The sequence below is a fragment of the Reichenbachiella sp. genome (genome assembly GCF_039944555.1).
Classification (GTDB): Bacteria; Bacteroidota; Bacteroidia; order Cytophagales; family Cyclobacteriaceae; genus Reichenbachiella.
The window spans coordinates 1,095,757-1,153,427 of the sequence record NZ_JBDUYN010000007.1 but is presented as its reverse complement, the minus strand read 5'-3'; the positions used below and the strand labels follow the sequence as shown (position 1 = coordinate 1,153,427).

The window sequence follows — 57,671 nt, the reverse complement described above, 5'->3', positions numbered from 1 at the left end:
ATTCTTAGCTAAAACATGCTCAACTATGAAGTGTCTGTCGTCTATTTTTGAGGGGATGTTGTATTTATCCCAATCACTTTCTCTGAACAATTCCCAATATTTTTGTTGAATCTGTTTATTCTGGCCACAGAGCCAGAGTTCGAATTGGAATTCTGCGTGATTGAAAATGACCACAATTTTTAGTTTCTCCCTTTTTAGAACTTCCGGAATAAAGGAAAAGAACGTAATATCCATAAACCCATAATGAATCTGGCCAGACATGGTATGAGTAGGATTTTCGTTTTTGATTTGATTTTTAAAATCAGTGATAAACTCCATCAAGCCTTTGTATCCCGCACTGATGTCTCCTTTTTCTAGTTGCTTTTTGTATGCCTGGATATTTTTGTTGAATGTATTCATGATTGGTTGAAGGGTTGCTGCGCAGTAGAGGTAATTTCAATTTACGGTTTTATGATTGCCAATATTTCCTTGCTGGTTATTGTATTTTCATTAATGAATGAATCAAAACTGGTGCCTTGTTTTAGGGATCGAACCGTTTCCCGCATTTTCATCAATGCAGACCTCAGCAAAGCGGGTCCAAGGCTTAGTCTGGCGATGTTGAGCCTTTCTAATTCACTAACTGAATGGGTGTCTTGCTGGGCAAGAACATTCACCGGAAGATCGACCGCTAGATTTATTTCTTTTAGCTCGTCATTACTACAAAGAATAGGGTAGAAGCAGTCTGCGCCGGCATGCTTGTATTGTTGTCCTCTGCGAATAGATTCAGAAAGTCTATTATCTTCATAACTTTTCATCAGAAAAACATCTGTCCTTGCATTGATGACTAAGGGAATACCTAAGTTATCAGCTACTTGTCGTATCAGTTGAATCTTCTCACATTGGTGCTCGATAGATTCCAGGTTTTCACCTTTTTTATTGGAGTCTTCAATATTCAAGCCCACCACGCCACAGCTGATTAGATTTTTGATGTTTTCGGTAAGTTGGTCTAGTGAATCGGCATAACCTCGCTCAATATCTACGGTTACCGGTAGAGAAGTGCTTTGGCATATGGATCTAAAAAGTCTTAATAAGGTGGTAAAGTCAATTTCCTGATTGTCATCAAAACCCCTGGAAAACGCAACTGACGCACTGGCCGTTGCGATAGCTTCAAAACCTTCTGATTCTAACAATTTAGCGCCAAGCACGTCCCATACGTTGGGGAGAATCAATAGTTTTTCTGAATGATGTAGTGACAGCAGGGTCTCTGCTTTTTTTCCTTGTAAATCAGTCATAATTCTCTCTTCCTACCGGATAGGCAGTACTTTCTTTTCTTGAGCCAACGATAACAAACAACAAAAAAGCCAATTATCGTATGCTAGCACAATAGTAGTATTGGATATCATGATTGACTTTCTGAAGAGTATAGCAAGAACCAAAACAAGATAATGATATTTCGGTTCTTGCCAAATAAATCATGCTCTGTTAGTGCGGACTTCTCTCTTCGCGTTCTTGCTGGAGTAAATCCCTGGTATTCTTTTGTACTGTGATTGCACCAAACATGGATAGTAGAAACGCAAAACTGTAAAAACCCTTCTCGCTAGGCAATAAGTCAGCATTCCACAAGCCAATAATTAGCAGTACAATAGAAAGTATTGTTCCGAACCAGCAAATGCCAAAATATATTTCTGTAACAGGTATCCCCTCTAGTTTGTCTCTTACACTTTTTTGTAAGGACACCGCAGCAAATAAACCAAACATAAGAATTGTGAAATAATAGCCTTTCTCATTGAGCAACATGTCTGCTCTGAAAAGCCCAATTAAATAACCGATGATGCCAGCACCTAGTGCGACCCATGAAGCAGCAATAAAAGCGCTTGATGTTTTTTGTGTCATAGTTAATTATTTTCTAATGAATAAATTTTATTTTGAAATCCAAAATTAAGGGCGTAGACTTATCCGCTATAGACAGTTGTGTACAGAACCTTTATTGACAAATTTCGTCGGCATGAAAAATGATTTAGACAATAAGCAGAAATGGATACTTACTGGATACCAATTCTTTGGGCAGATCGGGCCAGCAGCTTTCAATGTTGAGAAACTCTCTAATCTTGTTGGTTTGAATAGATCTAGTTTCTATCACTATTTCGGAGATATGGAGGTCTTCGAATCCCAATTGCTGGCCTACCATATTAGTCGATATGCATTTTTTTACGAACTGATTAAAGATTACGATAAGTTTGATATGCTATTTAATGAGGAAGTGATGCAGTACAAGGCAGAACTTGCCTTTCAGCGTCAACTGTTGATAAACGAATCTATCTCAAGGTATAAAAACTGTTCTGATGAAGCTAGGAAATTTACAGAGGCCAAAACCTATCAACTTTGGTCAGAATTCAATCAACTAAACAATGATTCTGAAGAAGAATGGACGCTATTTCGAGCGATTCGCGACTTCTATTATATTCATCACGGACAGACCAAAGAGGGGGAGAGCCAGACAAACCCTAAGGATGTACTTGTCCTTTTGCATAGTTATTTGAATAGCAAAATAGTCAAATCAGAGTAGATAAAGGTTTGGACTCATAAATTGAATTTGCTGAATTCGTTGCCATTTGGCAAGTAAAAGCAACCCTTTTACCTTCATATTTTCCAGTCAAAAGGGTTGCCTGATGTTTTAGTTGTTCGACATCAAAGAGGCTAGCTACTATTTGCTACACTCTGCAAATTTAGCTTTGCATACTTCGTTACATGCCGCGACTTCGGCCATTCCTTCCTCATAAGCTCTGTCCACCTCGCTTATGCATTCCTTTAGGGCTGCATTGGCATTTTTATAGCAGGCCATAAAGGCATCGTCGTTCTGCAGTTCGAAGCACGCTAGAAGCGCGTTGTCAAATTCGGTTTGGCAATTGTCTCTGGCGGCAACCCATTGTGCACGAACAGCATCCGCCTGATCATAGCAGGCATCACGACATTCAATATATTCTTTCATACATTTCTCCTGATTACAGGAGCTAAGAGCGAAAATGGCAAAAAACAATGCTAGCAGGGAGGAGAGTTGGTTCTTCATAATAATAGGTTTAGGTTTTAAATCTTAAGTCCGAGGAAACAGGCGGTGGATTATTCACTCGCAGATTGATCGGATAATTATATATTATAGTAATTTAATACAATTTTATTGATTAAATAAATAAGCCCTAGATGAGAGCATGAGAGTAGATCAACAGATTTAAGTATTTCGGATAATTTCCGTGTAACGAAGTATGCGATTGAGGGTCTAGTATTTAAATCCATAAAACATGAAATACCCATTCCTCAAACTACGCTATTATCAATCGCTGCTAAGAGATCTTCTTCAGTTTATCAGGAAACCGAGCCAATTGATGTTGCTTTCCAAGTCAACCAAATTCAAAATATACGATACCATAGGCCTGTTTATATTGAAAATGGTTTTTCTGATACCATTGATCTTGTTTTTTGCACTCGTCTACGATCCCAAGAATCAAACAGGCGCCAGTATGGCGGACAGGTTTTCGCCGTTGATTTTGCTCCTTGTGGGTGGATTGATTCTTCCTGTGCTTGAGGAAGTTTGCTTTCGTTTATCACTCAGATTTAAGCCAGTCTATTTAGCTCTTTCCTCAGGTGTCCTGCTATATTATATATTGACCAAGGCAGTTTATCATACTAAAATCAGTGCCATCGATGACACCTTTATGATGAGAATGCTTCCTGCTATGATGTTTAGTTTTATTTTGTTGTCTATATTCAATTTAAAGAAGGTAAAAGCTCGGTTGGCCATGTTTTGGCGAATACATTTTCGAACTATTTATTACTTAAGCTGTGTGCTTTTTGCCGCTGTGCATGTATTCAAGTATGAACTGACCTGGCTGAACATAGCCCTTTTGCCCTTGCTTACCTTGCCTCAACTGATGAGTGCACTCATTTATGGATATACGAGGATATCCTTTGGGTTTCAGTATCCGCTTTTGTTTCACATGTCAACGAATCTGCTTGCTATTGGCATTTCGCTCTTACCGTTCACTGATTGAGGCATCAGGTAGAATGTTACAGTCGGAGATATTTTGTTTTTAGCACTATGCTGTTCTACAACGAGATGTCTTATGGTGAAAAATTACTGATCAGATCGTTTTAAAAAAATAAAGTCTCCTCCCTCATCTCCAACCTGACCAATAGCACCATACTGAGGTACCTGACCATTTGGACTATTGTTGATTACGGCTATTTTGAAGGTGCGAAACAGGTCTTCTGCAGAAAGCAGCGGTTGATCATTGTTGACCAGACTTTTGGTTAGGTAAGTAATAAATACACTTTGATCAGGAACCGTCTTTAAGGCTCCGCTGGTCATGGCCTTGCGGCTTGCTAATTTGTACATTTCAAGTATGGCTCTGCTGTTTTCAAAAGTTACGGTTCTTTCTTTGAAAATGCTACCGCTAAAACAAGCGTCTGTAATCAGCAGTGTGTGTTTGGTTTCAATACCTCCAATATAATCGCGAATGGTACTATTGGAAAGCCACTGTGCTTTAGAGTTCTTTTTGGCGTCGGAGGGAAGCCAAAAACCCTGACCAAGACGTTCGTCCCAAATGCCATGACCGGCGTAGAAAACCAAAAAATTGTCCAAAGGGGTAATTCTTTCACTGAAATCGTCAAACGCTTCTATGATTCCTGTGCGCGTGGGGTTGGAAAGCAATTTGATGTTCTCTGGATCAAAAGAATAATAGTTTTGCAGTACACGTTTCATTTCACCGGCATCACTAATCGGGTTGTCCAGATCGGAAATTCCATCATCTGCATATTCGTTGATCCCTATAATCAGCGCGTAATATTTTCTCTGACTGAGTGCCTTCAGCAGGGCATTGCCTTCGACATCAGTACGGTTCACCTGAAGGCTAGGAGTTGATTGTTGGTTTCGTTCGGCATTAGATTCAATGACTCTGGAGAGTTCAATTTTCCCGGAAACACCCGGAGGACAGGTAGAGGGAAGTAAATTTCCATGCCATTTTCCAATCAGTTTTTCTCCATCCTCATTTTTTGAATAGTTCAATATCGTCAGCGCCAGACACGCTCCGGGTGACTTATAATCGAACTTTGTTCCTTTCAGATGAACAACTCCATTTTTGACTACCCCGGAAAACTGGTACCTGGAAGAATCTTTTCCATTCAGACTTGTCATCTTGATATGCCCCTGCACGATCAAGCCGGACTGCTCAAAATCATACTCTCCCAGAAGATCTTCTCCCAGTGGAACACCGATGGGACCACTCCATCGACCCGAGATATTAAAATTGGATTGTGCGTGTATACTGATGGAAGCTAGCATTAAAAGGAAGCATGTCCAGGTTTTGCTGTTTCTCTTCATACCTTCGTTTATCATCAGATCTTAAATTCTGTTGGTACAATTTACGACCAATCATACATTAAACAGTCGGAAGAGCGGTATTTGTCTCACTAATCTATCGGAATCAAGTACTAAATAAAGCAGGAGGGGGTACCTCTGAGCCCCCTGCTCGAGTCTTTTTGCTCCGAGCTCACACCTTTTTGCGCCCTGTTCGAATCTCGGAGCACCCCGGTCGAAGCTTTTTGCTTCGAGCTTACATTTTTTTGCTCGCCATTTGGCTCATCGAACTTCGGTGTTTTATTATTTATATGATCTCTTGAGTGTTTTTTCTCCGGCTGATCAGCTCCACCATTCAATGCCGAAGCTTTTTGAGTCAATGTTGAGTTTTTTAGAAATTCGCTTGATACGATTGAGCTTCGACCGAGCATCTTTTTTTCTCAATCGATCATCTTTTATATTCAATCGCGCATATACTTTGATTCAAGCTTGAATCTTTTTGCCGGGCGCTCTCATCTTTTTGCTTCGATTTTGCATCTTTTTGCTCGCCGTTTGAATAGATCGGGCTTCAACGTTTTGTTTTTTAGATGATCCCGTGCGTGTTTTTGCTCCGGCTCTGAATGTTTATACTTTGATGCTTCGTTTCAGTTGAGGCGTCCTAAAACAACATGACAGGATTTAGATTACTGCTGGCAGGCTAAAAATTAGATTAATCGGAGTAAGAATTAATCACATTCACCATGGCTTCCTGACAAACCGGACAGAAATAATCAGTTCGAGTAAACATGATGCAATTGACCGAAGAACGGTAGAGACCGGTTGACGCATATCCGGCGCCTTCAAAAGCTCCAACTTTACCTGCAAATTGGCTGCCTTCTAGATAGGCTTGCACTTCGGTATTCCTTTCTGTGCTTTTCTTATCGTACTGGGCTTTCGCTTCGGTAATTTCCTTTTCGCTTGCTCCGTTTTTCTGAAGTGCTGCAATCGCATCATTCATCTGGGCTCTTTGCTTTTGCCATATCAAATCCAAACTGTCGAATTTTGATTTCGACCAGGGTGTAGGTATGGACATACTATCACTGACCAAATGTTTCCACTTGACTTGTTCCGGGTCTTTCAGGGCTGTAATGTTTGGCTCGTTTGGTTCATAATCAGCCGAGTAGAAATCGTTGTAGGCAGTTGAAGAGGTATAATATTCGTCGGCCAGCCCAAAAAAGGAATGGCCGAATTCATGCACCATCAAATAATCGCTGTCTATGTTGTCTGAGGTATATACACAGTAGAAATTGTAGATCCCTCCACCGCCATAACGGCTATGGTTGACCATGATGTAGAGTGCGTCATAAGGAGCATGACCTGCAAGGTCACGTAGCGCTCGATTGTCTTCGGTCAATACATATCGTTCTGAACCCATTGTATTAAAAGATGCATTTACGGCTGTGTTTTTATCTATTCCTGCTCTCGGCTCATCTATGCCGCTGTCCACTGATGGTTTGAGTACACCGCGAATGTTGAACTTGCTCTTATTAGACTTACACGGTTCTGCCCTGAAAAACACTTCAGTAAACCGCTTGAGATCATCCTGGAATTTTTGATCTTCGTCTGCCGTATATCCTTCTCCTATGATGGCAATATCAGCGGAGGTGTTGGGGTCTCCACTTTCGAGGCCGGTATATACTCGAACATCCGGATCGAATGGCTTTTCTACTGCCTGCTTAGGATCAATGGCTCGTCTGAACACTTCGTCCATACTGCCTGACGCGTTTCTTTTTTCCAGAACAAAAATGATCTTCTTTTTAGGAAAAGGGATGATGGCTGATTCGTGAAACTGCTTCACTTGCCCTTCCAAGGCAGGGCGGCTTACCTGATATTCCTTAAAGTAACTATCAAAACCTTTGGAGTAAATCACTTCCTCAGAGGCTTGGTCATATATTTTGTAATAGTACGCGCCGTAATTGAGTTGATCGATCAGGTTGGTTAGGCTGCCGGCCCAGGTGTCATAGTTATAAATTTGGTCTATTGCCACGGTTTCGGTCTTGGCATCTCCGGAATGAAAATAATCAATCCGCAGGCTGCCATTGGTGAAATGCTGATCAAATGGGGTGAGCTTTTGTTGCTGACAGGCAGCGAGGATCAATAATAGTCCTGTGAGTAGAGCATTGAAATTTTTCATAAGAGTGATGGGTTTTGGCTTAATGTCTGGTTAAAGATCGAAGTTATTCATATTTTTCTTTAGCCTCTTGGGTTATTCTCATTACAAATTCTTTTTTTCCATCAGTATATCCATCCCTGTTATTTCTGTGTTTTTTGGCCAGTTCGCATTTTAGATTTTCGTATTGAATGGCCAAATCTTGATGCTGGATTAAATAATCTCGAAAGTAGACTTTGTCCCATATGGGATGGTCTTTCTTAGCCATGTGTATGTGATAGGTTTGCCCGGTTACTCCTTTCACAGAAACACCCTTTATAAACATTAAGTAGGGTGGTTTACGATCTGTTCTGTGCACAAAATAATAGCCCAGGGACTTCATTTTTGTAGATATTTGATTTTCTATTTCCTTATTATCAGGAATTTCGACTAAGATATCAATTGTAGGTTTGGACAGAATGTTTGGAATTGCGGTACTACCTATGTGCTCGATTCTTAGGGCATATCTACCCAACCTTTCAATAAGTTCTTTTTTTTCATTCTTGTACAACAATTTCCATTTTGGATTTGGCTTTGAAAGTACGATCGGAAACAACTTTCCTATTTCATTCTCACTAAGATTATCTATTTCCTGTGGATTCATTCTTGCCTATTTCGCCCTCGATGGATGTAAGAACAGCGCTATAATTTACCACCGTTTCAGATATTATTTTATCCGTAGTCAACAATTGTTTATTTTCTTGTAAGGCTCCATATATTTTTAGCATCTACCCAATATACTTCTCCCTTGGTCACACCTTTCCATCCACTTTCAGGAGGGTTGCTGTATCTTTTTGAAAAGAAAAAATACTTACCGTCCGGCGACATATATGGGCAAAAATATATCCAGTCATTGTCCAATGGTTCTCCAAGGTCAATATGAACCGGTGTTTGCCATTTGCTTCCATCTTTGAAGGATACATCAAACCCTCTTTCGGAAGTCAGGCCCGAAGTGATCAATAAACTTTCGTCTGGTGACACGTAGGTACCGCGAGCATTTTTTTCTGAATTCACTTCCGGACCGATATTTTCCGGTGTATCAAATTTACCATCTCCTAAATATTGAGCTCTATATATATCCCTTTTACCTAAACCACCGGGTCGGTCGGATGTGAAATAGAGACTTCCATCGGCTACCACTACGGGATAGGATTCTGCATATGTTTCTGTTGATATGGGGTATTCAACCCTTGATGCTATCTGCCATTGATCATCTATTTTTTGACTTCTATAAATGTCCGGGAGCGCATTATTAGCACGGTCTTCTGGACTAATCCCAAGAAAATACATGGTGTTGCCATCTTGAGTGATTGATGGGTCGATAGCCACAGAATTACTGGCTTGGTCAGCAAACATTTGAATGGGTTGGGGTGCAGTCCAATGACCATCAATTAACTCCGCATGATGTATTATGAAATTTCCGTCAATAATTCTTGTGAAAAACAACTCAGTAAAAGTGGCGTTGAACACGGTGTTGATTTCTATATGATCTGTATTAACCATTGAGGGGGCAAATAATTCAGGCGTGTTGCCAGGTAGTTTTTCATGTGGATAGGAGTTACTTGAATGAGTTGGCTTACAACTTTGCAAAATAAGGGTTAGTCCCGGGATTAATAAAAAACAATGTTTGATATTCATATTTTCTGAATTGAATAAATGCTGACAATGGGTGTGGAATGCTTTTCAACGCATTTTTACCTGGTGCAGGTTGTAGTTTAGTCTATTAATTTTCTTTGGGTATTGGATCGGTTCTGAGGCCCTTTCTTTATTCATGATTATTCGGCCTTCTGCTACCATTATTTGCAATAGCGTGTTCAAAAACTGCACATATCATGCTAGACGATTGACGAAAAGGATCAGTCTTGGAACGTCTTGTAAGAAGGATGGAAGCACACGATTTCCTCATATTACCGTGTGGTGTTATGTTTATTGTCTTTTGCCAGGTGTATTCTGTTGCTGATTTATAAGATTGAAAATCAATACTTCTTCATCTGCCAAAGCAAAGTGTTAATCTATTACTTCGGTACCAAAATCATGAGATTGTATTTTGGCACTGAATGTAGCTCCGTTTTCAACAATAAAATTCTTCAATATGATGACATCACCTGCAGTAATTTTTGAATTGCTGGCGGTTGAAGGTACGGTCTTACCGTTAAGGTTTACTTCATGAGCGGCACTAGCAGAGTACGTACCATCCAGTTCTGTTTCCTTAAATGGTATTGTCTCATAAGTTACAGTAAGCTCATTTGATGAAGTTGTAATAGATGGTGAGTCGGTTGTGAAATAACCTTTCAAAGCTTGCGGTAGTAATGAGGAACCAATGTTCACATCTATCTCCCATGGAGAGTCAAGAAATCCTACAGGAAGTGCCCAATTTGAGCTGCATGACGTACCGCCATCTGTATTAAGAATAACGTGTAAATCCACATCGTCCAACACAAGTTTCAATTTGTTATTCTCGAAATTAAAATATCCATTAATCGTTCCAAATGCTTTTATATGAATGACCATTAAGTGGTTATTAAATATTGAAATTGGTGATTTTAGATTACCTGTTCCGATTAAAAAGATATCATCTCCATTTGTATGTTTTTGTGTTGATGTCAGGCTGAATCTATTATTTGCCTGTATATCCAAACTTACCGTATTGGCTAAAGTCGCATGATAAAATTCTTGTTCTTTGTATTCTACGCCACCATCGCAATTTAGAATAAACTGAAGAAGAGCTCCTCTCTCCCAAACAGAATAACTAAGTAATTGTGACAAGCTGGCTAAATCAATTAAATCATTAAGTGTTTGCTCTGAAACCTTAATCTTAACGCCATCTGATGCTGATAGATTTTGCACAAAGCAAAACCAGACAATTGTAAGAAGTAAAAGTACCTTTTTCATGTTAGTTAGGAATTAATAAAATTTATCAGGTTGAATCCAAACGCCCGGCACTAAAGAACTGAGCGAAAAATATGCTTTATAAGCATTTTTACTATTTACTGCATGTATTACACCTGATTCAATTTGTGCTATTGTCACCGGAGAGAAAGTATATTCAGTGCCGTAATTTGCAAATGTTTCTTCGGAGTAAAAGTAATTGTTTCCATAGGTGAGTATGGCTCCTTTAAATTCTGCTTTAAAATTCAAACGACATCTAATTTCATTATTAGCTGTCAGCATCAATTCCATCATTGGTTCTTCAGCAAGCAAATCAAAGGTCACAGTAATGTTTAATGCATCTTCATTGACTTCAAAAACATCACTGAAAGAGGTAAATTCAATGGGATGCTCTTCAATCACAGGGTCCTGATTGAGTCGCTCAACCAATGCATCTGGGTATGCTTGTAGGTTTAAATCATCAAAAGCACCAAGAACAAAGTTCTTTACCGGATCAGGAAGGCTATTGTTTTGAATACCACTTCGTACGTCTTCAATAATAATGGTTGTACTCAATTCGTCTATACCACTGAAATCGAACGAAATATTGTAGGTAAAAGAGACTTCTACGCTCGAATTGTCCCAACTAACTCTGGCAGCAAATCCCAAATACGTTGCCGCTAAATCATTTTTCAGATCTATAGTCAATGGCAACAACTCTGCTGTAAAATCAACCCCCTGGTAGTTATAGGTCGCTGATGTAGCATTACCTAAATCGTTGTATTGTTTTAATAAGAAAAGATTGATGGCATCCTCTGATATTTCAATATCTACTGGCAATGTGTAAGCTGATTGTCCATAGCCAATTCTCGATACAAAAAGCGCGAGAATTACACATATAATCGTTTTATTCATAATCTTAAAATTGTCCATGCTTTTTGTAATTGATCTTAAAATTTTATCTGACGATCATTTTTTTAGTTGAGATGTGACTATCATCAACTAATAGGTGATAGAAATAGGTTCCTTTTGATAGCCTGTCCCTTCCTATTTGGATTTGGTTATCCTTGGAAGTAAAAGAATCAAAAGTGATCAGTTGGCGCCCATTCATATCAGATATTACAATTTTAGCAGAACTAAAATTAGAGGGGAGTTCAAATTGAATTTTCGTTTCGGTCTGAAACGGATTGGGGTAGTTTTGTTTAAGTAACCCCTCATCGTTGTCATTACCAATTATTTGGTCTGAATGGTTAGGACTAGTTCCTTGCATGCCTGAATTTTTATTGCTGTTTATGGAAACTAGAGTTTCTCTCAGGTAGTCGTTTGGTTGAAGCTTCTCAATGGGAAATGAGACCACTGAATTTTCAAATTCTGTAACTCCGTCTGAGCTTGACGATAAGTAATATCTCAAAAATAGTATGTCGTACTCATCGGATTTGTGTATCTCAAGCGCTTTTTCTTCCAGAAGAATATTTTTTTTGAAGAGGTCTTCGGCTACATCAATTTCTACTTTATCGATACTTCTCAACACGGCATCAGATAAATTGAGAGAGACCAAAGATTCTTCAAAAGTGCTGGTCTGAGTTAGCTTTGAGCTCCAGATAGGCTCTTCAAGGTGACTTACAGTATTCTGAGCTTCAAGATCATCAATCGACAAAGTGGTCAATAAAAAAAAGGCCAAATATCTCAATGAAATTATTTTACTCAGTAAAAGTAACTTCAGGAACTTTTTTTCGGTTAGCATTGGTTATTTTTTTAATTAATTATTCTTAAACGAATATATGAAATTTTTGTAAGATTGTTACTTAAATACTTATGTATAACTGCATTTAGCTCTACTCATTAGCAAAACTATTTCAAATTTTGAACATGGGATTCAACCCTTTTTCAAGAAATACAAATGCGCATAGGCAATCAATTTGTTATGATGTTTTATTTCTTTTTGAGCTTCTCGATTTCTTCATTTTGAGCTTTTAATTGTTTGTTCATTTCTATTAGATGTAGCGTTAATTCTTCTATTTTTTGAAGCAGTTTAGCATTCATCACACCAAGGTTAATTCCATCCTTAGTTACTTCTGCTTCACTAGGTATTTCGGGAAGATGACCTTTCTCGCTTATGTGCTCTTCTACTTCTTCAAGGGTTAGTAGTTCATAATCTTTCTCAAAAACAAAGTCAGACCAACCGCTTAGGTCAACTCTGACTTCCTTAGAATGAATTGTTCCATTCACAGCCAATTTGCTATCAGGTTGAGTAGTCCCAATTCCAACATTTCCTGTTGATGTTATTCTCATTCTTTCTATTACGTTACCGTAGTTGGTAGAAAACCTTAAATCCTGTCTGTCATTATAGGTATCAGAATAGGATTCAATTCTTGCTCCATTTCTATCATGCAAATCCCATGAATTTCTCACATTGAAATAGACCCCTCCGATTTTATCATTGTCAGTATTCCAGCCAAGAATTCTTGAAATTCTAATATCTTCTCCACTTCCTTGTATATCCAGCTTCGTCTGTGGGTTTGATGTACCAATACCAAGATTACCAGAAGAATTCAAGCGCATTTTTTCGGTAAATGTGCTTCCAAAGGTATTTCCGCTAGAATTATTATGAGTGTAAAACGTTAGGGCACCTTCCCAATTATTGTTTTGTCTTATGCCGAATATACCACCAGTAATTACATCCGCATTTTGCGTAATTAGACCACCCCCTCGACCCACTTCATAATTTCCCCAATTAGTTCGGATTTTTATGCCTTGATCAAAATTTAATCCTCCATTTGGTATGGTAACAGAAGGAAAACCGGTCCATTGTGCAAATGAGGGTATGCTGGCCATGAGTAGTATCAGGTTAAGTATTGATTTTTTCATTTTTTTTAAATTAGTTGTTAGCACATTTGTCAATATCTTTTGTTCATTTTAGCTCGGAGATTTCTGCTCTCATTTTAGCATTCTCTAGCTCAAGTTGCTTCATTCGGTGGTTCTGAAATTTCACTTGTTTGTTCATATTGATCATGTAAAGAGTCAATTCCTCAATTTTCTGAAGCAGTTTCGCATCCATCTCTCCGAGGTTGATGCCATTCTCAGTTACGTCAGCCTCACTTGGGATTTCGGGAAGATGACCATTTTCGTTTATGTGTTGTTCGACTTCTTCTAGAGTTAGTAGTTCATAATCTTTCTCAAAAACAAAGTCAGACCAACCATTTGCTTCTACTTTGATTTCACGTGCTCCGATAGTACCTTCTACAGCAAGTTTGTGAGTTCCCATTGAGGTTGTTCCTATGCCAACACTGCCAGTGGTTTCAACTAAGAAAACATTTCCATTTCCAGTTCGCCATTTGTACTCGCTGCTAGAGTAATCATAAAGACCGAACGTTGAACCACCGATTTCATAGCCGAAAACGTTAGCTCCGCTTCTTGTGAACCGAATAATAGAAGAACCTAATGAATTAACATGAATCTTCGAATCAGGATCAGATGTTCCGACTCCAACATTTCCAGAAGCCTCAACTAGGAGCATATTTCCATTTCCAGTTCGCCATTTGTATTGATTATTAGTGAAATCGTATAACCCAAAAGTTGAGCCACCTATTTCGTAACCGAAAATGTTTGCCCCACTTCTGGTAAAACGAATTGCCCTAGAAGATGATGAATTAATATGAAGCTTTGATCCCGGACTTGAAGTTCCAACTCCTACATCACCATCTTTATAGACAAAATCACTTTTAGAACCTAAGTTGGTTTGGACTTGTTCTTGCGCTTGCAAATTGATGCCACTGAATAGAAACACTAACAGAATTAACTTTTTCATATATGGATGATTTGATTTTAGCTTTTGTTATGATCTTTTTATTGATTTCTTAGTGTTTTCAGTTCTTCTTCTTGCTTGGTATTTAAGGCTTTGACCTCTTTGAGTTCCTTATTTATCTCAATCATATATAGTGTGAGTTCTTCAATTTTCTGAAGCAGTTTGGCATCCATCTCACCTAAATCGATACCGTTCTTCGTTACTTCTGATTCGCTTGGGATATCTGGGAGATGACCGTTTTCAGCAATGTGTTCTTCTACTTCTTCAAGGGTTCGAAGTTCATAATCGTCATCAAAAACAAAGTCTGACCAGCCAGTAGCTTCTACTTTAATTTCTCTTGCTCCGATTGAGCCATGAACAGCCAATTTATGAGATCCAGTTGTTGTTGTTCCAATTCCTACGCTTCCTGAGTTAGGCTGCATTAGAATATTGCCTCCCCTGTAAATTCTTAGATGTTCATAATTTGTACTTTCAGTATTTGTTGAAATTTGGAGATAATTGCTACTTCCATCATATTTAATAAATGCTCCAGAGATACTGGTTATGTTGTTAGAATATTCATTCCATCTGATTGTCCCACTTTCAACCAAATTTGTACTACTATTATTGAAAATCATATTTCCATCGAGAATTGAAGCATTTCCATTGACTTGAAGTTTTTCACTTGGATTAATAGTTCCAATTCCAACATTACCATCAGAACGTATTCTCATTCTTTCATGCGTAACAGCTATGATTCCATTTGCAGTAGAAAATGCAATAGCTCCTTTGCTCGTCCCAGTATATAACCCTGAAATTTTACTATAACCATTAAATTGAGATAAAACTATATCTACAGTCTCTGAGCCGTCATTCTCTGAACCATGTATATGTAGTTCACCAGCAGGGAAATTAGCTCCTATTCCAATTTTGTCAGTAGTTGTCAAATTTCCAGAAGTATTTTCAACAAACTGTGCATTTGCTGATAATGCAAGAAGGAGGCAGGTAATAAAGAAACATATCTTTTTCATTATTGAAGAATTAAATTCGTAAAATGTAGCGATTGATCATAGCGCCTGTGTAGGACGATGTGCCCTTACAGGCAGAAAGATAGCCGATCCGCGCACAACCACAAAAGTCTGTTTAGCCATTAGCCCAGATTTAGACCGCCAAGGAAACCACGAATGCGTTATCGGTATTCTAGAGATTCCGCGAGGAGCGGCGGTGAATCTTCTGGCATTGATTCGGAAAGCTCGCAAGGGCATTCGTGCCTACACCATGTTATCTGTATTTTAAAATTACGATTTAGAAATTATGTATAAAATTACAGGAATTATAATAGCCAATGTCATTAGAAGAATAGATGCTTTTTCAAATGAAGTCCAAGAACCCCAAGGGTTGGAAATGATGTTTGAAAATTGGAATTGGAATAGCTTTTTTTTCGGTTTTGCATTCGCAATGCTCGTTGCTTTTACGCTTTCAAGATTTTTAGGGTCGAGTTCATCAAATCGGTAAAGTTGAGGTTTTTGATTATGCATACTAACACCGACAGATTTATCATGAATTCCAGCTTCTTCGAATTCAGAATGTATGTTAGGTCGTTTGTATAGCTGTACTGGCGGTTCAAGATATTCAACTATTTCCCAATCATTACGGGTGTCTTTGAATTCAGGCGAATCTATCCAGAACTTCCATTTAACGTCTCTTGGTTTGCCAGTTAGTTTGCTCTTAATTCTAATCATAAAAGTAATTACAGATAACGTCCCAGCTAAACTCCGTAAGCTTGAACTTTGTAAATATTTCTATGACTATGGTTTTGCAGAAGTCTTAGTAAACACCTCGTTAGCTTATGGAGTTTGAGCATCTGTTATGATCTTTTATTTGCTTTTCAAGGCGGAAATTTCCTTCTTCATTTTGATGATTTCCTTATTTTGTTCTATGAGATATAGTGTCAGTTCTTCTATCTTTTGAAGCAATTTAGCATCCATTTCTCCGAGATTGATTCCGTTCTTTGTTACCTCAACTTCACTGGGAATTTCTGGTAAATGACCTTTTTCAGCTATGTGTTTTTCCACTTCTTCAAGAGTTCGAAGTTCATAGCCTTTATAGAATACAAAGTCTGACCAGCCACTAGCCTCTACTTTGATTTCTCTTGCTCCGATAGAACCTCCAACCGCAAGTTTATGATTACCTGTCGAAGTTGTTGCTATCGCAACTGGCGCACTAGGGAATTCTATCAGATTTCCATCGAAGTTGAAGTTCATGAATGTACTTGCCGAGGTTGGAGAAGAAAATTTCAATAATCTCAGATTGTGCGTGCTAGAAGTTCCATAGTCAATTAGCCATTTGGTATTCTCTTGATGTTTAAATGATATGGCATTGTATGGGTCACCACCATTGGAGTTTAGAATTATGCTTCCATCTATTCGGTTGTTACCTGACACATGCAGTTTTTCTTCTGGTGCGGAGTTACCGATACCAAGGAATCCATTATCCAATAGGGACATTTTACTACTTCCATCAATCTGAAAGCCCAGCTTTGATGTTGACCCTCCTCCGGTGTAATTGATGTAGCTATTTCCATCACTGCTTGAGTGTATAGATAGAAATCTATTTTGGTCAGTTGATGTTCTCAATCCTCCAAATACATCTAGTGTAGAACTTGGTGAATTTGTTCCTATTCCAATTTTTCCATTTTGAACGATAAAATCTCCTCCTGACTTAAATCTGTAATTCGCGTTATTATCCTGCTTAATCTTTAGCCCATCACTTTCGATTTGAAAATGATAGATTTGATTTGGAGAATAATGAGTGTCTTTAAGAGTTAGCAAAGAGCTTCTCCAAGTACTTGTTTCAATTAGTAAACTTCCACTTTTGATTTCAGCATTTCCTGTTGATGGAAAAGAGTTTGTCTGACCCCAACTTGTAAAGCTTATCAATGATACAACTATCAGTAATAGGTTCTTTTTCATATTTCTAAATTTTGAGTTCGGTGAGCAATCGTAAGTAACGTTTTTTAAAAGCTGCCTAAATTGGTTTTAAAGCAGGTTTTAGTTCGTTGATTTTGGAGTCCAATTTAGCAATTTGTTTTTGGAGTTCACGGACTTTTCTTTTCCGTTTTTGATCGAGGTACTCGTAGATTGAAGGTGGTTGGTATTGTTGATGGTCATGTAGCATCTTCCAAATGATGACTGCTAGTTTTCGAGCAGTTGCTGAGATAGCAGATGCTCGTCCTTTTCGATAGGCGATTCGAGTAAAGAAGTTGGACAGATGAGTGTCTTTTAATCTACCGACGACATTGGCGGTTTGCCGGAGTGCTATTTTGAGTCGATTGCTACCTTTGGGTGTACGACTGTGGAGTATTTTTCCTCCTGATATTTTGTTATTAGGAGATAGCCTTAGCCATGAAGCAAAGTGTTGAGCCGAAGGAAATTGTTGTATTCCCTGTTCTCCAAGCTCACTCATGATTGTCAATGCTAAACCGTGACTAAATCCTTCGATGGCATAGAGGTCAAGTCCATCAAAAAACTGATAGGATATCAAGTTCAAGTCTATGTTCTTAGGAGTGTTTTTGTTGATCTTCTTATGGACTTTTGGGTCTATATGAAGTGACTTTTTGGTTTGATCCTGATCTATCCAATCATTGAGCATGCGTTTGATTTGCTCATCACACTCTATGATCAGCTTTTGCATGTATTGATATTGGTCATATTCTTGTTTAAGAGCAAATAGATAATCCTCTCTACCATTACTTTGTAAACCTTTCGCTATCTCTTCGGCTGATTTTCTGCAATTGGCATGTCAGAGGGCTGCTAATTTGTGTGCATCTGTTTCTCCATTACAAACTTGATCTATTATTTTAAGTCCTGTGAGTCCTACAATATCATTAACCACTACGTCCAATCTCAAATTCATGAGTCGAAGATTTTGAGACATTCTCTTCACAGATTTAGCGGCATTGTGAATCAGGTTGTGTCTGTGTCTACATAGGGTTCTGAGTTGTTCTGTGTGGTGGTCGGGTAAAAAACTGCCTCTCAACAATCCTAAAGTGTGAAGTTTTTGTATCCAAATACAATCGAGTACATCGGTCTTCTTACCTTGGATGTTTTTAGTGAATTTCCCATTGACGAGTACAACTTCAATTCCCTGTTGTTCTAGTTCAGTGTAGAGGTTCTGCCAATAACTGCCTGTAGACTCCATTGCTACTGTTTTGATATTGCTTTCGATCAACCATTTAGCCAAATTGTTGAGGTCTTTAGAATACACGCCAAATTCTTTTACATCGTCTTTGTTTTGATTGATTGCCACAAAATGCGAACGACTGCCTACATCAATACCAGCTGCATTTGGGTTGATGATTTCCATACTTACTTTTGATTTTGCCATCTTTTTAAGATTTAGTAAAACAAATGGCCCTTAGAGTATGTATATACAGTAAGTAAATATCGTAAACGAGGTATCCCAAAGGATCCTTCAATGTAATCGTAAGTAACGTTTTCTTAAATGTTCGAAATTAAGCTTTAAAAGCACTTTTTATCAAGTTTTCAATTTCGGTAAAAGCTTCTAAAAAACGTTACCTATGGTAATTATTTTCCCGCCCGAAAAAGGACGAATTGAATATAACGCCGAGATATGGTGTCGTGGCGTTTTATATTTTCTTTGTTTCGGATACTAATATAGCCGAATCTGTGATTCGACTCATACAATTTTTTTTTCTCATGAGTCGCATCGCAGAATCGACGGGGCTTGCAAATTCCTCCAGCGCTTCCATTTCCGCTAAACCGCCATGTATCTCATATCAAATGTTACCAGCTTTTTTGTATTTGATTATTGTAGAATCTCCCCTGTGTCTTTCCAATAGGGTTAGTTCATCCGAAGTTAACTCTATAATTTCCATTGGCGTTCTTGGATTCCAGAATGGTTTGCTAGGTGAAGGGGTGTTTGCAAAATGAATAACTGTGCCTTCATTGTTCAATTCAAAAACGTAATTTCTTATTTTACCGAAACGCTGCATTTTGATAGAGTCAGTCGTTATATACAATGTTTGTGCTGTATCAAGTTTACTAATTAATGGTAATTTAGGTTCACGATCATACTCCAACCATTTGCCGATAAATTCTGATTTTGTTCTTTGCGCTATTAGGCTTTTAAAGGTAGCCAAGTCCTGTCCCTTATTTGTTAGCGCAACGATTGAGTCATTTCGCTTGATCAGAGGGATTTTAGGAAAAAACCAATCGGTAGTGTTCAAAAAATCGAAATCCTTATAAGTCGTAATACTCCAATTCGAAAATGAATGATAGCCTCCATCAAATAAAATTGTATCATTCACGAAATCTAACTTGTGATAGAATTCACCATTTAGTACTTCAAATCCTTTACCTACAAGATCCTTTTGGTTAACTCTAACTCCCTTTAAAGGGGTCAATTTTTTAGCAACAGAAATTTCTTCAGAACCGTCAATTGAAAACGCAATACTGTCAAGGGTTATTGAATGAAAAATAAGGTTTATAGTATCATTAGATGCTATGATCCTAATTGTTGAATCCCTTACCTCGTAATAATTATCTTCAATAATTATAGTATCAATCAGACCTGATTCAGTATTTCCGATTTGAACGAAAAAGAGAGAATCAGATGAGAAATCCAATAGTGTTGTCCCATGAGAATAAAGGACTTTACTTTTATTAACGGTGTAATCCATTTCCCAGATTCCGTCCAATTTCATGTTGGATTGGCAGCCAAAGGCTATAAGTAAGAATAAGGGTATGATTTTTCTCATTTAGTTCAGTCGATTGCTGCTAACGCCACTGTATCAAGCGTGGCGTGTGATTTAGTTTGATTTTCGGCTACAAGATAGCCATATCTCTGATTTGCGCTATCCCTTTTTGATTCCATAGTGCTAATCAGAGATATGGCGGGGCTTCCAGAATGCAGAGAACTTTCATTCACAGCTAAACCGCCATGAATTGATACAGAATGTTACCAGCTTTTATTTTACTTTCTTTAATTCATAATCATAATGGTTGATTTTTGGCGCTACTAATTTAAGGTAGTAACCAATTTGCTGTATTTGATTGTTTTCATTTTGGTTAGGGTCTGATATTACTATCCAAATGTTATGTACTAAAGCTGCCGCTTCCCTTATAAGTTGATCAAGTTCCTCGCATTCCAAAGGTGGGAATCCATCTTCCAATGGATTACTTATTAGAAGCTCGAATTCAGCCTCTTTGGATAATATAAAACCCTCAATTTCATTGAAGTCTTTGTTTTCTTCGAATCGTCCGAAGCTAGAAATCAAATCATTGTACAAGTTTTTAATAGAAACGAATAATTCAGTTGCCTTATCCAAATAATCTCCTTTGGAGAATTCATTTTCATTAATCATTTTGGAAATAGCATCAGAATGAGTGTCCCATTTTAGTTCTATTTGTTCTACTATTTCATCTGCTTCGAAAAGATCAAGTTTGAATTTGCAATTTTCATCATTCCATACTGCTCTACAAAATGTTAGTCCTCTGTTAACCTGTTGAATGCTATCGTAAAAAAACAACATTACAACCTCTGCTTCTTTACCTTCAAATTGTTCCTTAGTAATACTATTTCTGTGATAGTCACTTTGCTTGAAATTATCGATAATCTCAGGAATCATTTTCTTCATAGCGAGTCGACTTTTTGCATGAGTACTTTCGACTAAAATACTTACTTCAACTCTTCTGGCACCCGCGTGAGAACCGTCTCCAACATGCATGACAACATAATGATTGGGGTTATGGTAGATCTTTTTCAAATCTTCTTTAGATCTATCCAATAATTGAGTCTTGGGAATTTCCATCCACCAAGCCTTTTCGGTTTTAACAGTATTTGAAGGAGTTACCAACTGCCAGAAAACGCTATTAAAATTAGGCTCGTATATCAAGATTATTACAGGGAGAGATTGACTCAACCAATATTCCAAATGCTTGTTCTTACCTCTATAGATATAACCTGTTTCCGTTGGTTCTTTAAAGTAACTGCTGCCGCTTTTAATCTGAACTGCAAAAATTTGCCCCGTTGGAATTCCTTCATTTACAATTTCGACGTGCATATCAATTCCTACATCAGATATTGGTTGTTCTCTTTCAATCCAACCGAATTGTTCTAAAAATATCAATGCTGATCGGTGTAATCCTATTCTTTCTAATGGGTCAAAAAGTTTCATTTGATTCGGTTAGTGAGCATTGCTGGTAACGCTTGTGTAGGACGATGTGCCCTCACAGCTTGATTAAAGCAGAAAGATAACCGATCCTCGCACTACCACAAAAGTCAGTTTAGCCATTAACCTAAGTGTTGGACTGCTGCGGAAACTACGAATGCGTTCTCGGTATTCTAAAGATTCCGCGTGGAGCGGCGGTGCTTATTCTGGCATTGTTTCGAAAAGCTCGCAAGGGCATTCGTGCCTACACCTTGTTATCAACTTTTCAAGGGATAATTATTACTCGTTTCAGATATTGCCCATCCTTGAATATCCATACAGCATCGTAACCTCCAGCACCGTCACTATTTTCAGCCATCGTTATGTAGATAGTTTCATCAATGTTTTTGAAGATACTTGTTGCTCCTAGGTTGTTTTCATAAAGATCTGAGTAGGCACTTTTGGGAATGTTCGTAGTTGTACCGTCTATTTTGAATATGAATGTTGAGATTTGAGTTGATGGGTAGTTACCGTCAACGCCATACGGACTTGTTCCGTCAATCTTAATAATCCACTTGTCATCCTGCAGTTCATATTCATGATCAGACTTCTTAAAGTCCGAGCGTCCAATTGTAAACTCGTATTTTTTGTCTTTGATAGTTAATAGGCCAGACTTGTATTCCCGTTCACCAATTGGTTGAAGTTCAGATATTCGTCTCACTCTACTTGAATGGATATACCCTTCAAGGTAGTTGTTCTCAATAAGGTAGATAAAGAACCAATCGTTATCTGAATCTTCAATATAAAAAATCTCATTGTCCTGAATCTTAGCAACTATTTCGAAGTTCGTTCCAGGTCCTTTTCGAACATTAGTGTATCGATCTGGATCGTTAATTACTCCGTACCATTGTTGACCGAAACATAAGTTGGAAGCAAAAACTATGAGTATTATAAGGATTGTTTTATTCATGAACCAATATTGCTGATAACAATTGTATAACACACATTAATGTGTGTTATCTACGTTTCAAATATACGATTAAAACATAAAGTCCAAGGGACTCTTTACATCGTCCATGTTATGGGAATTTACATGAGTATAGAGTTCAGTCGTTTTACTGCTTGTATGACCTAATAAAACTTGAATATATCTTAGGTTTGTCCCGCTTTCCAATAAATGTGTGGCAAAACTATGCCTGAGTGTGTGAGGGACTACTTTTTTGCGAAGACCGGCTTTTTTGACACTTCTTTCTAATACTTTTCTCACGCTGGTTTGAGAATACTTGGTTTTATCCGGTCCTTCGAAGAGATATACACTCGGTTTATATGCCTTGTAGTACTCCCTAAGCAATGCCAAAAGATTTGGAGAGAGAACAGTAATTCGATCTTTTGCTCCCTTACCTGCTCTAATCCAAATTCGCATATGTTCTGAATCAATGTCGGCAATCATTAAGTCTATCATTTCTCCAATCCTCAAACCAGCACTGTACATGGTTGTAAGCATCGCTCTATGCTTCACGTTGGTAGTTGATTTCAGGATTCTTTGTACCTCAGGCAAACTCAGCACTATCGGTAGTTTTAACCTTTTTTTCGGCCTTTTCAAGTCATATGTCTCACGATTCTGCCCTATTACATGTTCCAGATAAAATTTGATTGCGTTGATACTTTGATTTTGATAAGAAGCGGATACTTTATTTTTTATGATTAATTCGTGATGGTAGTTCTCAATCAAGGACTTTGAAATCTCCTGGAGGGGCTTTGGATTCAAGTAGGATAAGAATTTTTTAAACATCATTAGATACGTGCGCTGAGTGGAAGTGCTATACCTTAAAATTTGAAGCTTAATCTGAAAAGCCTCGATGGCAGATTGATAAGAAGAATGAATTGTCGTCATAAGGCAAAGTGGTCATTTCCTTCGTCTATAGCCATAACCAAACATTTATAATCGTTTGTAATTGGTTATAGTCGTTTGTAGTCGATTCTTATATTAATTACTGTCGCAAAGGCTCGAGATAATTACACCTTCTTATCGATATTCAGGATGAGAAATTAGAGAAGCAGATTTATCATGTAGATCAAGGCACTAGGTGTCCAAGTTGCATATTTACCCCTACCTTTGCCATTCATGAGTGAGCAGGTGACCATAAAGAATCGATATTTTACGCAATTCGAGAAGTCTATCGAAGGTGTCGCGTTGCCCGATAACTTCACCTATCCCTTCTTTTATGAGCCGCATCCTTTGTGCCTACTGGCGGCCGAACAGTTGCAGGATTATCTTCAAAATCAAACCGAGTGGCAGCATGATTTTGGGATTGATCACTTTGTAGATGGCGTGAATGTAGGGAAGATGTTTGGGGTGTTGCTGGTGCAAAATGACGAAGGCGAAACAGGATTTTTATCCGCATTTTCAGGGAAACTGGCAGGAAAACATCATCAACCAGGCTTTGTGCCTCCGGTGGTAGACTATTTAGTCGTAGATAGCTTTTTCCGCAAAGGGGAAAAGGAAATAGAAAAGCTGACCGCCGCGATGGAAACTCTGGAAAAATCTAAAGAGTATACCGAACTGCAGGCTGATAATCGGAAACAAAAGTTGCTGGCAGAAAGAGAGCTGAATGCTTCAAAAATAGCGCTAAAAGCGGCAAAAAAGACACGCAAAGCCAGGAGAGAAGAGGCACAGCAAAATTTGAATGTCACGGAGTATGAAAAGCTTGTGGAGGATTTGAAGGCTGAAAGTCTGGAAATCCACTACAAAGACAAGGACCTCAATAGACACTGGAAAGCCCAGATAAAAAACAGTGATCAGTCTCTGCATACTTACCAGCAGCAGGTCGATTCCTTAAAAGCAAAAAGAAGACAACTATCGGCAAATTTACAGCAGCAGCTTTTTGATCAATATGAGTTTTTGAATATTGATGCAGATAGGAGAGATGTTTGCGATATTTTCAAAAACACGCCATTCAAAATTCCACCGGCGGGTGCCGGAGACTGTGCTTTACCGAAGTTGTTGCAGTACGCTTTTTTGCATGACATGAGACCATTGGCCATGGCAGAGTTTTGGTGGGGGCAGTCGCCCAATTCTGAAATTCGTAAGCATGGCTATTTCTACCCCTCATGTAAAGGCAAGTGTGAACCCATTTTAGCTCACATGCTGAAGGGAATGAGGGTGGATGAGAGTCCGATGCTTAGTGTATCTACAGAGGAAAAGAAATTGGAGGTTGTTTATGAAGATGAGCACCTGTTGGTTGTGAACAAGCCTCACGAGTTTTTATCCGTGCCGGGCAAGAGCAATGCGGATTCTGTGCTGGCACGAATGGAGCAGCAATACCCTAAGGCCACAGGTCCTTTGTTGGTGCATCGTTTGGACCGAGCTACATCAGGACTGCTCCTGGTGGCCAAGACCAAAGAAGTACATAAAGCACTGCAGACCCAATTCCTAAAGCGTACGATAAAGAAAAGGTATATCGCTTTGCTGGAAGGAGAGATCGCTGGGAACGAAGGCACAATTGATTTACCTCTACGCCCAGATATAGAAGACAGACCGCGTCAGCTGGTTTGTCATGTGCATGGAAAAAGGGCTTTGACCCAATGGAAAGTGATGAATAGAATCAACAATCGAACGCTGGTACATCTTTGGCCATTGACCGGTCGAACGCACCAGTTGCGGATGCATGCAGCGCATTCAAAGGGACTCAACACGCCCATGGTAGGAGATGATCTCTATGGCAAAACGGACAGCCGACTTCATTTACAGGCTGCAGAGTTGGCGTTCGAACACCCTGTCACTGAGGAACAAATGAAGTTTGACTTGCCTCCGGAATTTTAGTACCAGCTGATGATCGGTTGTGATGTCCTTAACAGGTATTAAAATCTTCTCTAAAGTTAGGTTTGCCGCTCGGTAGCCATTTTTAACCGCTAATGAAGTCTTTGAGCCAGGGTAAGGTGATAGTCAGTAATTTAGGATTGATTCAAAACACCACCATAATGAAGAAACTCTTTTTCAACTCAAATCAAAAGGTCCGAATCATTTGGAAATTTTTTCTTTTCCTCCTGGTACTGATCTTGATTTCAGCGCCATTGCAGATAGGATTGAGGGAGGTGTTGGACAAAGGTCTGATGCGTGGAAATCTGTCAGCATTAATCAATGTGTGCGCTGTGGTTGGCAGTTTGTACGTACTCATCAAGTACATCGAAAGGTCTTCTTTTGAAAAATTCGGATTGAAAATTGAAGGCACCTGGATGACTGAATTTGGGTTTGGCTGCATGATCGCTGTGGTTCAGTTATCCCTTTTTTTTCTAGCCATGCGGCTAACAGGCAACCTGGTTATTCAGGATTATTTTACAGTGAGTTCTCCTGACTTCACTTTTATCCAGGGGTTTATATCTGAGTTGTTTAGACAAGTCACGGTCGGGTTTGCTGAAGAAATCGAATTTAGGGCTTTTTTATTCTATATCGTTTATGAAACCCTGAACGGCTTCAAGAAGGACCGGGCAAAGAATGCCATTATTGCCTGCCTGTTGGTTTCACCTCTTTTTGGCCTGGCACATTTCTCCAACGATGGAGCCACCATTTTTTCCACTATAAACCTGGGCCTGGATGCCATGATGATAGCCTTGCCATTTATGATTACTGGTCGATTGGCGATCTCGATAGGTATGCATTTTTCATGGAATGCCATGCAGGGCGCCATATTCGGATTTGCCAATAGCGGTCACATTGCCAAAGCTTCTATTATTAGCTCAACTATGCTTGACAATCTATGGACGGGAGGCGATTTTGGACCTGAGGGAAGCGTCCTGCTTTTGGTCATGGATGCACTTGCAGTTCTGCTAATCATTTTTTGGAAAAAGCATAAAAAATACGATAGCTGGGTTCACGCAAATATTATTCTGAACGACGGACAATAAATCCGGTGTTTGAATGAGCAATAGGTCTATAAGGCGCTTCGTCCAAAAGATAGCTCTGGATCAAAAAATCTTCTGTAAAGCCTAATTTCAAATACAATCCCTTACCTAAATCCGAGGCTTGCAAAGTAGCCAAACTGGATCCAAGCTTTATTCCCTCGTTGAGTAGATGAAACATGATCTTCTCTGCATATCCCTTTCTTCTCATCTCAGGCAGGACACCAATAGAATGGATTCCAGCAATCTGATTCGTTTTGTGGAGTATTCCAGTTCCCACTGGCACTGAGCCTTCATCATACAGGTATACAGTTGTGTTTTTTACATCTGTCAGTAGTTTTGGATGAATATGATAGCCAAATGCCTGTTTGAAACGGTCGCTCCATACTTCAGCGTCCTGAGGATTTTGGACCAACCTAACGGTTAATTGATGCTCGGGAAAGGACTGTGCTGAGAGGGGTAACGACATACCAATTTGAGAAGATTTAAGCTTTAGTCCGGCCTTCTTGGCAAAAGCAGTTTGATCACCATTTTGCCCCCAAAGAGGTACGGTAAGTGGAATGCCCATATGCATGAGATGCAGGCGTACCTGGTCCGGGTTGATGTCTTCTAGAGGTTTATTGAACCATAACCTGTTGGGCCAGCCAGAGTCCTTTATTAAGGCACAGTCAAAATGGAGCCGGGAACGATAGGCTGCATAGGGCTCACTGACGGTCTGCCAAAGTGAGGTTAGGTTGTTGATGTTCTCTTGTATGATATTCATTTCAAATTTATGAGTAATATCCCTGAACCCATGGCTAGAATGCCCATTGCTCTTTTTAGTGTGATTGGCTCAATAGGAAGCCCAAACCATCCGAAATGCCCTGCCAGGACCGAAAAAAATAGCTGACCACAAAGTCCCAGAGAGATCATGGTAGACACGCCTAATTTGGGAATGGTATAATAATACAAGCTAACTCCTAATACACTAAATAGCCCACCCGCAAACCAAAGATAAATAGGTATCGCTCTGATTTGTTCTCCTGAAGGATAGCTTTTCACCCCTGCCAGTACCAGCAGTAATGCAAAACATAAGCTAAAGAAAAAGGCTGTAACTGTAGCCAGGAGCGGATGCTTAAGTAACATGCCAAGCTGCGTATTGAGTCCACCCTGAATGGTGAGCAACACACCTGCAACAAAGGCGAGAAATGAGATAAAAAACTGATTCATGAGACAAAACTAGCCTTCGCTTTCGTCCTTTGCATTTACATATGTTGATTCAGGAAGATTTTTTTAATTCTTTTCTGATCCGACTCAGCTGTGTAGGCGTGATACCCAAGTGGGCGGCAACATGTTTTTGCTTAACTCGATCTATGATACCAGGATTTTGTTCGAGAAAAGTCAGGTATCGCTGCGTGGCGTGTTGCGTAGCCATGGCTAATTCGTTTTTTTCTTTCGCTATTACCCAGCGCTTTTCAGTATAGGAGATGTAGAAATTTTTCAAATCCTCTCTTTCATTGATCAACTGACGATATTTTTTATAATCGATATTGATCAATGTGGTATCCTCCAGCATCTCAATAGTCAGGTAGGAGGGAGCTTCTTCCAGCAGGGAAACCATCGAAGCTGGAAAATGGCCTTCAGAGAATATATTTTTGTTGTAATGATTACCATCGTGATCGGTAAAGTAGGTTCGAGCCATGCCCTGGCAGATAAAATGGATATGCTTAGCCTGTTGCCCCGCCCGAAGAAGTAATTCTCCGATTTTATAGTTTTTGATTTGTCCTATTGCCTGAAATTTCAGCCAAGTTTCATTTGATATCGGTGCATAACTTTCCAATGCCTTATGTAAAAATGACCAGCAGTTTTCAGTATCCATAGATGTCCTTATTTTTTGAAAAAGACGGCCATATCAGGTTTGAGGTTTTATAACTAAGAAACATTTCCGGAGTATTTGAAATGGTAAGGGCAGAAACTACTATCTAAAAAGAGATTGAACTCTGCCATCAATTGATGGTCTCGTCCGTTCGAGTAAATCCTGAATGGTATTCATAAGTTTCTATTAAATTGGAGAATTAGTTTCGACAACAATCGATGAACACAAGTCATGAATAAAAGTAAAATTCCAGGATACTTATCCATCTTCTTTATAGCTGGGTTGATAAACTGCCAAACGCCATCTTTGGGTTTGAAAAGCGGAGAAGGTTACGTTGACGTTAAAGGCGGAAAAATATGGTATAGGGTACTTGGAGAGGGCAATCAAACACCACTTTTGATGCTGCATGGAGGGCCTGGAGGTACAAGCAGATCCTTCTACCTTTTCGAACCCCTAACTGCTGATCGCCCCATCATTTTGATGGATCAATTGGGCAGTGGTCGGTCTGACCAGCATGAGGACACCACGTTGCTAACCGTGGATAATTTTGTGGAGCAGGTTGCCGCCTTGAGAATATCGCTCGGGTTGAAAGAGTTTTACTTGCATGGTCATTCGTGGGGAACTGCACTTGCCCTTGAGTACTATGATAAATATCCGGATGGTGTCAAAGCCATCATTTTTAATAGTCCCTATTTTAATACTGCTTTGTGGGAATCTGATGCAGATACTTTGATTAGTACACTTCCTGATTCCATTCAAATGGCCATTAGGGTTGGAGAGGAAACTCAGGAATTCACCTCTTTTTCTTACTTGCAGGCAGATACAGTTTTCTCGAAAAACTTTGGCCGGAGAAAAGAAAAGTTGGTCAGTCCATTAGATACCGTCGAAGCACCAAGAAACAATTTTATCTACAATTACATGTGGGGGCCAACAGAGTTTACGGCCACGGGTACATTAAAGAACTACGACAATATGGAAAGCCTGGAACGAATTGAAGTGCCCACGCTATTTATTACTGGCGAATATGATGAAGCTCGTCCTAAGACTGTTAGCTATTTTCAGAGCCTGGTTCCAAATGCACAGATGGAAGTGGTAGAAGGTGCCGGTCACGGTACCATGCATGACAATCTCGAACAGAACACAGGTATCATTAAGAAATTTCTGAACCAGTTGGAAGGAAAGTAAACCTAAGAGATCATTATGGAAAGTAGGGTTCTAATTCAACAGTTCGGAGCAGACGACTTTGAATTGTATTATCAATTGGTTAGTGACGAACAAGTTATGGCCATGATTACTGGTAAGGCCATGTCGAGAAATGAGGCTCTTGAGGCCTTTGAGGCAACACTGGTAATGAATAAGAAAGATCCCATCCTGGGCAAATACAAGGTTTTCGATGCGCTGTCGAGGGAGTATATCGGTTCGGCCAAGCTGGAGTTAGATGTGCAACAACATAAGCAAGCAGAATTAGGTTACATGCTCTTGCCCTCTTGTTGGGGAAAGGGCTATGGTGGAGCTTTGGCTCAGGCTTTGGTTGAGATCGCTCGTAGACATGGCGGACTCAAAAGCCTCTATGCGATGACAGATCCGAATAACGTTGCTTCTGGCAAGATTCTCACTGCAAGAGGTTTTACGCTTGACCGATTAGGCGAGTACAAAGGGATGCCCAGCAAGTTTTTCAGTATGCGTCTAGACTAAGCATCTATTGCTTCCTTGAGCAACCCGAGGAAATAATCCCAGCCACCTTCAAAGGAAGAAATATCCTGATCCAGTAAAAATTCTTGTTTGAGTTTCACTCTGGTACCTTCATTTTCAAGAATGAAGTCAATGTATACTACGCTTTCTACCTCTCCATAACTTGCAGAATAAACTACTCTTTTGTTTAGTTCTACTTCTTTATATTCTCCCAAGATGATTGTTCCGTCTTCAAAAACAACTTTGTAAATCCCTCCAGGCCTTGGATCGGAAACAACCTCCTTGCCATGCCAGGTCAACATTGCTTTTTCCTCCGTAAAACAGGCAAAAACCTTCTCGACAGGTGCTTTGATCCATATTTCCTTGTATAAACTATTACTCATTTTTTTCCAGGTTTTGTTTAAGTCGATCGAGTCCCTTGTCCCAAAGACTATCAAAAAAACTCATAGCCGCTCTTAGTTCTTCCTTCTTCAAGGCATATATTCTGAAATTCCCATACTTTCTGAAAGAGACCAGGCCACTCTGGGTTAAAATTTTTAAATGCTGAGAAGTGGAGGATTGACTTAGCCCAAGCGCCTGCTCGAGTTCACCTACCGTTTGTTCTTTCTCACCGAGTAACCATACCATTTTGCTACGATTTTCATCGGCGAGTACTTTAAAAACAGAAATGACTGGTACGGTAAGCATGCTTTTATATAATATTATACAATGATAATATAAATATTATAATAAATTAATATAGATTTATGAAATATTCAATGAGTTAATGAATCAATAGACCCATGTATCAATGAACAAGAATCCAAAAGTAGACGAGTATCTCGTAAAGAAGGCACATCCCATGACTACTGAAATCGAAAGAGTCAGAGAAATAATTCTCAATACACATCCGGGAATAGAGGAAACTATTAAATGGAGTAGCCCAACATTTATGTACAAGGGCAACATGGCCTCTTATTTTATGAATGCCAAGAAACATGTCAGTCTCATGTTTCACAAAGGAGCCTTGATTAATGATGAATCGGGACTGCTACAAGGTGATGGGAAAGAGGGGAGAACAGCGAAGTTCTCAACGCTGGATGAAATAGAAAACCGTAAGTCAGATCTGGAGCAGGTGGTAAAGGAATGGATGCGTTTGATGGATGAAGACGGCTGAACGTATGGCCATAAAAAAAGCCTTTCCGCAAAGCGAAAAGGCCCTTAATACTTTAAAGAAATGGAACTAGTTTTCCAAAGCAGCTACGCCGGGCAGCACTTTACCCTCCATATATTCTAATAGGGCTCCACCACCTGTTGATACGTAAGAAACTTTTTCTCCATAGCCCAGATTGTTGATCGCAGATGCAGAGTCACCACCGCCTATCAAAGAAAAACCGTCATTTTCTGTCGCTTTGACTACAGATTCAGCAATGGTATCTGTGCCTTTCGCGTAGTTTGGAAATTCAAATACACCCATTGGGCCATTCCACAGTACAGTTTTAGAACTCTCAACGATTTCAGAGAATTGCTTGCGGGTATCAGGTCCAATGTCCAATCCCATCCAACCATCAGGTATATCTTGGTTGCCAACAGTTTGTCTATTGGCTTCATTATTGAAATCATCCGCAATAACAGTGTCAGAAGGTAAATAGAGCTTTACGCCTTTGGCCTTGGCCTTTTCTTCCAATTCCTTAGTCAATTCCAATTTATCATTTTCACAAAGTGAATTACCTATATTGCCGCCTTTGGCCTTTGTAAAAGTATAGGACATGCCACCTCCAATGATCAGGTTGTCTACTTTGTCGAGCAATTTCTCAATGATCAATATCTTGTCTGACACTTTTGCACCACCCATAATGGCAGTGAAAGGCCTTTGTGGGTTGTTCAATACCTTTTCAGCATTATCAAGCTCGGCTTGCATGACATAGCCGCATACTTTGTCTGCAAAGAACTTAGCTACGATGGTTGTAGAAGCATGCGCGCGGTGTGCCGTTCCGAAGGCATCGTTTACATAAACATCGCCAAGCTTCGATAGTTTTTCAGCAAAAGCTTCATCCCCTTTTGTTTCTTCTTTGTAGAATCTAAGATTATTCAGAAGTAGCACTTCTCCAGGTTGCAGTCCGGCAGCCAGTGATACGGCATCTTCTCCTACGCAGTCTTCTGCGAATTTCACCTCGGTGCCGAATCTTTCAGATAGAGTCGATACCAGGTACTTCAATGAAAATTTCTCTTCCGGTCCGTTTTTTGGGCGACCCAAGTGACTCATCAGAATAGCAGATCCGCCATCAGCCAATATTTTTTTGATCGTCGGCGTAGCGGCTTTGATTCTGGTGTCATCAGTAATTTCAAATTCGGCATTTAAAGGCACGTTGAAATCCACTCGCACTAAGGCTTTCTTGCCTTCAAAATTGAATTGATCTAGTGTGTTCATTGTAATTCGTGTTTATTATCTAATAAATTTTATGGCAATCATGACAGTAATTCTGTCTCTTGGGTCATGCGCTTATTTATTATGAATGGTAAAGTTCTATATTCAATGGCTCAACTTCAAATTTAAGGTTGCCAGTATTTCTTCTTCCGATATGGCCCCGGGTCTCAAAATCACAGGTATTTTATTTTCAAAGGCCACGATGGTAGACTCCAAGCCGTGAAGACTCGGACCACCATCAAGAATGTACTCGATTTGATCTCCAATCTGCTCGTCGACTTCCTGAGCAGTTGTCGGGCTCGCTTGACCGTTCAAATTCGCGCTGGTCACTGCCAATGGAAATTCTATCTGTCCTAGTAGGTCCAAAGCTAACTTATGGTCTGGCACTCTCAATCCCATGGTTTTGCCGTTTGATACCATAACAGGTGATACTTCCTGTGTGGCTTCAAAAATCAATGTCAGGGCTCCGGGCCAATATTTTTCGGCTAAAATTCTTGCATGGTTAGAGATATTTTTCACAAAACCGGTTGCTTTCTCAAGATGATCTACCTGGGCAATCAAGGGCTTGTCCTGTGGGCGTTTCTTGACCCGGAAAATCTCTTTGAGCGTTTCTGTTTTTTGGGCATGACCTGCCAGTCCATAGACTGTATCAGTCGGAATGCCCACCAATTTTCCGGCCCTCAGCAGGTCGGCTGCATGTAATATGTCTGTTCCTATTCTGGCCATTTCAATTAAACGAAATGCGAAGGTACAGAATACATTGAAAACATGAATTTTTAATCCCTAAGATTCCTATTTTTGACTTATGTCTTTAGACTCTTTTTTTCAAAAGAATACCATAGAAGCAGGTTGCGACGAAGCAGGCAGGGGTTGCCTTGCCGGACCGGTGGTAGCTGCTGCGGTCATATTGCCGCCTGACTATACACACGACGTACTCAACGATTCTAAAAAACTAAGTTTCAAACAGAGAAACGCGATCAAGGAAGAAATAAAGAGTGATGCAATTGCCTGGGCCGTAGGTGTTGTTTCGCATACAGAGATTGATGAGATCAATATTTTGAATGCTTCATTTCTTGCTATGCACAGGGCTGTAGATCAGTTAAAGACCAAACCGGAATTGCTGCTGATTGATGGCAACAGATTCAAGCCTTACGATGGTATACCACATGAAACCATTGTAAAAGGTGATGGAAAGTATTATTCCATTGCAGCTGCCTCCGTACTAGCCAAGACCTTTAGGGATGAACTTATGCAAGAGCTTCATCGGGAGTACCCTTCTTATGGTTGGCATACGAATGCAGGCTACCCAACGGTGGCACATCGTGATGCGATAAGGGAATTTGGCATTACCCCTCATCATCGCAAAAGTTTCAGATTGCTGCCCGAACAATTGGAGATATTTGAATAGTTAAGCTCATTATCCAATATGCGACCAATGTTGCGACATTAAATTTGAAATAAGTTAGGTTAATTGCCAAATATTCCATTATTTTTAAGAATCCTTCCAGCCTGCTATAGTTTTAATTTTACGTCTGCCTGTCTTTAATTTAACTATAAGTCTTGATGAGTTTTATAAAGTCAGCCGCGTTGTGCGTTATTCTCCTACCTGTTTTCTTCACTTTTACTAGTGCTCAGTCTAGCGAAAAAGGTCTTCCGTTTATAGATTATTATGCGCCTTCCGATTATCGAGCCGGTAGTTTCAACTTTAATGTTATTAAGGATTCCTTAGGCATCTATTACTTCTCAAATGATGACGGCGTGCTGGTGTACAATGGACAAGATTGGAATCTTATACGAATCACTGACGAAAAAACAGTCTTTTGGATTCAACAAGATGCCAAGGGAACCATTTATGTTGGATCAACTGGGGAATTTGGCTATCTGAAAAGTTCAGCAAGTGGGAGACTGTCTTACGTTTCATTGCTGAATAAAGTAGATTCCCGATATCACGAATTTGGAGCTGTTTGGGAGATAGCATGCACAAGCAGAGAGACCATTTTTAGATCAAAAAAATATATTTTCCGATTGGCAGACGATCAGGTTACCGTCTTTGAACCCACCATGGAGGAATTTGATGTGGCCTTTACCGTTAGGGACACTGTGTTTACACGGGATGTTGGGGTGGGACTGACTGCTATCGTAGGGGATCAAATGAAAAAGGTGGACGGAGGAGAGTACTTCGCAGATATGAAGATCAACATCTTCTTGCCGTATGATCAGGAGCTCCTAATTGGGAGTCGGTATGATGGCATATTTCTCTTAAAGAATGGCGAGGTGAGCGTATTTAAAACTGAAGCTGATGAGTTTTTAAAAAAATACAAAATTTATCATGGATGCGTAACGTATAACGGAAATTTTGCTTTTGCTGCCTATACAAAAGGTGTTGTGGTATTGGACAAAAATGGTCGGCAATTGCAGATGTTGGATGAAACTTCAGGGCTAATTGATTATCAGTATCTGTTTGTTGGCATGTTCGATGCCAACAACTTATGGATTGCCAATGGGGTCGGTACCAGTAAAGTCAAGGTTTTGTCTCCCTTATCTTATTTTGACAGAAGAAAGGGGCTGATTGACGTTGGGTCAGATGTAATTCGATATGAGGGGAATATCTATGCAAGTACGTTACGCGCATTGTATAGGCTAGAGAGAGGTGACTACGGAGCAGACTTTACTCAATTCAATCGGGAGGATTATAATGAGATCTACTCATTAGATATTCTGAATGACAAAATGTTGATTACAACCCAAAAGGGACTGGTCACCTTTGATAATGATCAATTTGACGTAATTGATTCACGCCCCGTTCATTACGCCAAAGTATCAAAGGATCAGACGAAAATTTTTGTAGGAACTGGAGAGATTGGACTTGGCGTGTACTTGAAAAAAAGTAGTGGTTTAGAGTTGCTGAAATTGAACGGTATGAACGAACCAGTCAATAAAATTGTGGAGATTAATGATAAAATCGTATTCATGACCAAGTATGGTACGTTGGGGATCGTTAGCATCCAGTCGGAGCAAGAGCGTTCTTATCTAGAACTGGAGGATCTTTACGCCATTGGAAGTGCAGATATTGTAGAAGTGGGAGATAGTGTTTTGGTAGTGTCGCGCACAGAATCTTTTTTTATAAACTCACAAGCCGAAGTGGTTGGCAAGAAGGCTCTGAATCTAAATAACATCCCAGTAAAAATTAAGCAGGTGGTCGGGATAGATTCTGATAAATTTTGGCTGAGCTATCAGGATAACCTAAGGATAAACTACAATGAACATGTGGTTTTAAAAGATGGAGCTATCACTTCAACAGGCCTGGCCTTTGGCTCACATTTTCACGTCAGTTCTTCATTCGCTGATAAAGACAATGTGATTTGGTTTATTGGAGATGGCGGTGCGGTTCGGTACGATCAAAACATCCCGATGCAGATTCCTACGGAAAGTTTCAGGTGCCATATTGACAAGATGATTTGGGGAAAAGATTCATTGATTTTTGAAAATGGTTTTGATGTTGATCCTGTAGAACTACCTCACGACAGAACGGATGTTAGATTCACATTTTTTACCAATGAGATTAATGCAAGTGATGAGAGTGTTTTTCAATATCGCCTAGTAGGGCGTGAGGATCAATGGTCGGATTGGTCACGAGAATTCAAAAAGGATTACACAGATTTGAGTGCTGGAGAGTACATTTTTCACGTCAGAGCAAAAAATGCAATTAACCAAATCAGTGAAACAGACGCATACCATTTTTATGTTAACAAGCCCTGGTACCTGACGAAATGGAGTATTATTGGACATTTAATTTTGGTGTCGGGTATGATATATGGGCTGTTTAGAATAAGGATGGCGAATCTGGAGCAGGCTAAACTGAAATTGGAAAAACTAATATCCAAACGTACCGCAGAAGTAGAAGCACAAAAGCGTGATATTGAAACACAAAGGCTTGTTTTGCAAAATGCAAACGACACCAAAAATCAACTCTTTTCAATTATTGGTCATGATCTGAGGAGTCCGCTCAATTCCCTTCAAGGGCTTACGGATTTAATTCATCATTATCAAGATGAACAGCAACTTGATATGGTCGATGAAATGGTGAACCATATGGCGGATTCAGTAAAGCGTCTTAGGCATTTGCTAGATAACCTACTCACCTGGGCACTCAATCAATCGGGTAATTTTAAAGTGAATCCCGAACTCATTGAAGTCGATTTTTTCCTTAAGGAAATTATCTCAATCTTGAAGGAATCAGCCAAATCAAAAAGCATCGATATAGAATTGAAAGGAGCATCCGGTTGCCTGATTCATGCAGATAGGAATTCACTATCGACCGTCATTAGAAACCTGATCAACAATGCTATCAAATTTTCACATGAAGACTCTATCATTCAGGTGGACTATTATTGTGATCATAAAAAAACGACCATTAAAATTACAGACCAAGGAGTAGGTATCTCCAATGATAAGTTGGAGGAAATATTCGAACTTACTCATTCCACCTATGGTACTAACAACGAAAAAGGTACAGGGTTGGGGCTGGTGCTCGTGAGTGAGTTTATGGCCCTGAATGATGGGTCAATCTATGTAGATAGTGAACTTGGAAAAGGAACTACGTTCACTCTCGAATTTCCTAATAAATAGTTGTCGTTCGTCTTTTTGCAATTGCATTTTGTCATAAAAATCACCATTTGATTTGCAAATAGGAAACTAATGTTTCTACATTGCCGTATTTAACTCCTAATTGTAGAATAAATAGACTTATGAAAGGAACCTATCTTGGAGAATTTGAAGAGCTTGTACTTTTAGTCATTGGTGTACTCAACGAAAATGCTTATAGCATTTCTATAAAAGAAGAACTCAAACAACGAACTGGAAGAAACCCAAGTATTGGTGCACTTCATTCTGCACTCAACCGATTGACTGAAAAGGGATTTATAAGTTCAGAAGAGGGAGGTGCCACAAAGGAGCGCGGAGGGAGAAGAAAGCGTTTTTATTCGATTACTTCGGCAGGGCGGGCTGCAGCCAGAGAAGCTCATGATCTACGTACAGGTTTGTATCAGGCTATGCCGAGTTTATCATTTAGAGGATTGTCTCTCACATGGATGAATCATTAATTCCACCAAAGTGGGCGATCAGTCTACTGGATAAGCTGTGCAAGGAAGAGCATGCTGAAATGCTCAAAGGAGACTTGCATGAACTCTACGTGGAAAGATGCCAAAGGAAGGGGCGCCGGTGGGCGAAATTATTTGTAATGCTTGATGTACTGGACTTGCTCAGGCCTTTTTTACTTAAACGAAACTCAATAACTCATAATAATACGACAGCCATGTTTAAAAATTTTATCAAAATTGCTTATCGAAATTTCATGCGTCAACGCGTATATAGCCTGATTAATACATCTGGACTGGCCATAGGCGTGGCCTGCTTTCTGCTGATTTTTCTGTATATTCATGATGAATTGAGCTATGATCAATTTCATTCTAAATCTGACCGCACTTACCGACTCATAGAACACTTCGAAAGCGATGGAGTAGGTGAGCACTCTGCAAGCCAGCCTTTCCCCGTAGGCCCCGCACTGGTCAACGACTATCCAAATGAGGTGGAACATATGACGAGGTTGTTTGACTTTCAATCCCCTTTTCTGACACTTTCAAACCGAAAATTGGATCGTAATTTTAACGAGTCCAGATTGTTTTTTGTGGACTCTACTTTCTTCGAGGTTTTTGATTTTCAAATGATTGTTGGAGATAAACGCACGGCACTCGATGAACCAAACACGATATTAATCACAGAGTCCATGGCTAAAAAGTACTTTAGCGATGAAAATCCTCTGGGTCAGGTGCTTGAATTCCAGGGAGAACGGAAACTGGTCATCAAAGGCATTATGGCAGATGCACCGCATAATTCTCATTTTCAATTTGACTTTCTGGCGTCGTTTTCGACCTTGAGGTCCCACTATCAGGACAGAACCATGGAAAGGTGGTATTGGAATCCATGCTGGACGTACGTGGTACTTAGAGAGGATGCCTCACCCGAGCGATTCACTCAAATGATGCCTGACTTTGTTCAAAAGTATTTTAGTGAGAATATCAGGGATGATGTCACAATGGAATTGCAACCCTTGAATGACATTCACTTGAAGTCCAAACTGGACTACGAAATCCAAGCCAATAGCAATGAGAGTAATATTTATGTTTTTTCTGCCGTAGCCGTCTTTGTACTCCTCATAGCAGTGATCAATTTTATTAATCTCTCAACTGCCAGAGCCACAAAAAGAGCGAAGGAAGTAGGTATTCGTAAGGCGCTTGGGAGTTTGAAAAAGCAACTCATCTATCAGTTTATTTTTGAGTCAGTGCTTCAGACCATATTGGCCTTGCTGGTGGCCATACTCAGTATTGTGCTTTTATTAGCGAGTTTCAATCAACTGACAGAAAAATCTATCAGCTTGATGACATTTTTGGCACCGGAGTATTTGTTTGCTATCGTGGGCATGGCTTTGCTCGTAGGACTGGTTGCGGGCTTCTACCCGGCATTTGTGCTCTCATCGTTCAAAACTACTGAAGTGATTAAAGGTGGGAAACTGAACAATCATGGAATGAATTTTCGTAAGATACTGGTTATCATGCAGTTCACTATTTCTATGATATTGATAGTGAGTACCATCATGGCTATCAATCAACTCAAGTTCCTTCAAAATGATGATTTGGGATTCAATAAAGAGGCAGTCTTGATGGTACCGGTGCTCGGAACACCGATTGCTCAGCACTACGAAAATATGAAAAGTGAAATGCTCACTCAGCCTTACATAAAGTCAATCACTGCACTAGAAGAAGTGTTGGGAGCCAAGCATCAGGTAATGAACTATACCTTTGAGGGTATTGAAAAGTCGAAGCCCTATCCACGGTTATTTGTCAGACATGATTTTCTCAAAACCTTTGATATTCCATTGCTGGCAGGCAGAACCTACGACCAGTCTTATGTTACTGATGATACTCTGGCATTAATTGTAAATGAAACTATGATCAAACAATTGGGTTATGGTACGGCCGAACAGGCCATTGGCAAATCCTTTAGGGGAATGGGACGTAATGGAAAAATCATCGGCGTGGTACAAGATTTTAACTATGCTTCTAAGCATCACCCCATGTCTCCGATCACTCTGGATTTGTGGACAGCTCCTTTTACTTTCGATCTGTTCATAAAATATATGGCAGTAAAGGTAGATGGAGAGCATCTGCAAGAGTCTATTGCAATGGTAGAATCCACCTGGCAAAAGTTTATTCCCAGCAGGCCTTTTGAATATTTCTTTCTCGAAGACAGACTTAACGAATCTTACAAATCTGAGACTAAGCTAAGTAAGATTACAACCATCTTTTCATTACTGGCCATTTTGGTTGCGTGTCTTGGGCTTTTTGGTTTGGCAACATTCACTATGGAACAGCGAACCAAAGAGATTGGAATCAGAAAGGTACTTGGTATTAAAACTTCCCAAATCATACTCCTTTTATCGAAAGATTTTATGCTACTGGTTGGTTTGTCTTTTGTAATTGCGGTACCTATGGCTTACCTAATGATAGATTGGTGGTTGGCTGGGTTTGCCTACCGGGTGGATCTGGTGCTTTGGCCATTTATAGTGGCAGGTGTAGCCACTTTTTTGGTAGCGATGATTACCGTAGGAGCTCATTCTCTTAGAGCGGCGACCATCAATCCTGTAAATACTTTGAAGTACGAATAATAATCTCCGGCTTTTAAATTCAAGTGCGATAGGATGAGATATGTTGTGATTCTTATAATAAGTCTTACGATGAGCGTGAAGATTAACGCTCAAAACAAGGTATTCGCTTTCTATGAATATGACATAAAGGATGGAATGACAGATCAGTTTGTCAATGGTTACGCTAAAGATCTGGAATGGCATAAATCTCAAAAAGACGATTGGTCATGGTTAGGTTGGTTTGTCACAAATGGTAAAAGAAGAGGGAGGTTTATTGATGCCACCCCAGACCATGAATGGACTGATTTTGATCAATGGAAAGTAGACAGAGCGGAAAATGTAAGACACAATAAGATCCATTGGGTGCCTTATGTTGAGAACTATTCAGGTAGCTACAATATCATGATTGATGAATACAGTGCACCAAAGCCGAATTGGCTAACCAGTGCATTCTTACAGGTGTATTCACTGAAGGTGAAAATTGGCAGAGATGGCGTATTTAGAAAGTTTTTAAGCGATTTCAAAGTTCTGGCCAATAGAAAAGAACTTCCCTTTGTCTGGATGCAAACGGTTTCAGGAGGAGGCGTTTCAGAATATCAACTTTTTGTTGGCATCAGTAGGGTGGAAGAGCTTGGAAAGTGCATGGATCTTTTTGATTTCTCAATGGCCAAAAGTGATATTATTCAAAATTACTCCAATGCTGTTGAGTCCAATACCTCCGAACTTTGGCGTTACAGCAGCCAGTTGACACTGTTAGTTGAATGATCCAGCGCAAAGTCTGACTTATTGACCATTTTGTATTTGGTTTGAAAACGAATCGTACACTTTGTAAAGGAGTATCGTTTCCAGTAATGTAGCTGGAATCAGTACGAATACACCGAAAATAGCCAGTACGAAAGTTAAAAAGAATAGCCCTGCCAGCATTTCCAGCATTCCTGCGATTTTTGAGAGATCTCCAAGTTCTTTTCCAAGCTTAAAGAGGGCGACACCAAATGCCAGATTAATTCCTCCAAAAGCGACCGATTCTATGCCCTTAATGAGGAAGAATTCCTCTTCTGTGATGGCCGAAAACAGAGATATGATGTCATGAATTTCAATGATAATCATTGCGCCTAGCATGAAGTAGGCGGTTATTTTCATCAAGCCATGTTTGAAGTTTTTCCCTACCTCTGCAAAGCCTAGCATAAAGAAAATGTAGACGCCTAAGATTACAATTTTGACCGTAGTATACAGCAAGGAAAAATAGGCTGGTAGATCTACTTCAAACCGGTAAAAATCGAGACCAGCCTCAACAAACGCCGTAACGAAATAAATTATTCCGCAGATCCATGCGATCTTCAACTTTTCGAGGCGCCCTTTGATGTGAAAGGTTTTTTCCATCTGCTGGTAGTCGAATTCCAGCGCGTCGAGAATAATTCTAAGTGTGCTCTCCCTTGGAGTCACTTCTCCGGCCTCAATTCTTTGAAGAGTTCTTACACTTACATTACAGCGTTCTACTAATTCTTCTTGAGTGATTTTTTTCTCTTGTCTGAGTGAAATAATGGTTTGCCCGAGTTTGGGTTGTGATAGAGTAGCCATATCCGTCTGGTTTTTTTACAAGCTTAAGCCTCACTGGCCTCAGTGTCAAAAAAATTACTTGAATTAGACCCGACACTTACCCGACATTTCTAGGAAAAGCCTATTTGGTGAATTTAATCAGGTTTTTTACCAGCAAAACTTCAATCATCAATAGCCAAAAAAGAACCACAAATTCCATAGAAATCATGGTATACCATTCGAAAGGATAAGTCAAGGTGGAAACATCGTAGCCAAAACTCAAATAGATAAGAATGCTACTGCCCAGAATAACAACAGCAAAAATAATGGCAAAAGCGAATGAAAGTTGTGGTGTTTTCTGGGCTACAAAACGCATGAGCATGTAGCTGTGGCGAAAGGCGATTAAACTACCCCCAAGATAGAAAATAGCTGTAAGTGGATTCGTTATGATCGAGAAAAACTCAAGTGGAGGATCGAACGTGGTCAGGTACTTGAAATCAAATAAATAGCCTACGAAAAGAATGGAAAACAAACTAAATCCAATGTTCCAATACCTTTCGTTTTTTTCTATTTTGATCACTTCTACCCTTATTCAAATGGACGCCCAAAAATGCTAATAACGGTTGACTTATAAAAAGGATACTCAAAATAGCATGCTTATTTTTTTGTATTCTAATTAATAATGCTGGATACAAAAAAAGACCCTCCATCTGAGGGCCTTTTTATTGATGCATAATCCATCGGGCAACGGATTATTCTTTAATAAACACACTAATCTTTTCTTAATTTTTTTATCAACGCTAGCGTCGCTTTCACCTTACTAGTCAGACCGGCATAGTCAAATTCACCCTCAGAGTTTTTCACAAAGAGCTTAGACCCCATGCCTACACAATGAACGCCTGCATGGATCCAGCCCTTAAGGTTGTCTTCTGTAGGTTCTACACCACCGGTTGGCATAATACTGCTCCAGGGGAAAGGTCCTTTTACCGCTGCTACAAATGATGGGCCTCCAACTTGCGAGCCAGGAAAAATTTTCACGACCTCGGCACCCAATTCCTCAGCATATGAGATCTCAGTAAGTGAACCGCATCCTGGTGACCAGGCAATCTTTCTTCTATTGCAGACCTTGGCCATATCGGCGTTGAGAATGGGAGATACAATAAAGTTGGCTCCATTTTGAATGTAAAGAGATGTAGTACCGGCGTCTATCACAGAACCAATACCTAAGATCATTTCAGGAGTTTCTTCTGCCGCATATTTATTCAATTCAGTAAAAACTTCTTGAGCATAATCTCCTCTGTTTACAAATTCAAATACTCTCACACCGCCATCATAGCAAGCTTTTAATATCTTCTTACAGATTTCAATATCCTTGTGGTAAAATACAGGCACCATTCCGGTTGCCCCCATCTGTTGCGCTACTTCTATTCTTGTAAATCGTGCCATTTTCTAGTTCCAGTTTAATATTTTGTTGAATTCGTAATCTTGTGGGTTAGCTATGAGCTTAACGGCTTTCGCCGAATCTGCTTCTTCGAGGAAGTGCAGATTCTTAAAACCTAACTTTGATATTTCTGCGTTGATGTCGACAAGTCGGGGTGGTATCACGCCGTCACCATTTTCAAATTCTGAAAGAAACATAGGTTTGATATCTCCTCTTGAGTTGGTTGTTACGATGCACCCAGTGACATCGTCATCAAATAATTTTTTCACACCAATTCCAAGCAGCGTACAAAGCGTAAGGTCATAACCGATAGGTCGGCAGCATCTAAGTTCGTAACCTAATTCTACCGGTCTGCTTTTGATTTCAATACCCAGTGTTTTAAGTTTTTCCTGAACCAGGACGTTGAATATGTTTGACTTACTCACGTTGCCCAACTCAGGATGGCCATGTGCGTCATAAGTAAAAAGGATGCCAGAGTCTTTCAATTCTTGCTCGTCTATCAGATGAAAAACGCCCTCACTTACCAGAGCCACGCCGTAGTTAATATTTTCTACTTTCCTTTTAATCATCGATGAGATAATCAGATTGACTACCTTATCCAAAGTGATATTCGTTTTATTGAACATCTCGGGGATAATGAGCATGGGAAAGTGACAAGCTGAAGCGATCCCAAAAGCCAGATGTCCTGCCGACCTTCCCATAGCGGACATGATGAACCAATTTTGGCTGGTGATGGCATCCTCATAAATGGTATTGCCGATCTTCACGCCTTCATCTTTAGCAGAATGAAATCCAAATGTTGGATTTCGATCAGGTAAAGGCAGGTCATTGTCAATAGTCTTAGGCACGTGGATGTTCTTTACATCCGCCTGACTCTTTTTTAGATATTTGGCAAGCCGGTTGGCTGTGCTAGCCGTGTCATCACCGCCGATGGTTACCAATAATTTAACATTATTGTCAATGAAAAACTTAGCGCTGAAATCCTCTTCCTTAGGTTTGAATCTGCTCATAACTAGCGTAGATCCGCCTCTGCTGAATATTCTATCTGCATATGCAAAATCAAAATCAATAAGATCTGGCTTTTCAGATAGGATTCCCTTGTATCCACCATGTACACCCAGTACACGGTAACCACTTTTTAAAAAGGTTTTGGCAACCGTACTGACCACGGTATTGATCCCTGGTGCCGGTCCGCCACCGCATATGATAGCTATTGATTGATTTGACATAATTTTCATTTAAAAAAAAGGGGAGGGACAGTCACGGTTTGTTTACGAGTTCTAGGAAAAAACTAATGTTCTAACTGTACCCTCCCCGATGTACTATCTGGCTACTCTACCTGATGCGTCTCCACCCATCAGTTTTTCAACTTCTGCTACCGTTACCAGATTAGCGTCTCCTTTAATAGTATGTTTTAAGCATGAGGCCGCCACTGCGAAGTCCAATGCATTTTGGTCATCTTCCGGATATTTCAGCAAACCGTAGATGAGACCTCCCATGAATGAATCTCCGCCGCCTACACGATCCACAATGTCGGTGATTTGATACTGACGGGTTTCATACATTTTGTCGCCGTCGTATAATACACCTGCCCAAGTGTTGTGCGAGGCAGATATACTTCCTCTAAGTGTAGTAATTACTTTTTTAGCTTTTGGAAATTTTTTCATCATTTGCTGACAAACAGATAGGAAAGCCTCAGCCTTCACGTCGTGCCCCTGAGTAGTAATGTCCAGGCCTTCAGGTTTGATACCGAAGTGCATTTCAGCGTCTTCTTCATTGCCTAAAATGACGTCACAATAAGAAGTCAATTCCGTCATGATAGCTTCTCGGTCGCCGCCAAACTTCCAAAGTTTAGCTCTGTAGTTCAAATCAGTCGAAATGGTGATGCCCATTTCACTGGCAGCTTTCACCGCCTCCAGGCAAGCATCTGCTGCACCTTGTGAGATAGCTGGAGTGATGCCAGTCCAATGAAACCATTCAGCTTCTTTGAATACTTCTTTCCAGTCGATCATACCAGCCTCGATCTCTGCCATAGCAGAATGAGCTCGGTCATAGACTACTTTGCTTCCTCTGCTCACGGCACCTGTTTCCAAGAAATAAATACCCAGTCGATCCCCGCCAAAGATGATATTTTCGGTGTTTACGCCTCTTTTCCTCATCTCCATCAGTGCACATTCGCCAATATCATTCTTAGGGAGTCGTGTCACAAAATCTACCGGAACACCATAATTGGCCAGTGATACAGCTACATTAGATTCGCCTCCGCCATACACTACATCGAAGTTATTGGCTTGAGAAAATCTTAAAAATCCCTGTGGAGCTAATCTCAACATGATCTCTCCAAATGTCACTACCTTTTTCATAATCTTATAATGTTTTGCTTTTTTCGTGTACGTTAACGGAACTATTCAAAAATAAATCCCTCAGAAGAAGGATTTTTGTATCGTGTTCGTTAACGATGAATACAAATGTAGTATATTGCTGGTAAATACAAAATGATTCAAGCTTTTTTTTAATATTTGCCGTCAATGAAGAGAATTACCATAAAGGAAATCGCCCATAAGGCTGGAGTGTCAGTGGGAACCGTGGATCGGGTATTGCATAAAAGAGGAGAAGTAGCGGAAAAAACAAAACAGCTGGTTTTGAAGATCGCCAAGGAGGGTAATTATCAAACCAATGTTTTTGCAAGAAATCTAAAACTCAATAAGACCTATCATCTGGCGATATTACTACCCGAAGACAACGAGTATTGGAAAACTCAGCGGAAAGGAATAGAGGATGCTGCCAATGAATATGAATACTTAGGTGTACAGTTGCAATTCTATACCTTCGATCGAAGCAATCGTGATTCTTTTATAGAGCAGTCAAATCTGGCCATTGAATCAAAGCCAGATGGCGTGATACTTGCACCTATAATAACCGACGAGGCTGAGCAGATTTGTGCGCAGTTGAAGCAAAGTGATATCCCGTACGTTTTCGTTGATTCGAACCTGAAGACGGCAGAACCGCTAGCATTTATTGGTCAGGACACTATTCAAAGTGGATATTTGGCTGCTAAGTTGCTTAACATCGGGTTTGATCATGGACATCCGGCCGTAATTGCCATTTATACAGACTTTGACAGTTTGAATAAAACAATTGATGAGAGAATTTCCGGGTTTAAAAAATTCTATACCGAACAAGGTTGGTCATTGAGTCTAATTAGCGAATTGAAGATTCCAAGTGGATTTGAGATCAAGGAGGTGAAAGAATGGACTGCCAATAATGGCAGGTTACATCTGTTTGTGCCTAATTCCAGAACGCATCAAATTGTAGATCGCCTGGAAAGTACGCAATATGAAGGATTGACAAGAATTATAGGATACGATAAAATTCAGTTGAACGTAGATGTCCTTAAGGATAATAAAGTCGATTTTATCATAAATCAAAATCCGTATAGACAAGGCAGTTTAGGCGTTCAGGCTTTATATAAGCATCTGATAATCAAAGGAGAGATAGAGCCCTTTCAATACATGCCTCTTGATATACTTACGAAAGAGAATGTTGAGTTTGCGAATTAATTTAAAAGAGACCGTCTCATGAGACGGCCTCTTTTAAATTGTCCCAGTCAATAAGTAGGCACTTAAGGCCTGGCTCACCTTTGAAGGGATCTAGTTATGTGAAACCCAGAAATCATATACCAGTACTTCACCATAATTATTAGGATTGTCTGTATCACTGCCTTCTCTGTCCGGATTGCTTTGCGTGTAGTTACCAACCTTGAAGTAGGATTGATCATAGTTAAGATTCATCACATACGAGTTGCTTCCATCTTTGACCAAATAACCAGATGCGTTTCCGCTGGTATAGGCGTTGGCCAGATTTCCATCTTCACTGTAGTAACAATAGTGCTTGCCATTGACCACTTCAAAAATCACCTCATGTTGAGTACCCAGGGTGTAATTGGTTTTAATGGTAAGATCACTTCTCAGCTGTCCTCCATTAAAACTTAAGAAAAGATGCGAACCCTCCAGTCTCAATACCATGGCGTCGTCGATACCGTCCGACTTGTTACCATGGATTTGTGTGGCCACCAAGTGATCTTTGTTTATTGGAAGATGCGTAATGGCTTGCTTCGAATATACCATGTGAGTTCCTGAGGTCGTCCAATAGATGTCCGATGAGCCGTCAGCTTTTCTTTCTCTCAGTTCAGACCTGATGTAGTCGCTATTGGGAGTTGAGCCGTTGTTACTTCTGATCGGTACTCTAAAGACAATGGCGTCTTTATCATCGTTTACATAAAAGTACTCATTGGATTCCTGATAAAGTGTTTTATCCTCGACCCCATCTGGGTAAGTGATTTTCCATTGATTATAGTTGGCCATCAGGTCAGACGGGTATTGGGCAGTTCCACCGCTTCCACCTGAAGGGGTGGAAGTAACTGACTTGCTACTCGAGCCATTTCCAGAACCATCAAAGGCAACTACGCTAAAGGTATAAGTAGTGCCGTTAGATAATCCTGTAATTGTTTTGCCAGTAGATGATGAGATGATACTTCCTCCGTTATAGGAAATTAATACATGATCAAAATCCGAATCAGATGGATTACTCCAGGAAAGACTAACTTGACCATTGCCAGCAATGGCACTTAGGTTCGATACAGCTCCTGGTGGAGTGTTATCTCCGCCGCCGCCAGTAGATCCCCAGATTTCAGCTTCGGTTACACTGTTCCAGGTGTTGCTTGAGTTGCCAAATCCCGTGATTCTCACGTAGCGGGCATTTACGGCATCAAAAGTATAAGTTTCTAAGGCAGTGGTATTCCCGGAACTACCAGATGAGGAAGCGTCATAAACTGTGCTAAGGCTGGATGTAGTTGCTCCTGCTCGTATTTTGAAATAAGAATTTCTTTGATCTCCCTTAAACCAAGCAATTTTCATGCTTTGGACACTCTTACTACTTCCCAGATCATATGTGATATACTGGCCGCTTCCATTGGCAGACCATCTGGTGCCTAAGTTACCATCCAAAGTATTGGATGGTACATTGCCATCATTCGCACTGGCCGACACAGATGAGATGGTCAGTTTACCTGAAGAGCCTGATCCGGAGCCACTTCCCTCTACCAGACTAAAATCATCAAATCGGCCGGTTCCTCCATTGTACTTTCCATAAATGGTAATACTTGTACTGCTTCCCGAATTGAAGGAAACACTGACCTGTGTCCATTCACTATAATCGCCACCATCACTGTGGTCGTTGCTCCCTGCTATTGCACCGATTGTACCTTTTTCAAGTATGTAGGCAGATAAGATGTAATCAGTATTTGCAGTTACGCCTACAGTCTGCTCAAACTTTCCTGCTGAGCCTGTAATTTTGGCTGATTTTGATCCTGAGTTTGCACTACTTGAAATGGCTGAGGGGTCGGAGTCATTCCATCCGGACCAACTGCTCTCGAATCCGGAATTTGATAAACTAACGTTGTCGCCGGCAGCCATTTTTGCATTTTGAATTTCAGAGGCCCCTGGTTTCAGATTCTCTTCCTGACAGCTGGTGGTAAGAAGGAACGAAAAAGCCATTAAAAGGGAGTAGATCCCATTTCTCAAAGTACTTGAATTGATTTTCATTTTGTTTTAGTTAGATGAATAAATGTTACGATTGGTCTCTGTTAGTCGACTAATAACTGGTAAACCAATTAGCAATAAGAAGAAAATCGACATTTTTAACAACTCATTTACAAAATGTCAATTGGTTGCTCGGTGTTTTTATTTACCTCAGGTACGATTTAGTAAAAATTGAAAAAATAAGCATATATAGACGATTTATAGACATAAATGGCTTTTTATGAAATATTTTGAGCGATTTATTAAAATTTATGAATCAAAAAATACCTGCGAAAAGACAGGTATTTGTATGGAATTGTTTGTGTTTTAAAAAAATAATATTAAATTGGTCGACCAATTAACAATTGTATTAAAACAAATCAATGGAATTGCTTAAGAACTTTAGTCAGATAGTTATCGAAACACCGGTTGATCAGATCATCAATCAGATCAAGCAACTTATTACGTCAGGGCAACTGAAGCCAGGTGATAAACTTCCCTCGGAAAGAAAATTGTGTGATGTGCTGGGAGTAGGAAGGACCCATCTAAGAGATGCTATCAAAAAACTGGAATTTTACGGAATACTAAAGACCTTACCACAGAGCGGTACCGTGGTCGCAGGTATGGGAATTACAGCCTTAGAGGGGTTGATTTCTGACGTGCTTAAACTGGAAGGTGATGATTTCAGTTCTTTGGTCGAAACACGTGTAATTCTCGAAACCAATAGTGCAGTTCTGGCTGCGGAGCGTAGAACAGGTAATGATATCAGAGAAATAGAAAAGGCATTATTTGCTCATAGAGCTAAAATTGAGCAAAAAGACCATGCTGTTGAAGAGGATTTGATGTTTCACCTTAAGATAGCGGAAGCCAGCAAGAACTCTGTTCTCAAGTCTCTGATGTTGATTATTACGCCAGATATACTGTCCTATTTTAAGCAGCACGATGTATGCGGAGATGGGAGGTCATTAAAGGCAGTAGAGCAACACGAAAAAATATTAGAACATATAAAAAACCAGGATGCAACGGAAGTGGGCAAAGTGATGCGGGAGCATTTGGGAGATATCCTGGACTACTCGAAAACGATACAAGTAGAACAAATATATAACTAACAAAAAACGAAACGAATGAGGAAATGACGCAGGACTAAAAAACAAAGATGGATTAACCAAGGGTTAACCCATCCGTCGCGGGATCAATCAAATCAATGTATAAAATATCAATTTGGCCATCGGTATTTTCATTGACATGATCAATTGCTGATACAAAGATAACTAAATACTGTTATTCTACAGGAAAGGTTTGTCTTTTTTACCTACCCGCATCAGCATCTAACTATTTACTAAGTGTGAACAAAATCATTTATAATGAAAAACATTTTACTATTATCTAAACGCTACCAGAAGCACAGTTTTGCTGCATTGCTGATGGTGTTGAATGTGATGATAATAACTCCGGTATTCGCTCAGGACATTAAGGTGTCAGGAGTAGTCAGCTCAGAAGATAATGAGCCATTGCCAGGAGTAACGATCATAATACAAGGAACTGCACAAGGAACGGTTACAGATATTAATGGAAACTATGTATTGGAAACAGCTTCTGATGCTGTTTTGGACTTTTCTTTTATAGGGTATTTAAAACAAAGTATAAGCGTAGGTGGAAGAGCTTCAATTGACGTAGCCCTAAAGCCGGATGTTGAGCAACTAGAGGAAGTAGTTGTAATTGGGTATGGTACGCAAAAGAAGTCTCATTTGACTGGGGCAATATCAAAAGTAGAAAATACCAACATGGACCAAATACCAGTATCAAGAGCTGATCAAGCTTTGGTAGGACGTGTTGCCGGTATGAATGTACAGTCTACTGGCCCTGATGGTGTAGGTAGCGCACCTACCATTCAAATTCGTGGAGTTGGATCTATTACCGGTGGTTCAGGACCGCTTTTGGTAATCGATGGAGTGGCTGTTGATTCAGACTTTTGGACCAACATTGATATGAATGACGTGGCTTCCATAGAAGTATTGAAAGATGCCGCTTCTGCTGCAATTTTTGGATCGCGAGGAGCCAATGGTGTAGTTATGATTACTACCAAGACCGGTGAATCTGGTAAAACCAAATTTGCATATAACGGATTTTATGGATGGCAGGACGTAAAGAGGAACCCTGACTACAACACATCTGTGGCTGATGGTATTGCTGCGGAAATGGCAGCCAATGATGGTTTGACTGCAAGATCTAGATACAAGCAGTTAATCGGAGTGGATAATAACTGGCAGGATATCATTTTTGATGGAGGAAATACACAGAGTCATACCCTTAGCGCTCGTGGAGGAAATGAGTCAACTACTTTTAGTACGGCTATGACTTATGCTCATGATGAAGGTGTACTACTAACTGATGATTTCAAAAAATACAACCTGAAGGCAAAAGTTGATACGAAAGTAAACGATGATTTGTCCTTTGGCGTGAGCTTGAACCCATCTTATACTGAGAGAAGAAGGTTTGACGGATCTACTCATGATATTTTGAGACAAACGCCTTGGTTGCCAGTCTATCACGATGAAAATACGATTCGATATGTGGATAGAACTGTATATCCTGATGTGCAAGTAGGTGATTACGCGATACAGCGCCATTTTGATAACTATGATTTAGATGGTGATGGTACTTTAATTGATATCAGTAATACCTCTAATACAAACCCTGCAGCCAAAGTGCTAGAGAGAGATAGAAGAGATTTTCAATTCAAGATGTTTGGTAAGTTTTATACCAAATACAAATTGAGTGATAATTTTTCTGTTCAAGCTGCATTGTCAGGCGATATTCAAAATACGGAAAGACAGAGATGGCAAGGTGTAGAATCCAATAGAAATGGAGCTTCAGCGGCTTCTTTGGACATAAATAATGAAAACAAAGTGCATGTGGTAACTCAAGGGTTTTTGAATTACAAGCAGGCTTTTGGCAATCATGACATTTCTGCTACGGCTGGTGTTGTTGCAGAACGGTACGAGGAGAAGTATTCTAATGTGTCAGGAACAGGATATGAGTTTGATTTTGTACCTACCCTTGATGCCGCAGCAGAAGCTTCAGCATGGGGATCATTCGAAAGGGAGAAAAGACTATTGTCTTTTATTGCTCGTGTGAATTATTCCTTCTCTGACAAATATTTGGCCTCTGTCAGTTTTAGAAGAGATGGTAGTTCGGTTTTTGGTCCTGAGAATAAGTACGGTAATTTCCCTGCTGTATCTGTGGGATGGAGAATTTCTGAGGAATCATTTTTGGCGGGATCTAGCCTTATCAACAATTTGAAGTTAAGAGCAAGTTTTGGTATCACAGGAAACGACCAAATCTCAACTGGCAACCAAACAAGTAACAGGTTGAACGACTGGTATTCACCTACCGCTCTACTTAGCTCTAGAACAGCGATAGTAGGTGGAGCTACAGCCACTGCCTTTAATCCTCAAAATATTGCAAATCCAGAACTAGGATGGGAGAGATCCATTGAATTCAATCCAGCTATCGACTTTGGGTTTTTAGATAATATTATCTCTGGTTCTATTGATTACTATAAAAGAACGAGTGATGACTTGTTGCTGAATGTAGATGTATCAGGGGTTACTGGTTTCAACAATGCTTTGGTCAATATAGGAGAGGTAACCAACGAGGGTATAGAATTTGAGTTGAGAACCAATAACATTAGAGTTAATAAGTTTAGATGGACAACTACGTTTTTAGGGTCTAGAAACAAAAACACTCTGACAGATTTTGCCAATTCGGACGGCTTAATTCAGAGTGTAGATGAGAAAAGAGCAGCAGAATGGATTAGCTCAGTAGGCGATCCTATTTCGTCTTTCTATGGATATGTAGTAGATCGAGAGATTCCACTTGAGTATCTGGTAGATGCGTATCACCCAATTGGCGGACAAGCACAGGATGTATATGTGAGAGACTTGAACGGTGATGGTCAAATCGACGAAGATGATAAGACCATATTGGGAAGTCCATATCCGGATTTTATTTGGAGTATCACGAATTCATTCTCTTTGGGGGATTTTGATTTCTCTTTTATGTTCCAGGGAAGCCATGGTGCAGAAGTGAGAAATATGGGCGATCAATACCTATACAATCATTTTAATAGTCAGCAAGATTTTGACCCTGCGACTACTCCAGATCAAGAATTTATCCAGCAGAAAATTTTCACTAATTCAATCGTGCAAGATGCTTCGTACATCGCGCTTCGAAACGTGAATTTGGGTTACAACTTACCATCCAGAATAGTTTCTAGGATAGGGATGACAAGTGCAAGGTTATATGTAAGTGGATCAAATTTGATGTATATCAAAGGAGATAACTATACAGGATTTAACCCTGAATCATTGACTACTACATCACCGACGACTTACGGTTATCAGAGAGCTGGAGCTCCTATAGCAAGATCTTTGGTGACAGGCGTAATCATTGAATTTTAATCTGGGTGATGATCATTAACAAAAAAGAAAATATCATGAAAAATATAAGAATCATAGCGCTGTTCGTACTTGCGATGCATCTATATGGATGCGAAGACGATTTCTTGTCGCCAGCGCCTAATTCAGCTATAAGTGCAGATGCATTCTACAGAAATGATACAGAGCTGGAAGCTGGAGTTATTAGTTTATATGACGGTATTCAGGGTATCAACTCTACAACCACAAGTGACTTACACGGCATTCAGATCGAATATCAGCTCACAGAGATGAGAAGTGACAACACCAGAACCAAAAGTGGTGAAGGTGAAGCAGCTCAATTTGAGAGTTATACCGTTGAGGCTACTAATGGTGTTGTTGCGGATTACTATGCAAGCTATTACAATATCATTTTTAGAGCTAATACAATCTTAGCGAATTTGGAGAATGCCTCTGATGCGAAAGCAGCACAGTTTGAAGGTGAAGCTAAATTTGTTAGAGGTTATGCTTACTTTAATCTGGTTAGGTTGTTCGGTGACATTCCATTGGCAACAGAGGTCATATCACCAACAGACGAAGCTACAACTTTTACAAGAGTGCCTACTAGTAATGTTTATACGTTGATTGTTAGCGACTTGATTACAGCCGCTGCCAATTTGGACAATACGTATAAAAACAGAGCTTCTAAAGCTGCAGCTCAAGGGTTGTTGGCTAAAGCACATCTGACTTTAGGTAACTATTCTGAAGCACAAACTTTGCTAGAAGAAATCATTGCTTCTGGCGAATTCAGTTTAGAAACTAATTTCCAGGACATCTTCTATTCGGAAGGCAACGATGAAACCATTTTTGCCATCGGATATGTAGCAGACAATTCAAATGACAGCCAGAATTTTTCGGCTGAATGGTTGAATTCTGTTGGCAGATCAAGTGGATTGAATTATGTGACCAGCGATGTGAGAACAGCTTTCACAACCTACGGAGGTACGATGAGATCCAATTACTCTTACCGACTAGATGCTGCACAAACCACACAATATCAGGTAGTTAAGTATTTGCCAAACGGAGACGATGCCTTAGGTATAGCACCTACATCAGGTGACCCTACACTGGCGGGTAACGACTGGATTGTGTTGAGATATGCAGATATATTGTTGATGCATGTAGAAGCCATTTTGGCCGGGCGCGATGGACCAATTAGTACTGCTGCTGCTATTGCTTCGTTCCAGGAGGTAAGAGATCGTGCTGGATTGACTACAACAGTAACAAGCATATCAAAAGTTGATTTGGCAAACGAGAGAAGAGTAGAATTGGCTTTCGAAAATCATAGATTGTTTGATTTGATTCGGTTAGGCCTGGCTGAAAGTGTACTTGGTGCATTTGCCACTGCAAACGGTCATTCATTTACAGCAAACGATTTGTTACTTCCTATTCCTCAAAGAGAAATTAATTTGAGTAAGGGAGCCTTGAGTCAAAACGCTGGATACAACTAAAAATTGAAATCAATGGAACAAATTATAAATACAAGTAAGTTCATCAAAGTGATGAACTTACTAACTGGATTTTCATTAATGCTAGGTGCGCTATTCATCACTTCATGTGTGGAAGAAACCTTACCAGGTGCGGGTTCAATAGCAGATACGACTCCTCCAAACGCTGGATTTTCATATAGTTCAGACCCAACGGATCAATTGAAGTTGGTATTTACAAATCAGTCTGAGAGTGCAACTGATTTTACATGGGATTTTGGCGATGGTGGCACTTCTGATGAAAAAGATCCATCACATACTTATCCTGATTTTGGTGCCTATATGGTAACATTGACATCTACAGATAAATTAGGAGTAACTGCTGATACAGCGATTGAAGTTCAGGTTGTTGAAGGACCCTATCAGCCATTTATCTTAGAATTGGGTTTTGAAGATCTTTCCTTGCCTAACGGGACAGGAGATGGTCGAGATTCGTGGAGAAATTCAGATTTGGGAGGTGTGATTCAGATTACCTCTAGTCCGGTGCGGAGTGGTGAGCAAGCTGCGAAATTAACTGGCTCTTCCTCAGATCAGAGGATAGGTTATCAGCTAGTTACAGTAGAGGCAGAGTCAACCTATGATTTGAACTTTTACTACACTATGTTAGATAACCAGGTTGGATGGCTGACTGTATCAGTATTATCCGGGCCCGTGACCTCTCATGCGGAGGCAGTTGCAGCCACCATTGGATCTATTACGGTCAACGATCAATCGGATCCTGATTCTTATGTCGCGGCAACAGTGTCGTTTAACTCTGGCTCAAGTACTGAGGTAGCAGTTTACTTCTTCAACGAAGGAACTGTAGAAACGAGATTAGATGATATTTCAATCGACATTGCACCTGAAGGCGCAGTACCTCCTTCGGCTTCTTTTTCAGTAGAACAAAGCGATGCGAATTATCTATCGTACACTTTCACAAATAGTTCGCTAAACGGCTCTACCTATTCATGGGACTTTGGTGATGGAAATACTTCTACTGAAGAATCTCCTACACATGTATATGAAGAGGCTGACGTATATACAGTTAAGCTAACGACTACCAGTGAGAATGGATTAACTGCAGATTTTAGTACTTCAGTTGACATTCAGGCGCCTGTAACAGCAGCATTCACCTATGAGGTTGATGATGTTGATTACAAAACATATTTGTTTACAGATGGCTCCGAAGATGCTGTTACGCTTTTGTGGGAATTTGGAGATGGATTCCAGTTTACCGGAATGAACCCTAGTCATACATATGCTGAGGATGGTATTTATACGGTTAAGCTAACTGCTACTAGTCTTACAGGTTTTGAAGATGTTGAAACCGCTGAGGTGACAGTTGCATTAGGATTTGTTGTACAGGTGCTTAACGGTACTTTCGATGAATATACAAATAATACGGGTGACAATGCAGATGCCTGGGATATGACACCTAACAGTACTGTAGTTGACAATGATGGAAATACCATTCCTAGTCCGTATGATCCGCTATGGGACAATGGAGATTTGGATAGTTGGCTTAATACTGAGTATAGTGATGACAGCGAACAAGCTGGTTCTTCCAGCGATGGAAATAATGGAACAAGAGGTGCTAAATTGGACGAGAAAGGCCGTCGTTTGTATCAGGTAGTTGAAGTTCAGGCAGGAGAAACCTATACGTTCTCTATTGATGCGATGACGACCGCTGCGGGGATAACCTCTGAAGTATTTATACTAAATACAGAAATCGCAGATGAAACAGGTATCAATGCTTCTACTTCTGACGCGGCCATTGATCATTACTTTGCAATCCCGAATATTTTCGCCACTGATGGTAATGCATATGCTACCAGTGCGTTTGACTTCACTGCATCTACAAATGAGATAGTCATTTATGTTAGGAACATAGACGTTGTAGATGGTTCTGCTGAAGCTTTCTTTGATAACATAACAATTACTGATGCTGATTGAGTAAGTACTCGATTTATATAAAGAAAAACTACCCGGTATCTATTCCGGGTAGTTATTCTAAGCCTTTGATTGGTTCATTTGAACAGTTGGGCAATAGGTTAAATCAATTAAGATGACCGCAGCAATTTTTAAAAAATTAGAATGATTTATACAAGTAAATGGATGAGGATCAACCCAGTGACCTTGAGCTTGCTCATGTTACTGATCATGTTTGGCACCGAGTGTGGCTACAAGATGAAACCGGTTGAAACGGTAAGTAGTGCAGAGGAATTAAAATCAAAATTGGCTATAGCTAGTCCTGGAGATACCATTAAACTTGCTAAAGGCGAGTGGAAAAATGCCGAATTGGTAATCATGGCCAATGGCACCAAAGAAGCTCCGATTGTAGTCATGGCCGAGGAGCTGGGAGCAGTGAAGTTGACAGGTAGCTCGAATCTGAAATTGGCGGGAGAATATGTAGTAGTAAGTGGCTTGCATTTTACCAATGGGTTTACGCCAACAGCGGAGGTCATCTCGTTTAAAATCAAAAAAAATCAACTCGCCAACAACTGTAGAATTACAGAAACCCTAATTGATAATTATTCGAATCCAGAGCGACATGAGAGCGACTATTGGGTAGGAATGTATGGAAAAAACAACCGATTCGATCACAATGCATTAGTCGGTAAAGGAAACAAAGGCGTGACTATGGCAGTCAGACTCAACTCAGAAGAGAGTTTAGAAAATGGTCACCTGATTGATCACAACTATTTCGGGCCAAGAGAAAATTTGGGTGCCAATGGAGGCGAAACTTTGAGAATAGGCACCAGCCATTATTCGCTTTCCTTTTCCAATACGCAAGTGATAAACAATTACTTTGATCGATGTGATGGAGAGCATGAAATTATCTCAAATAAATCATGCGGAAACCTTTTCAAAGGCAATGTATTTGACGAATGTGTCGGCACATTGACCTTCAGGCATGGCAATGATAATACTGCCGAGAGCAATGCTTTCTACGGCAATGGTAAGCCTCATACAGGTGGCATCAGAGTCATTAATGAAAAGCAAAAAGTATTAAATAACTACGGATATGGCCTCACCGGACACAGATTCCGAGGTGCATTGGTTGTAATGAATGGTGTGCCAAATTCTCCAATCAACAGATACCATCCAGTTAAAGATTCAGAAATCAATAACAATACTTTTATCAACTGCGACTTTGTCCAGTTGTGTGCAGGTAGTGATGCTGAAAGAAGTGCAATACCGCAAACTACATCGATTGCCGATAACATTTTCTGGAACGAAGCCAAGAATGATGTATTTACAGCTTATGATGATATT

54 protein-coding genes (2 of these 54 only partly in view) are annotated in these 57,671 nt (G+C 39.9%); 18 read left to right on the top strand and 36 right to left on the bottom strand.

Annotated elements, in window-relative coordinates; all coding sequences use genetic code 11:
- The 3 genes from ABJD64_RS13525 to yiaA all read right to left on the bottom strand — a co-directional run.
- On the bottom strand, positions 1-399 hold the 5' portion of the coding sequence (locus tag ABJD64_RS13525; RefSeq protein WP_348179424.1) for a hypothetical protein. It extends 90 nt beyond the left edge of the window; only the first 399 of its 489 coding nucleotides appear in the window; it begins with the start codon at positions 397-399; its stop codon lies off the left edge, out of view.
- A 41-nt stretch (positions 400-440) separates the two neighbouring features.
- Positions 441-1,271: an isocitrate lyase/phosphoenolpyruvate mutase family protein gene (locus ABJD64_RS13520; RefSeq protein ID WP_348179423.1), complete on the bottom strand. Its 831-nt coding sequence runs from the start codon at positions 1,269-1,271 to the stop codon at positions 441-443.
- A gap of 190 nt (positions 1,272-1,461) precedes the next feature.
- Entirely contained in the window at positions 1,462-1,872 is a 411-nt protein-coding gene (yiaA, locus tag ABJD64_RS13515) for an inner membrane protein YiaA (RefSeq protein WP_348179422.1), read from the bottom strand.
- A 112-nt stretch (positions 1,873-1,984) separates the two neighbouring features.
- Here yiaA and ABJD64_RS13510 point away from each other — a divergent pair, with 112 nt between their 5' ends.
- On the top strand, positions 1,985-2,545 hold the full coding sequence (locus ABJD64_RS13510; protein WP_348179421.1) for a TetR/AcrR family transcriptional regulator: 561 nt from the start codon (positions 1,985-1,987) through the stop codon (positions 2,543-2,545).
- A 138-nt stretch (positions 2,546-2,683) separates the two neighbouring features.
- Here the strand turns inward: ABJD64_RS13510 and ABJD64_RS13505 are convergent, their stop codons facing one another.
- The gene (locus ABJD64_RS13505; protein WP_348179420.1) at positions 2,684-3,046 is read right to left on the bottom strand and encodes a hypothetical protein; all 363 of its coding nucleotides are present in this window, start codon (positions 3,044-3,046) and stop codon (positions 2,684-2,686) included.
- Positions 3,047-3,275: 229 nt separating this feature from the next.
- On the opposite strand from ABJD64_RS13505, the gene ABJD64_RS13500 reads away from it, so the two are divergent.
- Positions 3,276-4,025: a hypothetical protein gene (locus ABJD64_RS13500; RefSeq protein WP_348179419.1), complete on the top strand. Its 750-nt coding sequence runs from the start codon at positions 3,276-3,278 to the stop codon at positions 4,023-4,025.
- Between the two features lie 83 nt (positions 4,026-4,108).
- Here the strand turns inward: ABJD64_RS13500 and ABJD64_RS13495 are convergent, their stop codons facing one another.
- The 19 genes from ABJD64_RS13495 to ABJD64_RS13405 form a co-directional block, all read right to left on the bottom strand.
- Positions 4,109-5,353, bottom strand: coding sequence for a caspase family protein (locus tag ABJD64_RS13495; RefSeq protein WP_348208200.1), 1,245 nt, complete (start codon positions 5,351-5,353; stop codon positions 4,109-4,111).
- Between the two features lie 110 nt (positions 5,354-5,463).
- Entirely contained in the window at positions 5,464-5,709 is a 246-nt protein-coding gene (locus ABJD64_RS13490) for a hypothetical protein (RefSeq protein WP_348195140.1), read from the bottom strand.
- Between the two features lie 329 nt (positions 5,710-6,038).
- A complete protein-coding gene (locus tag ABJD64_RS13485; RefSeq protein ID WP_348179416.1) occupies positions 6,039-7,502 on the bottom strand; it encodes a M64 family metallopeptidase in 1,464 nt (487 codons plus the stop codon).
- A 43-nt stretch (positions 7,503-7,545) separates the two neighbouring features.
- Complete coding sequence (locus tag ABJD64_RS13480) at positions 7,546-8,121, bottom strand: GrpB family protein (protein WP_348179415.1); 576 nt, start codon at positions 8,119-8,121, stop codon at positions 7,546-7,548.
- Between the two features lie 89 nt (positions 8,122-8,210).
- Positions 8,211-9,155 carry a hypothetical protein gene (locus ABJD64_RS13475; RefSeq protein WP_348179414.1) on the bottom strand — a complete coding sequence of 315 codons (945 nt, stop codon included), beginning with the start codon at positions 9,153-9,155 and terminating at the stop codon, positions 8,211-8,213.
- Between the two features lie 369 nt (positions 9,156-9,524).
- Positions 9,525-10,409, bottom strand: coding sequence for a hypothetical protein (locus tag ABJD64_RS13470; RefSeq protein ID WP_348179413.1), 885 nt, complete (start codon positions 10,407-10,409; stop codon positions 9,525-9,527).
- A gap of 12 nt (positions 10,410-10,421) precedes the next feature.
- On the bottom strand, positions 10,422-11,318 hold the full coding sequence (locus ABJD64_RS13465) for a hypothetical protein (RefSeq protein WP_348195137.1): 897 nt from the start codon (positions 11,316-11,318) through the stop codon (positions 10,422-10,424).
- A 25-nt stretch (positions 11,319-11,343) separates the two neighbouring features.
- Complete coding sequence (locus tag ABJD64_RS13460; RefSeq protein WP_348179411.1) at positions 11,344-12,129, bottom strand: T9SS type A sorting domain-containing protein; 786 nt, start codon at positions 12,127-12,129, stop codon at positions 11,344-11,346.
- A gap of 188 nt (positions 12,130-12,317) precedes the next feature.
- Positions 12,318-13,253 (bottom strand): hypothetical protein, encoded by a 936-nt coding sequence (locus tag ABJD64_RS13455; RefSeq protein ID WP_348179410.1) that lies wholly within the window; start codon positions 13,251-13,253, stop codon positions 12,318-12,320.
- A 43-nt stretch (positions 13,254-13,296) separates the two neighbouring features.
- Positions 13,297-14,193, bottom strand: a complete 897-nt coding sequence (locus ABJD64_RS13450) for a hypothetical protein (RefSeq protein ID WP_348179409.1) — start codon at positions 14,191-14,193, stop codon at positions 13,297-13,299.
- Positions 14,194-14,231: 38 nt separating this feature from the next.
- Positions 14,232-15,200 (bottom strand): hypothetical protein, encoded by a 969-nt coding sequence (locus ABJD64_RS13445; RefSeq protein WP_348179408.1) that lies wholly within the window; start codon positions 15,198-15,200, stop codon positions 14,232-14,234.
- 267 nt (positions 15,201-15,467) lie between these two features.
- Positions 15,468-15,911: a hypothetical protein gene (locus ABJD64_RS13440; RefSeq protein ID WP_348179407.1), complete on the bottom strand. Its 444-nt coding sequence runs from the start codon at positions 15,909-15,911 to the stop codon at positions 15,468-15,470.
- Positions 15,912-16,046: 135 nt separating this feature from the next.
- A complete protein-coding gene (locus tag ABJD64_RS13435) occupies positions 16,047-17,141 on the bottom strand; it encodes a hypothetical protein (protein WP_348179406.1) in 1,095 nt (364 codons plus the stop codon).
- A 55-nt stretch (positions 17,142-17,196) separates the two neighbouring features.
- Positions 17,197-17,862: a transposase gene (locus ABJD64_RS13430; protein WP_348179405.1), complete on the bottom strand. Its 666-nt coding sequence runs from the start codon at positions 17,860-17,862 to the stop codon at positions 17,197-17,199.
- A 108-nt stretch (positions 17,863-17,970) separates the two neighbouring features.
- Positions 17,971-18,555, bottom strand: a complete 585-nt coding sequence (locus tag ABJD64_RS13425; RefSeq protein WP_348179404.1) for a transposase — start codon at positions 18,553-18,555, stop codon at positions 17,971-17,973.
- A 412-nt stretch (positions 18,556-18,967) separates the two neighbouring features.
- Complete coding sequence (locus ABJD64_RS13420; RefSeq protein WP_348179403.1) at positions 18,968-19,948, bottom strand: hypothetical protein; 981 nt, start codon at positions 19,946-19,948, stop codon at positions 18,968-18,970.
- A 210-nt stretch (positions 19,949-20,158) separates the two neighbouring features.
- Positions 20,159-21,367: a DUF4365 domain-containing protein gene (locus ABJD64_RS13415; RefSeq protein ID WP_348179402.1), complete on the bottom strand. Its 1,209-nt coding sequence runs from the start codon at positions 21,365-21,367 to the stop codon at positions 20,159-20,161.
- Between the two features lie 259 nt (positions 21,368-21,626).
- The gene (locus tag ABJD64_RS13410) at positions 21,627-22,310 is read right to left on the bottom strand and encodes an SH3 domain-containing protein (protein WP_348179401.1); all 684 of its coding nucleotides are present in this window, start codon (positions 22,308-22,310) and stop codon (positions 21,627-21,629) included.
- A gap of 69 nt (positions 22,311-22,379) precedes the next feature.
- Positions 22,380-23,234 (bottom strand): tyrosine-type recombinase/integrase, encoded by an 855-nt coding sequence (locus ABJD64_RS13405; RefSeq protein ID WP_348179400.1) that lies wholly within the window; start codon positions 23,232-23,234, stop codon positions 22,380-22,382.
- A gap of 231 nt (positions 23,235-23,465) precedes the next feature.
- On the opposite strand from ABJD64_RS13405, the gene ABJD64_RS13400 reads away from it, so the two are divergent.
- Positions 23,466-25,163, top strand: coding sequence for a pseudouridine synthase (locus ABJD64_RS13400; RefSeq protein ID WP_348179399.1), 1,698 nt, complete (start codon positions 23,466-23,468; stop codon positions 25,161-25,163).
- Between the two features lie 158 nt (positions 25,164-25,321).
- On the top strand, positions 25,322-26,245 hold the full coding sequence (locus ABJD64_RS13395) for a CPBP family intramembrane glutamic endopeptidase (RefSeq protein WP_348179398.1): 924 nt from the start codon (positions 25,322-25,324) through the stop codon (positions 26,243-26,245).
- Here ABJD64_RS13395 and ABJD64_RS13390 read toward each other — a convergent pair.
- From ABJD64_RS13390 to ABJD64_RS13380, 3 genes are read right to left on the bottom strand one after another with little or no spacing between them, the layout of a single operon-like run.
- Complete coding sequence (locus ABJD64_RS13390) at positions 26,223-27,002, bottom strand: GNAT family N-acetyltransferase (protein WP_348179397.1); 780 nt, start codon at positions 27,000-27,002, stop codon at positions 26,223-26,225. The two genes, ABJD64_RS13395 and ABJD64_RS13390, sit on opposite strands and share 23 nt — an antisense overlap.
- Positions 26,999-27,448, bottom strand: coding sequence for a DMT family transporter (locus ABJD64_RS13385; RefSeq protein WP_348179396.1), 450 nt, complete (start codon positions 27,446-27,448; stop codon positions 26,999-27,001). The genes ABJD64_RS13390 and ABJD64_RS13385 overlap by 4 nt, the downstream gene beginning before the upstream one ends.
- A 49-nt stretch (positions 27,449-27,497) precedes the next feature.
- Complete coding sequence (locus ABJD64_RS13380; protein ID WP_348179395.1) at positions 27,498-28,097, bottom strand: Crp/Fnr family transcriptional regulator; 600 nt, start codon at positions 28,095-28,097, stop codon at positions 27,498-27,500.
- Positions 28,098-28,325: 228 nt separating this feature from the next.
- On the opposite strand from ABJD64_RS13380, the gene ABJD64_RS13375 reads away from it, so the two are divergent.
- Together ABJD64_RS13375 and ABJD64_RS13370 are read left to right on the top strand one after the other, a co-directional pair.
- Positions 28,326-29,279, top strand: a complete 954-nt coding sequence (locus ABJD64_RS13375; protein ID WP_348179394.1) for a proline iminopeptidase-family hydrolase — start codon at positions 28,326-28,328, stop codon at positions 29,277-29,279.
- 15 nt (positions 29,280-29,294) lie between these two features.
- Complete coding sequence (locus tag ABJD64_RS13370) at positions 29,295-29,789, top strand: GNAT family N-acetyltransferase (RefSeq protein WP_348179393.1); 495 nt, start codon at positions 29,295-29,297, stop codon at positions 29,787-29,789.
- On the opposite strand, the gene ABJD64_RS13365 is transcribed toward ABJD64_RS13370, so the two are convergent.
- Both ABJD64_RS13365 and ABJD64_RS13360 read right to left on the bottom strand, forming a co-directional pair.
- Positions 29,786-30,169, bottom strand: coding sequence for an SRPBCC domain-containing protein (locus ABJD64_RS13365; protein WP_348179392.1), 384 nt, complete (start codon positions 30,167-30,169; stop codon positions 29,786-29,788). The two genes, ABJD64_RS13370 and ABJD64_RS13365, sit on opposite strands and share 4 nt — an antisense overlap.
- Entirely contained in the window at positions 30,162-30,473 is a 312-nt protein-coding gene (locus ABJD64_RS13360; RefSeq protein WP_348179391.1) for a metalloregulator ArsR/SmtB family transcription factor, read from the bottom strand. Before ABJD64_RS13360 ends, ABJD64_RS13365 begins: the two co-directional genes overlap by 8 nt.
- Positions 30,474-30,576: 103 nt before the next feature.
- On the opposite strand from ABJD64_RS13360, the gene ABJD64_RS13355 reads away from it, so the two are divergent.
- On the top strand, positions 30,577-30,942 hold the full coding sequence (locus ABJD64_RS13355) for a DUF1801 domain-containing protein (RefSeq protein WP_348179390.1): 366 nt from the start codon (positions 30,577-30,579) through the stop codon (positions 30,940-30,942).
- A 66-nt stretch (positions 30,943-31,008) separates the two neighbouring features.
- On the opposite strand, the gene ABJD64_RS13350 is transcribed toward ABJD64_RS13355, so the two are convergent.
- Together ABJD64_RS13350 and ABJD64_RS13345 are read right to left on the bottom strand one after the other, a co-directional pair.
- On the bottom strand, positions 31,009-32,196 hold the full coding sequence (locus ABJD64_RS13350) for a phosphoglycerate kinase (RefSeq protein WP_348179389.1): 1,188 nt from the start codon (positions 32,194-32,196) through the stop codon (positions 31,009-31,011).
- A 102-nt stretch (positions 32,197-32,298) separates the two neighbouring features.
- Entirely contained in the window at positions 32,299-32,919 is a 621-nt protein-coding gene (locus ABJD64_RS13345) for an L-threonylcarbamoyladenylate synthase (protein ID WP_348179388.1), read from the bottom strand.
- Between the two features lie 79 nt (positions 32,920-32,998).
- Between ABJD64_RS13345 and ABJD64_RS13340 the strand changes: the two genes are divergently transcribed.
- The 5 genes from ABJD64_RS13340 to ABJD64_RS13320 all read left to right on the top strand — a co-directional run bounded on the left by ABJD64_RS13340 (position 32,999) and on the right by ABJD64_RS13320 (position 40,660).
- Positions 32,999-33,601 carry a ribonuclease HII gene (locus tag ABJD64_RS13340; protein ID WP_348179387.1) on the top strand — a complete coding sequence of 201 codons (603 nt, stop codon included), beginning with the start codon at positions 32,999-33,001 and terminating at the stop codon, positions 33,599-33,601.
- Positions 33,602-33,756: 155 nt separating this feature from the next.
- A complete protein-coding gene (locus ABJD64_RS13335) occupies positions 33,757-36,822 on the top strand; it encodes an ATP-binding protein (RefSeq protein ID WP_348179386.1) in 3,066 nt (1,021 codons plus the stop codon).
- Positions 36,823-36,941: 119 nt separating this feature from the next.
- On the top strand, positions 36,942-37,295 hold the full coding sequence (locus tag ABJD64_RS13330) for a helix-turn-helix transcriptional regulator (RefSeq protein ID WP_348179385.1): 354 nt from the start codon (positions 36,942-36,944) through the stop codon (positions 37,293-37,295).
- Positions 37,280-39,916 (top strand): ABC transporter permease, encoded by a 2,637-nt coding sequence (locus ABJD64_RS13325; protein WP_348179384.1) that lies wholly within the window; start codon positions 37,280-37,282, stop codon positions 39,914-39,916. The genes ABJD64_RS13330 and ABJD64_RS13325 overlap by 16 nt, the downstream gene beginning before the upstream one ends.
- 69 nt (positions 39,917-39,985) lie before the next feature.
- Positions 39,986-40,660, top strand: coding sequence for a hypothetical protein (locus ABJD64_RS13320; RefSeq protein ID WP_348179383.1), 675 nt, complete (start codon positions 39,986-39,988; stop codon positions 40,658-40,660).
- A gap of 18 nt (positions 40,661-40,678) precedes the next feature.
- Here ABJD64_RS13320 and ABJD64_RS13315 read toward each other — a convergent pair whose 3' ends face one another.
- The 5 genes from ABJD64_RS13315 to ABJD64_RS13295 form a co-directional block, all read right to left on the bottom strand.
- On the bottom strand, positions 40,679-41,473 hold the full coding sequence (locus ABJD64_RS13315; protein ID WP_348179382.1) for a helix-turn-helix transcriptional regulator: 795 nt from the start codon (positions 41,471-41,473) through the stop codon (positions 40,679-40,681).
- A 100-nt stretch (positions 41,474-41,573) separates the two neighbouring features.
- A complete protein-coding gene (locus tag ABJD64_RS13310; protein WP_348179381.1) occupies positions 41,574-42,011 on the bottom strand; it encodes a hypothetical protein in 438 nt (145 codons plus the stop codon).
- Between the two features lie 191 nt (positions 42,012-42,202).
- The gene (locus tag ABJD64_RS13305; RefSeq protein ID WP_348179380.1) at positions 42,203-42,877 is read right to left on the bottom strand and encodes a bifunctional 4-hydroxy-2-oxoglutarate aldolase/2-dehydro-3-deoxy-phosphogluconate aldolase; all 675 of its coding nucleotides are present in this window, start codon (positions 42,875-42,877) and stop codon (positions 42,203-42,205) included.
- A 3-nt stretch (positions 42,878-42,880) separates the two neighbouring features.
- On the bottom strand, positions 42,881-44,101 hold the full coding sequence (locus tag ABJD64_RS13300; protein WP_348179379.1) for a 6-phosphofructokinase: 1,221 nt from the start codon (positions 44,099-44,101) through the stop codon (positions 42,881-42,883).
- Positions 44,102-44,194: 93 nt separating this feature from the next.
- Positions 44,195-45,235, bottom strand: a complete 1,041-nt coding sequence (locus ABJD64_RS13295) for a sugar kinase (RefSeq protein WP_348179378.1) — start codon at positions 45,233-45,235, stop codon at positions 44,195-44,197.
- A gap of 165 nt (positions 45,236-45,400) precedes the next feature.
- On the opposite strand from ABJD64_RS13295, the gene ABJD64_RS13290 reads away from it, so the two are divergent.
- Complete coding sequence (locus ABJD64_RS13290; protein ID WP_348179377.1) at positions 45,401-46,432, top strand: LacI family DNA-binding transcriptional regulator; 1,032 nt, start codon at positions 45,401-45,403, stop codon at positions 46,430-46,432.
- Positions 46,433-46,522: 90 nt separating this feature from the next.
- On the opposite strand, the gene ABJD64_RS13285 is transcribed toward ABJD64_RS13290, so the two are convergent.
- Positions 46,523-48,475 (bottom strand): polysaccharide lyase family 7 protein, encoded by a 1,953-nt coding sequence (locus ABJD64_RS13285; RefSeq protein ID WP_348179376.1) that lies wholly within the window; start codon positions 48,473-48,475, stop codon positions 46,523-46,525.
- Between the two features lie 359 nt (positions 48,476-48,834).
- Between ABJD64_RS13285 and ABJD64_RS13280 the strand changes: the two genes are divergently transcribed.
- The 5 genes from ABJD64_RS13280 to ABJD64_RS13260 all read left to right on the top strand — a co-directional run.
- Complete coding sequence (locus tag ABJD64_RS13280) at positions 48,835-49,560, top strand: FadR/GntR family transcriptional regulator (protein WP_348179375.1); 726 nt, start codon at positions 48,835-48,837, stop codon at positions 49,558-49,560.
- A gap of 255 nt (positions 49,561-49,815) precedes the next feature.
- Positions 49,816-52,914 carry a TonB-dependent receptor gene (locus ABJD64_RS13275; protein WP_348179374.1) on the top strand — a complete coding sequence of 1,033 codons (3,099 nt, stop codon included), beginning with the start codon at positions 49,816-49,818 and terminating at the stop codon, positions 52,912-52,914.
- A gap of 35 nt (positions 52,915-52,949) precedes the next feature.
- Positions 52,950-54,380 carry a RagB/SusD family nutrient uptake outer membrane protein gene (locus ABJD64_RS13270; RefSeq protein WP_348179373.1) on the top strand — a complete coding sequence of 477 codons (1,431 nt, stop codon included), beginning with the start codon at positions 52,950-52,952 and terminating at the stop codon, positions 54,378-54,380.
- Positions 54,381-54,392: 12 nt separating this feature from the next.
- Entirely contained in the window at positions 54,393-56,348 is a 1,956-nt protein-coding gene (locus tag ABJD64_RS13265; RefSeq protein WP_348179372.1) for a PKD domain-containing protein, read from the top strand.
- A 141-nt stretch (positions 56,349-56,489) separates the two neighbouring features.
- Positions 56,490-57,671: the 5' portion of a polysaccharide lyase 6 family protein gene (locus ABJD64_RS13260; protein WP_348179371.1), read on the top strand. 1,107 nt of this gene lie beyond the right edge of the window; the window shows 1,182 of its 2,289 coding nt (coding positions 1-1,182); it begins with the start codon at positions 56,490-56,492; its stop codon lies beyond the right edge, outside the window.

Excerpts from the sequence above, each read along its gene's own strand:
- ABJD64_RS13520 (WP_348179423.1), bottom strand. The coding sequence starts at position 1,271 with ATGACTGATTTACAAGGAAAAAAAGCAGAGACCCTGCTGTCACTACAT.
- yiaA (WP_348179422.1), bottom strand. The coding sequence starts at position 1,872 with ATGACACAAAAAACATCAAGCGCTTTTATTGCTGCTTCATGGGTCGCA.
- ABJD64_RS13510 (WP_348179421.1), top strand. The coding sequence starts at position 1,985 with ATGAAAAATGATTTAGACAATAAGCAGAAATGGATACTTACTGGATAC.
- ABJD64_RS13505 (WP_348179420.1), bottom strand. The coding sequence starts at position 3,046 with ATGAAGAACCAACTCTCCTCCCTGCTAGCATTGTTTTTTGCCATTTTC.
- ABJD64_RS13500 (WP_348179419.1), top strand. The coding sequence starts at position 3,276 with ATGAAATACCCATTCCTCAAACTACGCTATTATCAATCGCTGCTAAGA.
- ABJD64_RS13495 (WP_348208200.1), bottom strand. The coding sequence starts at position 5,353 with ATGAAGAGAAACAGCAAAACCTGGACATGCTTCCTTTTAATGCTAGCT.
- ABJD64_RS13485 (WP_348179416.1), bottom strand. The coding sequence starts at position 7,502 with ATGAAAAATTTCAATGCTCTACTCACAGGACTATTATTGATCCTCGCT.
- ABJD64_RS13480 (WP_348179415.1), bottom strand. The coding sequence starts at position 8,121 with ATGAATCCACAGGAAATAGATAATCTTAGTGAGAATGAAATAGGAAAG.
- ABJD64_RS13475 (WP_348179414.1), bottom strand. The coding sequence starts at position 9,155 with ATGAATATCAAACATTGTTTTTTATTAATCCCGGGACTAACCCTTATT.
- ABJD64_RS13470 (WP_348179413.1), bottom strand. The coding sequence starts at position 10,409 with ATGAAAAAGGTACTTTTACTTCTTACAATTGTCTGGTTTTGCTTTGTG.
- ABJD64_RS13465 (WP_348195137.1), bottom strand. The coding sequence starts at position 11,318 with ATGGACAATTTTAAGATTATGAATAAAACGATTATATGTGTAATTCTC.
- ABJD64_RS13460 (WP_348179411.1), bottom strand. The coding sequence starts at position 12,129 with ATGCTAACCGAAAAAAAGTTCCTGAAGTTACTTTTACTGAGTAAAATA.
- ABJD64_RS13455 (WP_348179410.1), bottom strand. The coding sequence starts at position 13,253 with ATGAAAAAATCAATACTTAACCTGATACTACTCATGGCCAGCATACCC.
- ABJD64_RS13450 (WP_348179409.1), bottom strand. The coding sequence starts at position 14,193 with ATGAAAAAGTTAATTCTGTTAGTGTTTCTATTCAGTGGCATCAATTTG.
- ABJD64_RS13445 (WP_348179408.1), bottom strand. The coding sequence starts at position 15,200 with ATGAAAAAGATATGTTTCTTTATTACCTGCCTCCTTCTTGCATTATCA.
- ABJD64_RS13440 (WP_348179407.1), bottom strand. The coding sequence starts at position 15,911 with ATGATTAGAATTAAGAGCAAACTAACTGGCAAACCAAGAGACGTTAAA.
- ABJD64_RS13435 (WP_348179406.1), bottom strand. The coding sequence starts at position 17,141 with ATGAAAAAGAACCTATTACTGATAGTTGTATCATTGATAAGCTTTACA.
- ABJD64_RS13430 (WP_348179405.1), bottom strand. The coding sequence starts at position 17,862 with ATGCAAAAGCTGATCATAGAGTGTGATGAGCAAATCAAACGCATGCTC.
- ABJD64_RS13425 (WP_348179404.1), bottom strand. The coding sequence starts at position 18,555 with ATGGCAAAATCAAAAGTAAGTATGGAAATCATCAACCCAAATGCAGCT.
- ABJD64_RS13420 (WP_348179403.1), bottom strand. The coding sequence starts at position 19,948 with ATGAGAAAAATCATACCCTTATTCTTACTTATAGCCTTTGGCTGCCAA.
- ABJD64_RS13415 (WP_348179402.1), bottom strand. The coding sequence starts at position 21,367 with ATGAAACTTTTTGACCCATTAGAAAGAATAGGATTACACCGATCAGCA.
- ABJD64_RS13410 (WP_348179401.1), bottom strand. The coding sequence starts at position 22,310 with ATGAATAAAACAATCCTTATAATACTCATAGTTTTTGCTTCCAACTTA.
- ABJD64_RS13405 (WP_348179400.1), bottom strand. The coding sequence starts at position 23,234 with ATGACGACAATTCATTCTTCTTATCAATCTGCCATCGAGGCTTTTCAG.
- ABJD64_RS13400 (WP_348179399.1), top strand. The coding sequence starts at position 23,466 with ATGAGTGAGCAGGTGACCATAAAGAATCGATATTTTACGCAATTCGAG.
- ABJD64_RS13395 (WP_348179398.1), top strand. The coding sequence starts at position 25,322 with ATGAAGAAACTCTTTTTCAACTCAAATCAAAAGGTCCGAATCATTTGG.
- ABJD64_RS13390 (WP_348179397.1), bottom strand. The coding sequence starts at position 27,002 with ATGAATATCATACAAGAGAACATCAACAACCTAACCTCACTTTGGCAG.
- ABJD64_RS13385 (WP_348179396.1), bottom strand. The coding sequence starts at position 27,448 with ATGAATCAGTTTTTTATCTCATTTCTCGCCTTTGTTGCAGGTGTGTTG.
- ABJD64_RS13380 (WP_348179395.1), bottom strand. The coding sequence starts at position 28,097 with ATGGATACTGAAAACTGCTGGTCATTTTTACATAAGGCATTGGAAAGT.
- ABJD64_RS13375 (WP_348179394.1), top strand. The coding sequence starts at position 28,326 with ATGAATAAAAGTAAAATTCCAGGATACTTATCCATCTTCTTTATAGCT.
- ABJD64_RS13370 (WP_348179393.1), top strand. The coding sequence starts at position 29,295 with ATGGAAAGTAGGGTTCTAATTCAACAGTTCGGAGCAGACGACTTTGAA.
- ABJD64_RS13365 (WP_348179392.1), bottom strand. The coding sequence starts at position 30,169 with ATGAGTAATAGTTTATACAAGGAAATATGGATCAAAGCACCTGTCGAG.
- ABJD64_RS13360 (WP_348179391.1), bottom strand. The coding sequence starts at position 30,473 with ATGCTTACCGTACCAGTCATTTCTGTTTTTAAAGTACTCGCCGATGAA.
- ABJD64_RS13355 (WP_348179390.1), top strand. The coding sequence starts at position 30,577 with ATGAACAAGAATCCAAAAGTAGACGAGTATCTCGTAAAGAAGGCACAT.
- ABJD64_RS13350 (WP_348179389.1), bottom strand. The coding sequence starts at position 32,196 with ATGAACACACTAGATCAATTCAATTTTGAAGGCAAGAAAGCCTTAGTG.
- ABJD64_RS13345 (WP_348179388.1), bottom strand. The coding sequence starts at position 32,919 with ATGGCCAGAATAGGAACAGACATATTACATGCAGCCGACCTGCTGAGG.
- ABJD64_RS13340 (WP_348179387.1), top strand. The coding sequence starts at position 32,999 with ATGTCTTTAGACTCTTTTTTTCAAAAGAATACCATAGAAGCAGGTTGC.
- ABJD64_RS13335 (WP_348179386.1), top strand. The coding sequence starts at position 33,757 with ATGAGTTTTATAAAGTCAGCCGCGTTGTGCGTTATTCTCCTACCTGTT.
- ABJD64_RS13330 (WP_348179385.1), top strand. The coding sequence starts at position 36,942 with ATGAAAGGAACCTATCTTGGAGAATTTGAAGAGCTTGTACTTTTAGTC.
- ABJD64_RS13325 (WP_348179384.1), top strand. The coding sequence starts at position 37,280 with ATGGATGAATCATTAATTCCACCAAAGTGGGCGATCAGTCTACTGGAT.
- ABJD64_RS13320 (WP_348179383.1), top strand. The coding sequence starts at position 39,986 with ATGAGCGTGAAGATTAACGCTCAAAACAAGGTATTCGCTTTCTATGAA.
- ABJD64_RS13315 (WP_348179382.1), bottom strand. The coding sequence starts at position 41,473 with ATGGCTACTCTATCACAACCCAAACTCGGGCAAACCATTATTTCACTC.
- ABJD64_RS13305 (WP_348179380.1), bottom strand. The coding sequence starts at position 42,877 with ATGGCACGATTTACAAGAATAGAAGTAGCGCAACAGATGGGGGCAACC.
- ABJD64_RS13300 (WP_348179379.1), bottom strand. The coding sequence starts at position 44,101 with ATGTCAAATCAATCAATAGCTATCATATGCGGTGGCGGACCGGCACCA.
- ABJD64_RS13295 (WP_348179378.1), bottom strand. The coding sequence starts at position 45,235 with ATGAAAAAGGTAGTGACATTTGGAGAGATCATGTTGAGATTAGCTCCA.
- ABJD64_RS13290 (WP_348179377.1), top strand. The coding sequence starts at position 45,401 with ATGAAGAGAATTACCATAAAGGAAATCGCCCATAAGGCTGGAGTGTCA.
- ABJD64_RS13285 (WP_348179376.1), bottom strand. The coding sequence starts at position 48,475 with ATGAAAATCAATTCAAGTACTTTGAGAAATGGGATCTACTCCCTTTTA.
- ABJD64_RS13280 (WP_348179375.1), top strand. The coding sequence starts at position 48,835 with ATGGAATTGCTTAAGAACTTTAGTCAGATAGTTATCGAAACACCGGTT.
- ABJD64_RS13275 (WP_348179374.1), top strand. The coding sequence starts at position 49,816 with ATGAAAAACATTTTACTATTATCTAAACGCTACCAGAAGCACAGTTTT.
- ABJD64_RS13270 (WP_348179373.1), top strand. The coding sequence starts at position 52,950 with ATGAAAAATATAAGAATCATAGCGCTGTTCGTACTTGCGATGCATCTA.
- ABJD64_RS13265 (WP_348179372.1), top strand. The coding sequence starts at position 54,393 with ATGGAACAAATTATAAATACAAGTAAGTTCATCAAAGTGATGAACTTA.